This is a genomic window from Flavobacterium sp. (assembly GCF_039930565.1).
Lineage (GTDB): Bacteria > Bacteroidota > Bacteroidia > Flavobacteriales > Flavobacteriaceae > Flavobacterium.
The window spans coordinates 1-51,006 of sequence record NZ_JBDTTP010000021.1; the positions used below are offsets into that span (position 1 = coordinate 1).

The following is a 51,006-nucleotide window of genomic DNA, read 5'->3' on the forward strand; positions in this document are numbered from 1 at the left end:
CAGCAATAATGGAAGGATGGCAATTATTCTTAGATGTGTCCACACGGTAGGATAGAAGCGGTATCCTTTTTCTGGCTTCTTTAGCCGGAAAAAGATACAAGCGGATAGCAGGAACAGCTCCTGAAAAAAATACTGCAAACCTAATTTAAAAATTTTCCAATAAAAAACCCAACAAACTTTGAAAATCTGTCGGGTCAATATCACAATCCTGAAATTATAAATTCATTCCACCGGAAACTTCAATACGCTGTGCGTTAACCCAGCGGGCATCTTCGGTACATAAAAAAGCAACAACTCCACCAATATCATCCGGCAAACCAACTCGCCCTAAAGCTGTTGCAGCTGCCAGATTTTTGTTTAACTGCTCATTGTCACGAACAGCCCCTCCGCCAAAATCAGTTTCTATCGCTCCCGGCGCAACCACATTGGCCCTTATTTTTCTTTCGCCCAATTCTTTCGCCTGATATTTTGTTAAAGTTTCAATGGCGCCTTTCATAGAAGCATAAGCTGCATATCCCGGAAATGAAAACCGGGCAAGACCTGTAGATATATTAACAATTCCGCCACCGTCATTCATTATATCCAAAGCTTTTTGGGTCAGGAAAAAAGGGCCTTTGAATTGAATATTGGTTAGTTGATCAAATTCTGCTTCAGTTGTTTCCATAAAAGAATTATGAATTCCGATTCCGGCATTGTTGACCAGAAAATCAAATTTATCGGTTTTAAAATTGTTTTTTAAAACTTCTGAAACATTCTTGAAAAAAGCATCAAAACTGCCAGAATCAGCTACATTTAATTGAACTGCCGTTGCTTTTTGTCCTAAATCCTGAATTTCTTTTACCACCGCCTCAGCTTCTTCTTTTTTGCTGTTGTACGTTATAATAACATCTATTCCTTTTTTTGCAATTGCAATTGCCATGTTTTTACCTAAACCCCTGCTGCCGCCTGTTACTAAAGCGATTTTTGTATGAACTGCCATTTTATATTTTGTTTTAAATTGATTCAGACAAAAGTAGGAGCAAAGTGGTTTTTATGAATTGTAAATATCAAACAGATGTTTACGAAATTCAAATCATGAATTCGTACGAAAAGCTAAAGGTGTTAAGGAAGTTTGTTTTTTGAAGAAATTAGAAAAATGTGCCAGTTCTTCAAAACCAAGTGAATACGCAATTTCAGAAATATTCCAATGTGTCTCCTTTAAAAGAATTTTTGCTTCATGGATTACCCTGCTGCTGATTAATTCTGTGGTTGTTTTTCCGGTATTTTCTTTTAAAACCTTATTGAGATGATTGACATGAATTGATAATCTTTCAGCAAAATCTTTGGCAGTTCTTAGTTCCAGCTTCTGATGAGGTGATTCTATCGGATATTGCCTTTCTAATAATTCAGCAAATAAAGAGGAAACCCTTGTTGCCGAATTGTGTTTGGAATATAAAGCTGTAACCGGCTGTAATTTTTGTCCGAAGTGAATGAGTTCTGCCACATAATTCCGAATCAAATCATATTTATAAAGATAATCGGAGTTGATTTCTTTTTGGATTTTATTGAAAATCAATTCGGCTTCAATGACTTCATCATCAGAAAGTTGGAAAACAGGATAACCGTCAGAAGCAAAAATAGGAAGTCCGTCTAAATCAATACCACTTTTGTTTTTGGATAAAAATTCGCTGGTAAAAACACAAAATTGACCGGATTGATCGGTGTCTTGTGGAACGTAGTTGTATGGAATTTTTGGAGTAGCAAATAAAAGAACCTGTTTTTCAATTTGTATTATTTTATCAGCGTATTCAGCCCGGTTTTCACCTTTTATGAGGCTTATTTTGTAGTAAGCTCTTCGGTCATAAGGCATTGCGGGTTTGTCTTTCATTCGCTCCATCAGTTCCTTAATGTCGAAAACATTAAAATGGCCTATTTCTTTTTTGATATCGTTGGGCAATAATGATCCTGGTTCGATGTTGGAACCTTCGGTAATATCCTGATAAAAAGAATCTAGTGATTTCATATTGAAAAATTGTAAAATTCAAATATACGAAATCAAATTAGGATTTAAAAAATTTCTCTTTATGATTAAAACAAACTCCCCTGAACTAACTCTGGTTGTGGATTATTGCCAAACGAAAAAGTATCAATTACAAAAAACTGTTTTTTAACATGATCTAATTCACGTAAAACAATTTCACTGCATAAAAAATGGATGTCAATCGTAGTGAAAAGCTGAGACGCTATTTTTAGACTTTCAGGAGTTAGTTTTCTGCCGACAGATATATGGGGATCATTGCTTTTTTTAAGATTTGAAAGGTGTAATGCATCCTGGGTTTTTTTCATGATTGGTTTCAGCTTCATTTTAGAATATTCATTCGGATCAATGTAAAATGCGCCACCTTCATAAGAGCCGAAATGATCTAAATGAACGGTAAAAGATTCAAAAGTATCGCAAATTTTAAAAAGCTTTTGTTTGTATTCATTTATTTTAGAATCGTCAATTGTAAACTCACAGATAGTAATATGCGCCACAGAGTTACAGCTGTTATACCAATCAATCTTGTTTTTTAGATAATCCTTCATTGTTTTTACACAATCAATAACTTCCTGCGAAGGATAAATAGCTACGGAATATTTTTTTTCCATCTTACAACTTTCCCTTTTTATATAACCGATCATAGATTTCAGACTGAAGCAAGCCACTTCCTCCACCAAAATGTTGAATAACTTCGATATCCGGGTGGTTTTCTATGCAAAAAGTGGTGAAATCTTCTTCAATATAATCTTCAATTCCTGAACTCAGTAAAACAAAATCAGGTTTATTTTCTAAAAAGTAATCCTGAGCCAGTTTTTCATCATTAAATCCCACACCATACCAATCTCCATTTGCATTTACAAGCCGAAGTAAAATTTCAAGTATAGCCTGATTTTTACCTAATATTAAAAAATCATATTTTTTCATGGTCAAATGTTTCATACAAAAATAGTTTATTAGCTATTGATGCAACTTAACCTATATTAAGAAAAATACTATTTGATTGAGATAAAAAAATAATGTTTAGAGTTAATTCATTGTTTATAAAAGAAGGATATTTGAATAGCAAACAAAATCAATTAATTAACTAAAATCACAAAGTATGTTACGTTGGACAGTCATTTTTATCATTCTAGCTATAGTAGCCGGAATTTTTGGTTTCGGAGGTATTGCCGCCGGAGCAGCAAGTATTGCTAAAGTATTATTCTTTATTTTCATAATATTATTTATCTTATCCCTTATTAGCGGAAGAAGAAATATTTAGAGAAAAATATAAATTAAACGAACCAAACGACACATATATTTAGGTACATGTGTCGTTTAATTTTTTAAAAAATAGCATATGGGAACAAAAAGCGGTACCTATCAGGATATATATATTAAAAGGGATAATCAATTTATAAGTTTAAAAGAGGATGTGACAGTTTTTTGTGAAAAATATATCAAACCGGTTCATCATGATAATTGGGACTGGTCGATACGCGATTTTGAAAATCCTGAAAATGAACCGACAGCTGCAGAAGCAAGGGCAATTGCAAGCGTTATTTTTAGGGATTTGAATGAAAAAACAAATACAGAAGTTGATCTTTCGACAATGAACAATGTAGAAGCTATTAAGGCCTATTTGAATCCGCAAAGTAAGTACGAAGAATTTAATATGGAAGAATTTGCTTTTGCCTTAAAAGTGGAATTGGAACATGGAAAGATTAAAGATGTTAATGTCACCAATAATCATCCGTTTTTAACTGCCATGATTGCATTGGCCCATATGACAGAAACCCTGACTTATTATAAAAGGCTTAAAGTTATGGAAGCAGAAGGCGAGATCTATGAAATCATGCGTAAAATAGAACAATCAACTTCAGAAAAAGAAGAATTATACAAACAATTGCTTGAGGTAAACCAGGAATTGAAAGAAGCAAAAGAAGGTTTGGCAGAACGCCTCGAAAAAATGGATGATATACCTACATTAGAAAAAATAGGGGATTAAGAAAATAATAAAAGCCGCAAATTGCGGCTTTTATTATTTTTAAAAGAAATTAAAATCTTCTTGGATCGTTTTCCGGATAGCTTTCTTCAGATTCCTCTTCTCCGATTTCTAAATCATCAAAGTCATCTTCTTCTTCTAAATCATCATCTTCGAGATCTTCATCATCTTCAGTTTCATTAAAATCATCTGAGGGATTGTCGAATTCATCATTTACCGCTAAATCTTCATCATCATCATGTTCAAGATCTTTTGGACTGTGAAAGTCGTCATCCAAATCATCCAGATCATCCTCATCATTTGTAATGGTTTCCTGATCAGGATTAGGGTTGTTTGGATCGTATCCGTTTCTGATGGTATAACCGCGGTCAGCAATTTCCTCATTGGTTTGATTGATCTCATCATTGTCATAGAATTCTTTATCTACAACATCATTTCTTTCTCCTGTATGTTGATTCTCGTTTACAGCATCTTGTGTGTCATATAAAGGATCGCTTCTTCGTTCTGTAGTATTCATGATAGTGTTTTTTAAATAGTTATAAATACAAATCTATTGATGATTAAAAGGAATCGGTTATAGAATTTTTATATGTAATTCTATAATTTACAGATGGTTGGGATTCTTATCGTCAGATTTGTTTGCAAATGAAATAATATTTAATCATTTCTTTGCTGTAAATCATCTGTATCTAAATTCTCGTCATTTTGAATGCCTTCTTCCTTATTATCTTCTTCAGGATTTTCATTTTGGTAGAATTCATCATCTTCCTGATTATTCAAAATATGGTCCTGCTCGTTTATTACCTGTTCTTCATTTGGAATATTTTCATTTCTTAAAATATTGTCCTTTTTAAGAAGATTATTAATAGCGATATCAATTAGCATCGCTGTTTCAACATCTAAGTATGCACCTTGATATTTATGAGAGAAATAAACTTCGGATTCTTTGTTTTTATATTTTTGATCTGTTGACATAATACAATTTTTTTGCTGTTTCTATTCATACAAATCTATGACTCATATGTAAAGAATATTTTACAGGATTTTAGAATGTACTTTCATAATATTCAGGTGCTTATAATAGAACTTTAGAATTGAATAATATAATCAAGTAGCTGATTTACAGAAGTAATTTTGAAATATGATAATCTAAAAATTTACATATTATGAAAAGTACAGATAATAAAAAAGAAATCAACCAGAGCCAAGAACCTAAAAAAGGGACAATTAAAGCAAAATCGAATGCTGCATCAGGACTAACGGAATTATTTGAAGATGGTCTTAAAGATATTTATTGGGCAGAAAAGGCACTGACAAAAGCGATACCATTAATGGCTAAGAATGCTACTTCTGCCGATTTAATCGAAGCACTTAATAGTCATCTAACCGAAACGGAAGATCAGATAATTCGTTTAGAAAAGGTATTTGAATTGATAGGAAAGAAAGCCACAGCAAAAAAATGTGATGCTATGGAAGGCTTGATAGAGGAGGGAAAAGGAATTATTGAGGAAACTGAAATTGGCGTTGTACGTGATGCAGGAATTATTTCTGCAGCCCAAAAAATTGAGCATTATGAGATTGCAACTTACGGAACATTAAGACAATTTGCTGAAACTTTAGGGTTTGAAGAAGCTGCTGCTTTATTAGAGGAGACATTAGATGAAGAAAAAGGGGCTGATAAAAAACTTACCGAGGTGGCTGTAAATGCAATTAATGTAGAAGCTGCAGAAGCAGATTAAATAAAAAATTAAAAAAGAAGTGCTGATAAGAGCACTTCTTTTTTTCTGTAATGTATATCTAAAAATTAAAGAAATGCCAGAAGGTCCGTCAATAGTAATTTTAAAAGAAGCTGTCCAGCAATTTGCCGGTAAAAAGGTAATTGATGTTTCAGGAAACACCAGTATTGATATTGAAAGAGTAAGGGATAAAAAAATCATGTCTTTTAAAACCTGGGGAAAACATTTTTTAATTTGTTTAGATGGCTTTACCGTTAAAATTCATTTGCTGATGTTTGGTACGTATCTGATAAATGAAAGAAAAGAAGCGATTCCCAGACTAAGTCTGGTTTTTGCAACTGGGGAAGTTAATTTTTACACGTGCTCTGTTAAACTTTTGGAAGGTGATATTAATTCCCATTATGATTGGAGTGAGGATGTAATGAATGAAAATTGGAGCCCTTCTAAAGCAATGGAAAGCCTTAAAAAAAATCCAAAACAAATGATTTGTGATGCCTTGTTAGACCAAAATATATTTTCTGGAGTAGGTAACATTATTAAAAACGAAGTTTTGTACAGAACAAAAATCCACCCTGAATCGTTAGTAGGTAAAATTCCGGATAGTGAACTTGATATAATTATCGATGAAAGTACTATTTACAGTTTTCAATTTTTGGACTGGAAGAAAAAAAATGAATTAAAAAAGCACTGGCTTGCCTACGCCCAAAAAATTTGTCTCCGCTGTGATCTTCCTTTGGAAAAAAAATATAATGGAACAAAAAAGCGCAGAAGTTTTTTTTGTACCAATTGTCAAATACTGCACCAATGAAAGATGCTGTTTTAATTGGCTGTTCTAGTTTTAATAACAGATACTGGAAAGGGATTTTTTATCCCGAAGATCTGCCAGCTGCTAAGTGGTTTGAATATTATTGCCAATATTTTGACACCTACGAATTTAATGGAAGCTTTTATAAATTTCCAACAGTAAAAATATTTGATAACTGGTATAAAAAAGCGCCTGACCATTTTATGTTTTCCGTAAAAGTGCCAAAAGAAATTACACATATCAAAAAGTTTAAGAATTGCAGTGATTTAATTTCAGATTTTTATGCCATTTGCAAAAGCGCTTTAAAAGAAAAGTTAGCATGTATTCTGTTCCAGTTGCCGCCAGGTTTTGATTACAGCAAAGAAAGGCTTAATCTAATCATTAGCAGTTTAGATCCAAATTTTACTAATGTAATCGAGTTTCGACATGAAAGCTGGTGGAATGAAGAAGTGTGGGAAGCTTTTCTTATGCATGATATTACATTTTGCAGTGTCAGTTATCCAAAACTTCCGGAAACTTTTTTTACTGAATTCCCTTTGCTTTATATAAGGTTTCATGGTAATAAAAAACTCTTTTATTCTGGTTATTCTGAAGGAGAATTAATTCAGATAAAAAATAAAATTGAAGACAAAACGGCCTTTGTTTATTTTAATAATACTGCCGGTACAGAGGGGATTTTAAATGCTTTGGAATTTAAAAAGTTATAAAAAAAGGCCAATTCTTTTTATTTAGAATTGGCCTTTTTTTTTGATATTTTAAAATTATAATTCCAGGTTTCCTTCAATCCCGTCATCCATGGTTTTTCCTGTAAGTAAAGAAACAGTCATTTTTGCTAAGGCTGCCATTTTACCATTTTTATTGTTCCAGTAATATCCGTCTTCCGGTGTAACTTTTATAATGCTTAAGTTGGGATCATCTTCTCCTTCAGGCATCCATACTTTGATGATAGGATTCCATAAATCCTTAATTTTTCTTCGGTCATATAATATGGTTGCATTTCCATGTAATGTCAGGAACTTGTCATGAGGTTGAGCGAAAAATACCTCTACTTTTGAATTCATGTTTATTTCATCGTTTTTATTGCTGTTTTTATCTGATAGAAACCAAAGATTTCCATCTTCGTCAATTTCCTGAACAGACATAGGACGGGATTGTAGTCTGCCGTTCTTGTAAGTACAAAACATACATGTTTTTATATCTTCAGCCAGATCTTTTATTTTTTCTGTGGCCGAGTCATTTCTAAGGTCTTTATGATCTCCCATATTTATTTATTTATTTTTTTATTAAAGTTTCTTTATAATTATAAAGTTCTTACTATTTTGGCTTAAATATTTTATATAATTCAGTTTTAACATTGTCATTTTTCTATTTTCAGAAAAAATATTTAGGAAGCGATGTATGCATATAAAATTCATTATTTTAACTATCTTTGGCGCTGAATACTTCTAACTTTCAAAAACTAACATGACTGACTTCACTATATTTTATACTGATGATGATGAAGACGATTTGAGCATTTTTACGGATGCTGTAGAATCATTACCAAAAAAAATAGAGCTTATGACTTATAATGGAGGAGATAAATTGTTAAAAGCAATTTACAATCCGCCACCTACACCTAATCTTGTTTTTTTGGATTTGAATATGCCGGGTAAAAATGGATTTGATGTACTTTCAGAACTTCGGAACTCCGAAACAAAAAGTAATATCCCGGTAGTTATATTTTCGACTTCAAACGAGCCGACAATTATTGAAAAATGTCGAAACTTAGGAGCAAATTTTTTTATTACCAAACCAGTATTAATGAAAGACATTGTAAAATCTATCGAACATGCTCTTGAAATTGACTGGACCAAGTTTGTTCCTACAGACCGTAATTTTGTATATAAATCATAAATAGAAAATAGATTAATTTATTGTCCCTTGTATTCTTCAAATAAAAGAATACAAGGGATTTTTTATTTCAAATCAAAACATTAACTAATTGCGTTAATTACTCGTTCATTTCTGTTATACTGATTCATAAAACAAATTCTCTTATTCAAATTATCCATCACCAAGACTTATTATTAATATTTCTTTTTAAAACTAAATGAGATAATAAAAATATCTATTGAGTTAATCAACACCTGTCTTATTAAGGAAATTTACTAAAGGAATTTTATAAATATTAAAAACAGCATTATGAAAAAAGAATATGCAAAAGAAGAGACCGATTATATAGACAAATATCAGAAGAATGGTTATTGTGCTAATTTTTTATTTCAAAATAATTGCCTGATAGACGTTGATACTAAATACGGATATAAACCTGCTGAAATTTTTATTGTCGCCCATCACCGATATGAAGGAATGAGCAATCCTGACGATATGTCTATATTATATGTTATTGAAACTTCTAACCAGGTTAAAGGGACTTATTTATTAGGATATGGACCATCTGCTGATTTAGAAGCAGCTGAATTCTTTAAGGATATCCCTGAAGAGAATTATTCTACAAATGCTGATATTAATAAGCTTACATAGCAGATACATAAATTATTTAAGTGATAAAGGATCATACTTGATTTTTTATTTTGCTGGAAAACAGTTGTTCAAATTTATTGGGCAGCTGTTTTTTTTTAATAATTTTATTAAGTAAAGTATTAATTATGAAAGGCATATAAAAAATTATATAACATTTTAAATCCATAGTATAGCGAAATTTGTAATGTAAGAAAAAGAAAAGAAAACTTTTTTTTACCATCTAAATTTTATACAGAATTTTAAAAGTTATATAATGAAAAAACTATACTTAAATACAGGCGGATTAGAAACTATTTTTGAAACTCTTCAGGATAGTTTGCAAGGAACCTTAAAATTAGATAATGATCAGTACAGTTTACTGGTAAAATCTAAATCAGCTAGCGGAACTATTAGCGGAGTTTCATTTACAAAACAATTGACTTATTTAGATTTTGATATGGAATTTAATGATGATGTGGTTTTAAGTATGGAATCTTCTGATAATTCACCTGTTGTATTTGCATATTGTACACAAGGGAATGTAACTCATAGTTTTGGAATTAATGGTGAGAAGAAAAACTTAAAAGAGAAACATTCAGGAATTTTAAGAAATACTTCAAATATTAACAGCGTTTTGTTTTTTAAAGCTTTTGAACGTGTTAAGTTTTCTATTATAAGCAGTAATGTTGCCAGCCTGCAAAATGTTGAAGATTCAAATCTGTTTTCTGATTTAAAGGAAATGTTTGCTAAATCATCTGATAATTATAGATATGTGGGGCCGTTAAACTTAAAAATTGCTGAAAAATTAGAAGAGTTTAAAAATGTACCTCAAAAAGGAATAGTTGGAAATCTATTAAAAAAGAGAATTTTAGAGAACATACTTGAAACAGAAATCATACTGCATAGTTATGGTTATATCAGAGCAATACAGCCAATTATAGCTTTAGCAAATAAGCAAATCGATGATCTTAAAAGAATTTCAAATTTAAATATTTCAGAAGTACTTTATGGAGTTGGTCAGGCAGGGCGCCATTTACCTCGTTTACTGAAAGGAAAATACCATTTGGCATTTAGTTTCAATACTCTAAAACGAGTTAGCTAACAGAGCATTACATATTCTTTCTTTACGAAAAAACAGCTTTTATAAAGCTGTTTTTTCGTTTAACTTTCTTTTTCATAGTAAATAATAAAGTAGACCATTATTAAGTTCAGGACTAGCGAAAGACTATTTGTTATAATGATGGGCAAGTCGTTTTTAAGTATTCCATAAACAACCCATATTGCAATTCCGAAAGTCAGAATGCTAAAAGTTAATAATGAAATCTGTCTAACTTTTTTTGTTTTAAAAACTTTAATAATTTGAGGTATTACAGAAATAGTTACGCATGCTCCTGCAAAAAGTCCAAGTATATCGATACCATTCATAGTGTGATTTTTTTAGTTTAGCCTCCAACAATTTCACCCCCATTTATATGAATAAACTGCCCGGTAATATAACTGCTGTCTTCACAAGCCAGAAAAACATAAGCTGGGGCAACTTCAGAAGGCTGGCCGGCTCTACCCATGGGATTATCTTTTCCAAAATCTGAAAGTTTATCAAAGCTGGCAACAATCAATGGTGTCCAGATAGGACCAGGTGCAACTCCGTTTACCCGTATTTGTTTTTTAGCAAGCATAGCAGATAGGGATTTTGTAAAGCTCACAATTGCTCCTTTTGTGCTGGCATAGTCAACCAAATGCTCACTGCCGCGATAGGCAGTTACAGAACTGGTATTGATAATGGTATCACCTTTTTGTAAATATGATAGTGCTGCTTTTGTAATATAAAAATAGGGATAGATATTGGTTTCAAATGTTTTTTTAAGCTGCGCTTTTGTAATATTTTCCAATTCATTTTCAGGAAATTGTATGGCTGCATTATTGACCACAATATTGATTTTTTTAAAATGTGCATGGCATTTTTTTACAGCATTTTTACAAAATGCAGCATTCTTTAAATCTCCGCTTATTAACAGACATTGCTGCCCCTCTCTTTCAATCATTTCTTTAGTATCAACTGCATCTTTATTTTCTTTTAGATACACTATGGCAACATCAGCACCTTCACGGGCAAAATGCACGGCAACACTTCTGCCAATTCCGCTGTCACCACCAGTTATAAAAGCGACTTTTCCCAGCAATTTTCCACTGCCGGTATAGTTTTCACGTATTATTTCCGGCTCGGGATTCATTTTGTATTCATTACCGGGCAGGTTTTGTTTTTGTTCGGGAAATGATTTTGTTTTTTTCATGATGTTTAAATTTCAGATGTCAATTATCTAAATTATAATTATCAAATGCATTTCTTTAACTGAAAAAAAATAAAGAATATCTCAATAGAAATTATTAAATTGGAATTGGTTTAAAATGTTTGATCAAATTTTTTAATATACAAAATATGCAAAAAGGTGACTTAAAAAATAGTTTTTTTATTTAATAACATAAAAAATGCAGTTTCCTTTATTTTTTTATAAATTTGATAGCTTATCTTAGTAATCATTACTTTAATAGGATAACTAAAAAATCAAAATCAATTTAGTAGTTAATAAAAAACTATTATTTTATTAAATTTATAATATTTTACCCCAACAGAATGATATTAATTGTAGATGATATCCGGGCCAATATAATAGCCCTGAAAAAAACTTTGGAACTGCATGATATTGAAGTTGATAGTGCTGATTCCGGAGAGGAAGCATTAAAAAAAGTGTTGAAAAAAGAGTATTCCCTTATTATCATGGATGTTCAGATGCCAGGACTGGACGGCTTTGAAGTGGTGAAAATTTTATCAGGAAACACAAAAACAAAAGATATTCCGGTTATTTTTTTATCAGCAATCAATATTGATAAAAAATATATTTCTAAAGGATATGAAACCGGAGGAATTGATTATATCACAAAACCTGTCGACACGGATTTGCTTATTTTAAAAGTAAAAACATACATCAAAATCTACAATCAGCAAAACGAACTGAAAATAATGAAAGATTTGCTGTCAAAGGAAATCAAAATCAGAAAAGATGCTCAGGATAACCTCGAACTCAAAATTGCTGAAAGAACCAAAGAACTCGTTTCAAAAAATGAAGAGCTGGAATTCAGAAACCACGAATTACAACAGTTTTCATGGGTAGTTTCGCATGATCTGAATGAACCAATCCGTAAAATTCAGATTTTTATCAAAATCATCAAGGAACTTTATTTGGTGAATGATGAAAAGGCGATTGATTATGTAAACAGAACAATCAAATCTGCTGAAAGAATGCAAACTCTAATTACAGATTTGTTGGCCTATTCCCGGTTATCATCAAAAGTTTTACCTGAAAAAACAGATTTAAATGTTGTTTTGCAGGAAGTATTATCAGACTTTGATTATTTGATAGAACGAAAAAACGCTGTAATCAAAACAAATGAGTTACCTACAATTGACAGTATTCCGAGTCAGTTAAGACAGGTATTTCAAAACCTTATCGGAAACGCACTCAAGTTTTCTGCAGATACCAGAATTCCTCATATCGAAGTAAGTTCAGAACTTATAGAAACGAAGGATTTTGATGGTAAAGTTTGTAAAAATGGTAAATATTGCCGAATTACTGTAAAAGACAATGGAATTGGTTTTGATGAAATATATCTTGATCGGATTTTTATTATTTTCCAGAGTCTTAACGACCGTCAGACTTATGAGGGAACAGGAATAGGCCTGGCAATCGCTAAAAAAATAATCGAAAAACACAACGGACTCATTACTGCAAAAAGCCAGGTAGGGGATGGGGCAATTTTTATAATGGTATTGCCATTACAATATGAAGAATAATACAATTTATATGAAAAGTAATAATTTTAAAAGGAATTTATTAATCAGTTCGTTTTTTTCGTTATTGATACTAACAGTTAGTTCGCTGGCTTCATTTCTTAGTATTAAAAGTTTATTAACCAGCAACTATTGGGTTAATCATACCCAGGATGTTATTTATAATCTTAATGAAGGTGCTGCTGTAATAACAGATGCACAAACCGCTATGCGCGGATTTCTAATTACCGGTGATGATCATTTTCTGCAACAATACTATGATTCTGAACAAGTTTCTGATTCTTTTTTTGAAAAAATTGAAGATATGACTATTGACAATCCTGTTCAGCAGAAAAACTTAAAAGAACTAAAGGTACTTAGAGGAAATTTCTTTACATATATAAACAATCAGGTTGTAAAAAAACGGTTAAATAAAAATATAGTCACTTTTGATCTTAACGAAGGTAAAAAGATGATGGATAAATTACGAAGTTATTTTAAGCGTATAGAAAGTACTGAGCGTCAGCTCTTAAATGAGCGGAGTGATAACTCACAAAGATATGGGACTTATAGTTTTGTTTTAATAATTGCCGCATTTATAATCTCCTTGATTATAAGTATCATATTTATGGGCAGAATTTTGAAAGATTACAATGAACGTACTTTACTGCAGAATGAATTAATTAAAAAAGACAAGGAAACTGCTGAAAGAATTGAAGCTATAAGTGCCATCTCAATCAATATTTCAAATGGAAATTTTGACACCCTTGTAGATGATACTAAATCGGATGCATTGGGGATTGTTGGAGAATCTTTGAATAGTATGAGTATTTCATTAAAAAAATCATTTGAACTATTATCTCAAAAAGAATGGCTGCAGACAGGAATTGCAAAGTTGAATAACGTAATGTTAGGAGATAAGGAAATGCATGATTTATGCCAGGATATTATTGAATTTTTATGCAGCTATACCAACAGCAATGCAGGTGTTTTATATGTTTTAGAGGGTGATGAACTGTTTGCCAAAGCGGGTTACAGTTATATTCCGAATAAAAAGAAAGAACGTATAAAAAAAGGAGAAGGTCTAATTGGTCAGTCTATTGTTTCAGGTAAAATACTTGAATTAAAAGAATTGTCTCCGGAAGATATTCAGGTAAGTTACGCTTTAGGAGAAATAAAGCCTGCACATATAGTTGCAGTTCCATTATTGGACACCAAAACTGAAGGAGCAATTGAACTTGCTAGTATTAGTGAATTTTCACCACTTGAGTTAGAATTTTTTGAAATCATTTCAAATAATATTGGAATTTCCTTAAAGGCAACAAAAAACCGTGCAAGGGTTTTCGAATTGCTGGAAGAAACGCAATCCCAATCAGAGGAATTACAAGCCCAACATACAGATTTGGAATCAATTAATGCAGAGCTGGAAGCACAAACTGAAAAACTTCAGGCTTCTGAAGAAGAATTAAGGGTGCAGCAGGAAGAACTTCAGCAAATCAATGAAGAATTATCTGAAAGAAGTGTGCTGCTTGAAGAAAAAAATACTGAAATTCAAAAGAAATCAGAAGCCTTAGAATTGACGACGCGCTATAAATCAGAATTTTTGGCCAATATGTCACACGAGTTAAGAACTCCTTTGAATTCTATTTTACTCTTAAGCAGATTATTATCTGAAAACAATAATGAAACTTTGGATAATGAAGAAATAGAGTTTGCAAAAGTTATCATGAGTTCAGGAAACAGTTTGTTAGGCTTAATTGATGAAATCCTTGATTTGTCTAAAATTGAAGCAGGAAAAATGGAACTGGAATTTTTAGACGTTTCAACCAAAGAAATAACGGATAATATATCAGGTTTATTTACACAAGTAGCCAAAGAAAAAAATATTGATTTTGAGATTATTTCCAAGGAAGCGCCAATTGTTATCAAGACTGATAAAATGCGTTTGGAACAAATACTAAAAAACCTAATCTCAAATGCCATTAAATTTACAGAGAAAGGTTCTGTAAGCCTGGAAATTAAAATCAATACAGATGATGACAAAATAATCTGTTTTATCGTAAAAGATACCGGAATCGGCATACCATTAGATAAACAGCCATTAATTTTTGAAGCTTTCCAACAGGCAGATGGATCTACTAAACGTAAATATGGAGGAACCGGTTTAGGATTGTCTATCAGCAGGGAACTGGCAAAATTACTTAAAGGAGAAATTATACTCCACAGTCAGGAAAATGAAGGAAGTACCTTTACCCTTTGTCTGCCTGTTTTTGGATCAGAAATGAAAAAAATGGTTATTGAGAAAGCACCACCACTACAAATTGAAAAATTTGAAGAAACACAGGAAAAGGACGTAAAAAAGAAATATATCAGTGCCAAAATTCCTCAGGAAATAGAAGATGACAGAAGTTCAGTTTTACCTGGTGATAAAGTAATTTTAATAGTAGAAGATGATATAAGTTTTGCAAAATCTTTATTAACGTATAGTCGGAAAAATGGTTATAAAGGGATTGTAACGGTTCGGGGTGATTATGCTTTGAATTTTGCATTGCTTTATAAACCAGTTGGGATTTTACTTGATATCGAATTGCCAATAAAAAGTGGTTGGGAAGTTTTGGAGGAATTAAAAAACAACTTGCAGACCAAACATATTCCGGTTCATATTATGTCGTCGCATAAATTAAAACAGGAAAGTTTATTAAAAGGAGCAGTAGATTTTCTCGAGAAACCTGCAGCATTCGATAAGATCCCTGAGGTTTTCATGAAGATTGAACATATTATCAATAAAGAATCACAAAAAGTATTAATTATAGAAGATAACCCTAAGCATGCTAAAGCATTGTCTTATTTTTTAGAAACATATAATATCAATTCTGAGATTAAAAGTGATGTTGCTGATGGAGTTACGGCATTAACTAAAGCAGATGTTGATTGTGTTATTTTAGATATGGGAATTCCGGATAAACAAGCGTATCAGATTTTAGATAATGTTAAAAAAAGTCCAGGCTTGGAAAATCTTCCCGTAATCGTATTTACCGGGAAAAGTTTATCGATAAAAGAAGAAGTTAAAATTAAAAAATATGCTGATTCAATTATTGTTAAAACAGCACATTCCTACCAACGTATGCTCGATGAGGTATCTCTTTTCCTGCATTTGGTTGAGGAAGATAAAAGTTCTGGTGGCAAAAAAGAAAATTATAAAAAACTCAATCTGTTAAATAATATTTTACTGGATAAGACAGTTTTGATTGTTGATGATGATGTACGTAATATCTATTCATTGACCAAAGCTCTGGAAGTTTTTAAAATGAATGTAATAACTGCTTTTGACGGTAAAGAAGCTATTAAAGTTTTAGAGGAAAACCCTAATACGGATATTGTCCTTTTAGACATGATGATGCCGAATATGGATGGATATGAGACAGCAGAAAAAATAAGAAGCAATCCTAAGAATTTATCACTTCCACTAATAGCCGTTACAGCAAAAGCAATGACGGGAGATCGGGAAAAATGTATAAAGGCAGGTGCTTCCGACTATATTACGAAACCAGTAGATATTGATCAGCTGCTTTCATTGTTGCGTGTTTGGTTATATGATAAAGTTTAAAAATATATTAAAATGAATAAAAAAAGGCTTTTAATTGTTGATGATGATTCAAGAAATATTTTTGCCATGGTTAATACTTTACGTGCAAAATCATTTGAATGTGTCTCTTGTTTAAGTGCTGAGGAAGCTTTAAAAATATTGAGTTCTGACGAAATTATTGATGCTGTGTTAATAGATATGATGATGCCGGAAATGGACGGTTACGAAGCAATTCCCCTAATTAAGAAGATTTCATCCAGAAAATCCCTTTTTATAGTGGCTGTAACTGCTCAGGCGATGCCTGGTGATAAAGAAAAATGTTTGGATGCAGGCGCTGATGATTATATCTCAAAACCTGTAGATGTGGATAAATTGCTTATAGTATTAAGCAAAATTTGAAAAGATTATGATAGAAGACATCGAGTTAGAAACCCTTATAAATGACGTATATGAATATTACGGGTTTGACTTTGGAAGTTATTCTAGAGCCTCTTTAAAGAGACGTGTTAACAGAGTGTATCAATTAGATGGATTTAATCACTTTCATGAATTTCTTTCAAAGGTCCGATATGATCCTGAATATTATAGACATATGGTTGACGAAATTACGGTTAATGTTACAGAAATGTTTCGGGACCCTGCCGTTTATGCTGTAATACGAAATCAAATATTACCACAACTGGCACCTAAACCATTCATTAGGTTATGGCATGCAGGCTGCTCTACAGGCGAAGAAGTCTATTCAATGGCGATTTTATTAAAAGAAGCCGGACTGTTGCACAAATCCCTAATTTATGCTACCGATATAAATGAAAAAGTATTAGAAACAGCAAAAAAAGGAATTTTCCCTTTGCGGATGATGAAAGAATATTCAGAAAATTACAGGGATTCTGGTGGAAAGGAAGATTTTTCAAGTTACTATACCGCTAATTATGGCAGCGCTAAATTTGATGCAGAATTAGGTCAGAAAATGGTATTTTCGCAGCATAATTTAGTTTCAGATACTTCATTTAATGAGTTTGACTTTATTTTATGTCGCAATGTTTTGATTTATTTTGACAATGACTTGCAAAAAAGGGCCATTAATTTATTTGATGAAAGCTTGTCTGTTCTTGGTTTTTTGGCATTAGGAACCAAAGAAACCATAAAATATTCGATATCGTTAAATAAATATAAACAACTCGATAGAGAAAAAATATGGAGGAAAGTAAAATAACAGCAGATTGTAAAGTCATTATTATAGGAGGTTCTGCTGGCAGTTTACATGTTTTAATGCAGGTGTTACCTGAACTGCCTATAATAAAAAGGCTTGCCATTGTAATCGTTGTTCATAGAAAAAGTACAGATGAGGAAACGCTAGAGGAACTCATTAAATTAAAATCCAATATAGAAGTAAAGTCCGTGGAAGATAAAGTATCATTTTTACCTGGATTTATTTACGTGGCGCCATCAAATTACCATTTATTGTTTGAAAAAAGCAACCAGCTATCACTTGATACTTCTGAAAAAATAAATTACAGCAGACCCAGTATTGATGTTTCATTCGAATCGGCGGCAGAAATTTATAAGGATCAGTTAATAGGAGTCTTATTGTCAGGGTCTAATTCTGACGGAACTGAAGGATTAAAAGCAATTCAAAGTTTTGGCGGAATTATTGTTGTTCAGGACCCTATTTCCGCCGAAATGCCATTTATGCCAACCCATGCAATCCAGAATACGACACCTGACTTTATTTTGAATGTTCAGGAAATTATTCAGTTTATCCTATCCCTAGATAATTAATTTATAGAGCTAATTATACCATAATTATTAATGAATTTGCCTATTTATGTTCTGGTAACTGGGTTTCGCAAACCTATAGGCAATTTTATTAAAAAAATGGACTTTATTTGTGTGGACGTAGTTTGTCCAGTTTTATCAATAATCTTTTGAACATCGTTTTTATCTTTTTTTAGTATAAAAAAACCGGGAACTTTATTGAATTTACTAATTTATCGATAATTTCAGTCTCTTAACCATTTTAACATTTTAGGAAAAGCTTCTTTACCTTCTTTTTCTGCACGTTCTTTTCCTAAAGCAAGTCCAGCCCATTCCAGAAAAGGTAAACCAATGTAATTTCCGCTGTTAAAATTTGAAATAAGCCACTCCGATCCATTTTTGTATCCCTTAGGATGAAATACAAATTCGACTGGCAATGCTAAGTGTCTTACTGCTGCAAAAGACCAGAGAATTGCAGCAATCTCTTCTCCTTGGCTAGGCCAGTCGCTAGCCATTTCATCTGTACCTGCTATTTTTCTCTCTTCAGCAGTAGTTACAGCCAAATGTCCCGCTTCATGCAGAATATCGCCCGGATATAATAATTTTTCAAAATCAATATAAAGACAATTAGGCCCTAAACTTAATCCCGGCAAAAAAGAAGTTTGAAGCTCTTTTTCGATTATGTCAATCCCTATTTCGTTTAAGAATAACAGGAGTTTTTTTAATTCAGGAAATTGCTTATTTGTTGTCATGGTGAAAATAATTAGGTATTAAGTCAATATACCAAAATCCGTAATCAAAAGCATCAGAAGAGTTTTTATTGCAAGCTATATCTGATGACTTCTGATTTTTAGGTTTTTCATATTTGCGATATACGGTTTCGCCAATTTTAAAATGAACAGCTTCAGAAAAAATCGGCCCATCAAAAGTAAACGTATGGAATTCACCATTTTCTCCACAAACATCTACATCTTCGGGTAAATCATTGATGAAATCCTGATCTATAATCCGGCCAACAAAACTTTTGTCGAGAAAGCTTTCGTTTACACAAACTACAATCGTTTTAAATCCTAAACTTATAAACTCCTGAATCAAATCGTGTGTTGGAATTTTCCATAATGGGAATTCGGCTTCAAAGCCAATTTCGGATAATTTATCTTCCCGGTATTTTCGCAAATCTTCTAAAAAAATGTCTCCAAAAACCGAATGGGTAATACCTTGCTTTTTTAATTCGTTTAAGGTTTCGGACATTACATTTTCGTAAACTTCCATAGTTGGCATTTCCGGAATCTCGATGACTTTTAATGGCAAACCGATACTTTTTGCCTGACATTCTAACAATTCTACTCGGACGCCATGCATAGAAATCCGCTGATATTGCTGGTTGACACTGGTCAGTAAACACTCAATTTTGAAATCAGGATTTTGAAGGATTTTGTATAAAGCCAGAGCAGAATCTTTTCCGCTGCTCCAGTTAAATAAAGCTTTTTTAGGTGTTAACACGATCGTATAATTTTCTAATGTAAACATACAAATTTCATTCGATTTGTTGATGAAACCTTTGTAACTTTGGATTTTTGCCTTCAAATTTATTTAAATGAAATACATCCTATTATTTATTACCAGTTTTGCTTTTGCCCAGCAAACCCAATTTGTTGATTTTAAAACGGTTTCTGGTCAGTTGAAATTTAATACCAGTGAAAAATTGGTTTCCGGTTCTGTCGAATATCAGTTTGAAGTTCTACAACCTGTTGATACCATTAAGGTTGACGCCAAAAATATGGACTTTACAAACGTAGCAATCAATGAAAAGGAGGTTGTTTTTATTAATACGGGTAAACAATTGCAAATCGGCTATCATTTTCAAAAAGGAAAAAACCAGCTGACTTTTGAATATAAGGTAAAACCCAAACAGGCTTTATATTTTGTAGATATTGAGAATTCAGAAGTGCAAATCTGGACACAGGGACAGGGGAGATACACAAGTAATTGGTTTCCTAGTTTTGATGATGTGAAGGAAAAAGTAGTTTTTAATTTAGGAATTACTTATGATAAGAATTACGAGGTTGTTTCGAACGGAATTTTACAGGAAAAGACGGAGAACAACAATCAATTTATTTGGCAATATAAAATGCAAAACCCAATGAGTTCTTATTTATTGATGCTTGCGATTGGAAAGTTTGATAAAAAAGAATTCAAATCAAAATCTAAAATTCCTTTGGAATATTATTTGGAGCCTAAAGATACAAATCGTTTTGAACCTACCTATCGTTATTCTAAACGTGTTTTTGATTTTTTGGAAAAAGAAATAGGAGTGAAGTATCCCTGGAAAATCTACAGGCAAATTCCAGTACGTGATTTCCTGTATGCGGGAATGGAAAATACGACAACAACACTTTTTGCAACCCGTTATGTGGTTGATTCCATTGGTTTTGAAGATCGGAATTATACTAATGTTGATGCCCATGAATTGGCTCATCATTGGTTTGGAGATTTAATTACCGCCGAGAGCAGTACGCATCACTGGCTTCAGGAAGGTTTTGCAACTTATTATGCTGCATTGGCAGAAAGAGAAATTTTTGGGGATGATTATTTTTATTCAAAATTGTATGATACTGCGCAACAACTAAAATTTGCGTCCAGAACAGATTCGATTCCAGTTTTGAATGCAAAGGCCAGTTCCCTGACTTTTTACGAAAAAGGTGCCTGGGCATTATTTGTTTTACACGAATCGATTGGAGACAGAGCATTTAAAAAAGCCATAAAAAGTTATTTGAATAAATATTCCTACCAAACTGTCAATACACAGAATTTCTTTGAGGAAATTAAAAAAGTATCTGATTTTGATTTGAAAAAATTCCAGAAAACCTGGTTGGAAACGACTGCTTTTGACACAGCTACCGCTAATGCTTTGTTGAGTAAAAATAAAACAATTCAGGAGCGTTTGGAAGTTGATAAACTGAAAAAAACACCATTAACTGAAAAACAGGATTATTTTTTAAAAATTTTAAATTCAGACAGCTATCAATCCGTAAAAGCATCAGTTGTAGATCAAATTGAACCTGAAAAGTATCAAGCTAAAAAAATACTTTTAATAGCAGCTTTAAAAACCAATAATAGTAAGGTTCGCCAGGCTGTGGCTCAAAATTTGTCTTCAATTCCTGAAGATTTCAGAATTAATTATGAAACTTTACTTGATGATAAATCCTATCAGACAAAGGAAATAGCGCTTTATTTTTTGTGGAATAATTTTCCTGAAAATCGTTCGTCATATCTTGATAAATCTAAAAAATGGATTGGTTTCAATGATTATAACCTGCGTACTTTATGGCTTTCATTAGCATTATCTACAACTAATTACAGTGATAATCATGAAGCATTAATTTCAGAATTGATTACCTTTTCTTCTGCAAAATATGAAGCTTCTACACGACAGAATGCACTCGAAAAGCTAATTGCTTTTAAAATTATTAACGATCAGGTTTTGAGTAATTTAGTTCAAGCTACAACACATCATATGTGGCAATTTTCGAAATTTGGAAGAGATACGATTCGATTATTATTAAAAAATCCTGAAATGCATACGTCATTTAATAGAATTTTGCCTAATTTGAACCCCGATGAACAATTCCAATTGGATCGTTTATTGAAAGAGTAAAAGGGAAAAAGAGTGTAAAGAAGCAAGAAACAAGATTCAAGAGTAGGTTAGAGTTATAGTATTTGTTCTTTGCTCTTGCATCTATTCTCTAAAAAAAACAAAACCTAATATTATTTATGAGAGCATTGGTTATATCCGGTGGCGGTAGTAAAGGCGCATTTGCCGGCGGTGTTGCACAATATTTATTGCAAGTTAAAAAATATGAATATGATTTACTTTTAGGAACTTCTACAGGTAGTTTGCTTATACCGCATTTGGCTCTCGGAAATATTCAAAAAATCCATTCGGTTTACACCAATGTAAACATGTCCAAAATATTTAACATTTGCCCTTTTGTGGTGAAGGTCAAAGATGGTGTTGATATCGTAACCATCAATCACTTTAATGTTTTACGCCAGTTTTTTAAAGGAAAAAGAACATTTGGAGAAAGTAAGGGCCTGCAGAAATACATTAAAAAGAATTTTTCCTTGTCGGATTTTAATCAATTGAAAAATCTGAAAAAAGACGTTGTTATAACGGTAACGAATTTTACAAAAAATGAAGCGGAATATAAATCGGTTAAGGATTGTACCTACGATGAATTTTGTGACTGGTCCTGGATCTCCAGTAATTATGTTCCGTTTATGAGTCTTGTTAATAAAGATAATTACGAATATGGCGATGGTGGATTCTCTAGTCTGGTACCAATTAAGGAAGCCATTAACCGCGGAGCAACAGAAATTGATGTGATAATTTTAGAAACGGAAGTCAATATGGAAAAAATGGTTATTGGAAAAAACCCATTTTCATTGATGATTGATTTGTTTCGGATTGCACTCGATCAGGTTGAAAAACACGACATTGCTATAGGAAAATTGATAGCAAACAATAAAAATGTAAAACTTAATTTATATTACACCCCAACAAAATTAACGAACAACGCCTTAATTTTTAACAAGGAACTGATGAAAGTATGGTGGGAGCAAGGTTATGAATATGCTCAGAATAAGTCGGAGATCATGAGTGATAATAGATAGAATATTAAAAATAGTTTTTGGATTCAATACTTGGACGCAGCACGAATCAAAAAAAACATATTTTAAATAAAATATTACCAAAGCTCCGCAACCTCGTTCTTAATATACCCCAAAGCCGCATTGCTTGGCGATTGTTTTTCTAATAAATCGTTCAAAATAACTTCACGCAATTTGTCAGCACTATCAACACGATCGCTCATCGCGGCTTTACGAATAATTTGTATAGTAGAATTTTTGGATGTTGTAATGATTGTCCAGCATTGGTCAGACATGTAGATTTGCTGCGTTAAATTGTGCTCAAATTCCTGCTCGATCTGATCGATAATAAAGTTTTCGTAATCATGCTTTTGCTGAGAAATTGGTGCAATTCGAATCAATAATTTGTTAAGGTTAATGCGTTCCAAAAATAAAGTCATGCGCTCGTATGCCTGTAAACGTATTGGCAAAGATTGTTTCTGATATTCTCTGTTGAGTAAAAAAGCACGTTTTCTGTCGTTGTTTTTGATATGCAGTTCAAAAAAACGATATGCCACAAATCCGGTAACTATGGCAGGTAAGGTATAACTGGCTAATTCTATAATTCTTGTAAAATCCATTTTCAAAATATTTACAGCAAAAATATACTTTTTGCTGAGAAATCACTTTAAAATTATTTAATAAACTAAATGTAAGACTTACTTTTGTTGAAAGTTTATAACTTTTTGGAACATACCTTTAAAATGGATTCATATATAATAATTTTACTTTGTTTGGCGGCTTTTGCCGCAGGATTTATTGATGCAATTGTGGGTGGTGGCGGATTGATACAAACTCCAATGGGATTAATTTTATTGCCAAATTTACCAGTATCAACAGTCGTTGGAACTTTAAAAATTCCTGCTTTCAGCGGGACTGCTTTTGCTGCTTTTCAATATCTTAAAAAAGTAGTTATTGAATGGAAATTGCTTTTGATAATGATGTGTTTGGCAGTTCCTTCGGCATTTTTGGGTTCTACAATATTAACTCTGGTGAGTAATGATTTTATGAAGCCGCTTTTGCTTGTAGTTTTATCTTTATTGTTACTATACACGTATGCAAAGAAAAACTTTGGTCAGCATGTTGCTAAAGACCATTCTGCTAAAACACAAATTTCATATGCTGTCGTAATCAGTATAATTATTGGGTTTTATGACGGATTTATTGGTCCCGGAACCGGAAGTTTTTTCGTAGTTGCTTTTATTGTACTATTGGGTTTTGATTTTTTGCATGCTTCTGCCAATGCCAAAATGGTAAATCTTGCCACTAATTTTGGCTCGATTTGTTTATTTGTTTTAAAAGGAAAAATTATCTGGTCAATTGCAGTTCCAATGGCCGTAAGTAATGCTTTGGGCGGATGGCTTGGTGCTAAGCTGGTCATTAATAAAGGAAATGGTTTTATTAGAATATTCTTCCTGATAGTAGTAATCGGTACTTTAATCCGGTTTGCTTATGATGTATTTTGTAAATAATACAGATTCATTTTTTATAAGCATTAACCCTTTCTTTAGGTATAATTAGTTTTTGATGATGATTTTTTCGTCAGTTCGAGTAATTTTCGATATAAAATGGTATCGAGAATAGAAAAATTATCATTAAAAACGGTTCTCGATACATTTTTTATTCCGCTTCACTGCACAAAAAATACCCTAACTGACTTTTTTAATAATTACACCCAACAGGTTAATCATTACTTTTCAATCGTTATTTGAATTAATTTTTCTATGCTTATCTGCGATTATACCTGTTTAAATTTAACGTACTGTCTTTACAGTAATTGCGAATATGGTATTTACGGATAGTATTTTTTTTATGTATATATTTTATTTTTGTTTAATTTTTTAACATTTTATTTGTTTATTTTGAATAAAATTATATTTTTGTGTAATCGATTACATTTTTAAGTATTTATCTTAGTCCTTAAACTTTGTAAGATTTAGAATGTAGTATTCTAAAATATTTATATCTAACCAACTTAAACCACATTTAATGAAAAAAAAAATAATCTATTTTTTTACTGCATTGCTATTATTTCCACTTTGTGTTTTTTCACAAATTTACGTTTCACCATCAGGAGTTTCTGGTAATGATGGTTCTCTTGCTAATCCTACTACCTTATTAAATGCGATTAATACAGTAGGTTCAGGGCAAACAATATTTATGCGCGGTGGAGTTTATCCCATTGCTTCGACAATTTTAATAGCCAGAACAAATAGCGGAACTGCAGGAAATCTAAAAAGGATTGAAGCCTATTCAGGAGAAACCCCTATTATTGATTTCTCAGCCCAGGCAGAACTGCCGGCCAACAGAGGTATTATTCTGGATGCTTTCTACTGGTATCTGAAAGGAATAACGATTAGGAATTCTGGTGATAATGGAATGTTACTTTCAGGAAGTAATAACACTATTGATAATTGTGTTTTTGAAAAAAACAGGGACACCGGACTTCAATTGAGCAGATACGATGTCAATGCTACAACAATCAGTCAATGGCCATCTAATAATCTGATTTTGAATTGTGAATCTTTTGACAATAAAGACATAGGAGCTGAAAATGCTGACGGATTTGCTGCAAAACTCACTTGCGGTGAAGGCAATGTTTTCAGAGGATGTATTTCTCATAATAATATTGATGATGGATGGGATTTATATACTAAAACAGAAACAGGACCAATTGGAATTATTTTGTTCGAAAATTGCGTCGCTTACAATAATGGGACATTATCAACCAGCAGCACTTCCGGAACTGGAGATAAAAATGGTTTCAAATTAGGAGGAGAAGGCATTCCTGTAAATCATATTGTACGCCGTTGTGTAGCTTTTGGAAATGGAAAGCACGGTTTTACCGATAATAATAATTTAGGCTCAATTGAAATGTCAAATAATACGTCTGTTAATAATGCAGAAGCAAATTTTGGCTTCAGAACTGGTGGTAATCATCAATTCAGAAACAATGTATCCTATAATTCAGGGAGCAGTGATAAAAATTCAGGAACAGACATTGGTTCATCAAATGTATGGTGGATCAGCAAAAAAAGTACCAACGGAAGAACTCCGGCTATTGTTTCGAGTGCAGCAGATTTTGTAACATTAATTCCTCCTGTTAATATTAAAAATCCTGATGGAAGTCCAAATTTAGGTAATTTCGCAACATTAAATTCGAACAGTGATTTTATTGATGCAGGAGTGACAGCTTCCGGAATTACATTTAACGGAACGGCACCTGATTTAGGAGCAAGAGAAACGGGTACTGTACAAACTACAGATTTTGTCTTAACTACTACTGTAAGTCCTGTAGTTGGAGGAAATGTAGCCATAAGTCCAAATAATACTACTTATAATGCCGGAACAATAGTAACATTAACAGCTACACCTGCTGCTGATTATGAATTTTTATCATGGAGTAATGGAGCTACGGCAACCACAACTTCTCTTACTATGGATTCGGACAAAACTATTACTGCAAATTTTAAAAGTACGCTTCCGGCGGCTTATGTTCTGTCAACTGCTGTAAATCCGACAAATGGTGGACTAATTTCAATTAATCCAAATAAAGCAACATATACGGAGGGTGAAACAGTAACACTTACTGCGACGCCGACCACAGGGTACGTATTTGATAAATGGAGTAACAATGCTGCAACAGCAACGACAACAATTGTAATGAATAGCGATGTAACAATAAATGCATTTTTTACTCTGCCAGTTACAGGAACTCAAACTTTAAGAATCGAAGATGCAGATTCATTCACATCTGGTTATTGCGGATTTGAAGGCTCAAGATCTGCAAATTCAGGAGCAAATAATGGATTCGTTACTAATTTTTCGAACAGTGCTGGCAAAGGGGTAAGTTATACAGTAAAAGTTCCTGCCGCCGGCCTTTACAGTATTGTTTTTAGATATGTAAATAGTAGTTCATCTAACCCTACTACAGCAAAACTAAAAGTAAACGGTTCAGATGTTATTCCTGCCTTATCGTTTCCAAAAACAGCAAATTCCACTACTTTTGCAACTACTGCTTCAGCCAATATAACATTGACTCAGGGTGTGAATACAATACGTTTGGAAACCACTGTTGCTTCTGCTTTTGCAGATGTTGACTGGATGGAAATAACAGGTGAAACTCCTACGGCAGAATCATGTACAAGTCAGATAACATTAGCTACAAACAAATTTGAACAACTTATCTTTGAAGCTTTTGTTTCTCCCAACCCTGCAGTTGAGACTATCAATTTAATAATCAATTCTCAGCAGGTACAGGATTCAAATATTGTCCTGACAAATACACTTGGGCAAATTTTATTTTCAAAAAAGCAATTATTAAATTTAGGAATAAACACTATTTCAATAAATAAAAATGCAATATCAAAAGGTATATATATTCTTGCGATAGAATCAGCAGGAATAAAAAAAGCAATAAAAGTTATTGTAAAATAAAAAAAACAAAAACCACTTTTTTAGAGTGAAAAACCGCTTTACATTTATTGTGAAGTGGTTTTTTTTTAATCTTTTTGTCGTTACAGGCAAGTTTGATTTTTATAGAAGTAAGATTCTAAGAGTTTAATTCTTATTTTTGCATAAAAGGAGAACAATTTCATGCATAAATATATTGACCAGCTCAACGAAGCACAACGAGAACCCGTTTTACAAAAAGATGGGCCGATGATTATTATTGCTGGTGCAGGTTCGGGAAAGACTCGTGTTTTAACAATTAGAATTGCCTATTTGATGCATCAGGGAGTAGATGCTTTCAATATCCTTTCGCTGACATTTACAAATAAGGCTGCCCGCGAAATGAAAACCCGTATTTCGGCCATTGTGGGAGCAAGTGAGGCAAAAAACCTGTGGATGGGAACCTTTCACTCCGTTTTTGCACGTATTCTTCGTTCAGAAGCCGAGCATTTGGGATATCCTTCCAACTTTACCATTTATGATTCTCAGGATTCACAACGACTGATTTCGTCTATCATAAAAGAAATGCAGCTGGATCGTGATATTTATAAGCCTAAACAGGTTTTAGGCAGGATTTCGAGTTATAAAAACAGTTTGATTACGGTTAAGGCATATTTTAATAATCCTGAATTGCAGGAAGCAGATGCAATGGCTAAAAAGCCAAGATTAGGAGAAATATACCAGCAATATGTGGATCGTTGTTTTAAAGCCGGAGCAATGGATTTTGATGATTTATTATTAAAAACCAATGAATTATTGACTCGTTTCCCAGAAGTTTTGGCTAAATATCAGAATCGGTTTCGATATATTCTCGTTGATGAGTATCAGGATACAAACCACTCTCAGTACTTGATTGTAAGGGCTTTGTCAGATAAATTTCAGAATATTTGTGTGGTTGGAGATGATGCGCAGAGTATTTATGCTTTCCGTGGTGCGAATATCAATAATATTCTGAATTTTCAAAAGGATTATGAAGGAGTAAAAACGTTTAGATTGGAGCAAAATTATCGTTCAACACGAAATATTGTAGAAGCGGCCAATACCATTATTGATAAAAATAAAACCAAACTTGATAAAATTGTCTGGACAGCAAATGATTTTGGCCCGAAGATAAAAATACACAGAAGTTTGACTGATGCTGAAGAAGGCCGTTTTGTAGCCAGTACCATTTTCGAGCAAAAAATGCAGAATCAATTGCATAACGGCGCTTTTGCAATTTTATATCGTACCAATGCACAATCCCGTGCAATGGAAGATGCATTGAGAAAACGCGATATTCCATATAGAATTTATGGAGGGCTTTCATTTTATCAACGCAAGGAAATAAAAGATGTTTTATGCTATTTACGTTTGGTGATTAATCCAAAAGATGAAGAGGCTCTGATTAGAGTTATCAATTATCCAGCACGTGGAATTGGAGATACAACAGTTGAAAAACTGACTATTGCAGCAAATCATTATAAACGTTCAATTTGGGAAGTAATGGTCAATATTGATAAAATCGATTTGAAACTGAATACCGGAACAAAGAATAAATTGAACGATTTTGTAACGATGATTCAGAGTTTTCAGGTTATTAACGAAAATCAGGATGCTTTTTATATTACAGATCATGTTGCCAAAAAAACAGGGCTCGTTCAGGAATTAAAAAAAGATGCTACGCCGGAAGGAATGGCCAAAATTCAGAATATAGAAGAACTTTTAAATGGTATTAAAGATTTTACAGAGGGTCAGAAAGAAATTGACGGAGCAAGAGGAGCTCTTTCAGAATTTATGGAAGATGTTGCACTTGCAACCGATTTGGATAAAGACACATCTGATGAAGACCGTGTAGCATTAATGACTATTCACTTGGCAAAAGGGCTTGAATTTCCACAGGTTTTTGTGGTTGGAATGGAAGAAGATTTATTTCCGAGTGCTATGAGTATGAGTACCAGAAGTGAATTGGAGGAAGAACGCCGTTTGTTTTATGTCGCTTTGACGCGTGCAGAACATCAGGCCTATTTGACATATGCACAATCCCGTTACCGTTGGGGAAAATTAACGGATAGTGATCCCTCTCGTTTTATTGAAGAAATTGATGGACAGTATTTAGAATATCTAACCCCAACAGAAAGTAATTATCGCTATAAACCAATGATTGACAGTGATATCTTTGGAGATATCGATAAATCGAAATTACGATTGGCAAAACCTGTTGGAGGAACGCCGCCCAAATATAGTACAGATAATGAACCCAAGCCGGACTTAAATATTCGAAAACTAAAACCTGTCGCAGGGACGAACCCAAATGCAGGAGCTCCTAATCTATTTGACAATAAATTAACTATTGGAAATATAGTAATGCATGAACGTTTTGGAAAAGGGGAGATAGTAAATCTTGAAGGAGTTGGAGCTGATAAAAAAGCCGAAATCAAATTTGAAGTTGGCGGGATTAAAAAACTATTACTTAGGTTTGCTAAATTAGATGTTATTGGTTAAAAAAAGTTTCAAATTTCAGGCTTCAAGATTAAAACCTTGCGTTTAAATGATATGCAATTTTAAACCTGAAACCCATAAAGATAAAAAAATGGCCGAATTTATAAAAATATATCCTGACAAACCAAGTGAAGCTGCAATCGCAAAGGTTGTAAAAGTACTTCAGAATGGTGGTTTAGTAATTTATCCAACAGACACCGTTTACGGATTAGGTTGTGACATTACCAATTCTCGTGCTTTGGAAAAAATTGCGAAAATTAAAGGAGTTAAGCTGGAGAAAGCGAATTTCTCCTTTATTTGTCATGATTTGAGTAATCTCTCAGATTATGTCAGGCAGATTGATACTGCTACTTTCAAAATTTTAAAAAGAGCATTACCTGGGCCTTATACCTTTATTTTACCGGGTAATAACAATTTACCTAAAGAATTTAAAAAGAAAACCACAGTAGGTATTCGTGTTCCGGATAATAACATTGCATTAGAAATTGTCAGGCAATTAGGAAACCCAATAGTGTCAACTTCTATAAGGGACGAGGATGATGTAATTGAATATACAACTGATCCAGAATTGATTTTTGAAAAATGGCAGAATCTTGTAGATATGGTTATAGATGGCGGATACGGTGACAATATTGGTTCAACAATAATAGATTTATCAGAACATGAGCCGGTTATTATAAGAGAAGGAAAAGGAGATATAGGGATTTTGTAAAAAAAAACTTAAAGTTATTATCATTCAAAAAAATAGTAGTAACTTTATTGTTAGTTAAAATTTAGTTAGTTAATTAAAAAATGCTATCCTTAAATTGATGAAAGGATACTAAAAAAGCAGGTCATTTGACCTGCTTTTTGTGTTTTATAGAATATAAAATTTGAAAATTACTGTTGTTGTTTTTTCATTTCTTTTTCAATCATTTCATAGAACTGATCAATTTTTGGCATAACAACAATTCTTGTTCTTCTGTTTCTGCCTTTATTTTCAGGCGTATCATTTGCAACTAACGGAATGTAAGAACTTCTACCCGCTGCAATTAATTTTGCTGGATTAACACCTAAATCATTAGTTAAAACACGAACGATTGAGGTAGAACGCTTCACACTTAAATCCCAGTTGTCTAACAAAATCCCGTTGCTTTTATAAGGAACATTATCAGTATGACCTTCAACCATACACTCAAAATCAGGTTTGTCATTTACTACTTTTGCAACTTTTGCTAAAACAGATTTAGCTTTATCGGTTACTTCATAACTTCCGCTTTTAAATAATAATTTATCTGCGATTGAAATAAATACAACTCCTTTTTCAACATTGATTTCGATATCCGGATCGTTGATTCCAACAGCACCTTTCAAACTTGTAACTAATGCTAATGTTACACTGTCTTTTTTAGTAAGAGCATCTTGAAGTCTGGATATTTTAAGGTCCTTTTCTTTTAAACTTTCTAAAGATTTTTCAAGATTTTCAGCACCTTTTGTAGTTAAAACAGTTAAGTCTTTAGATGTGCTTATTAAGTCCTGATTGTGTTCTTTGTAGCTTGCGGCAGTAGCTGCCAATCCTGCTTTTTCTTCTAAGCAAGTATTTAGTTTTACAGTGCAGGAATTTAATAAGTCCTGAGTTTCTTTGTTTTTAGCTTCTAATTCTGCATATTTCTTTTTAGAAACACACGATGATAGAGCTATTAGTACTGTTAAAGCAATTGCTATTTTTCTCATGAATGTCAAATTTAATGTTAATTACAAATTTAGTTTTTAATATTTTGAATAGTGTTAAAGATTTCTTTAAAAACTGCCAATTTCCTTATATAATATAAGAAAACGATACTTTTTACTGTATAGTATTGCTGCATTTGAAAATATTTCCTCTTCTTTAAGTAAAACAGTGAAAGGCAATAAAATGAAAAGTGAGCATGTAAAATTGCCAATGTATGTTTGAATTTTCCTTGTGTTAAAAATCGCACAGCAGCAATTCCATCTAAAATCATTCTGAAAAAAATGACGAAAAATAAACCTTTTTTTGGAAGGTTTTTAACGAGCATTAATAATGAATTTCTAAAGTTTAGATAGGTTTTCTTAGGGTTTCCCTGATTTAAAGTTGCACCGCCAACATGGTATACAGCCGATTGATAGTTGTATTTGATCACATGACCATCATTTTGCGCACGCCAGCATAAATCGATTTCTTCCTGATGTGCAAAAAATGTTTCATCAAAACCGCCTAATTCATGATAAACTTCTTTCCGAATAAAAAAACAAGCCCCTGAAGCCCAAAATATTTCACGGTTGTCATCATATTGACCATTATCTTTTTCAATTGTGTCAAAAATTCGTCCACGACAAAATGGATAACCATATGAATCAATAAATCCTCCCGCTGCACCAGCATATTCAAAATATTCTTTGTTTTTAAAATCAAGAATTTTGGGCTGAATGATAGCCGTGTTCTTTTCCTTATCAAAGGTTTCAATAATCGGTTTTAACCAATTTTCCGTTACTTCGATGTCCGAATTAACCAGAGCATAAATTTCGGCATCCACTTCTTGCAAAGCAATATTGTAGCCTTTGGCAAAACCATGGTTACCTGTATTTTTAATGATTTTAACTGTTGGGAAATTCTGCTGAACGAAATTTACAGAATCGTCTGTTGAAGCATTATCTGCTACATATATAGCAGCATCCTGAGAAAACTGAATTACTGATGGCAAAAATTGCTCTAATAATTTTATTCCATTCCAATTTAAAATGACAACTGCAATTTTATCCAAAAGTAATCTTTTTATAATTTAATAAATTTCTTTGTAATCCGGCAAAGATGGTAAAAAGTCATATTTTTCGTTTTCAAAATCCATCTGACAATAAAAATGGTCAAGACCGTTTGTAACTTTCAAAAACCGTGCCTGCATTGTCATGTTATAACGCGCAATCTGATCAAAAGTTGCCTGGGATATTTTGACTTCCGGTGCTTTGCATTCTACTAATATATGTATAGAGCCATCAGGATTAAAAACAACAACATCATAACGTTTTCGTAATCCGTTGATCGTTAAAACCTTTTCTACGTTTATGAGCGATTTTGGATATTTTTTTTCATTCATTAGATAATGAACAACATGTTGGCGAACCCATTCTTCCGGTGTTAGAATTATGAATTTTTTTCTGATTTCATCAAAAATAGACACTTTATTTTCGCTATTTTTGAATCGAAAATTATAGATTGGAAAATTTAATGGCTGCATAAAGCAAAAGTATAAAATAGTTTCAGGTTTTAAGTTTAAAGTTTCACGTTATTGAAATGAGAACTTGAAACTTGAACCTTTAAACAATAATATTGAATGGACGAAGTTGTAAAAATTGTTAATGATATAAAAGCGGGAAATATAAAACCAATTTATTTTTTAATGGGTGAAGAGCCTTATTATATTGATAAATTATCGGAATATATTGAGCAGAATATCCTTTCGGAAGAAGAAAAAGGATTCAATCAGACAGTTTTATACGGACGGGATGTTTCTGTTGAAGATATCGTTTCAACGGCAAAACGTTATCCAATGATGGCAGATCGCCAGGTTGTTATTGTAAAAGAAGCACAGGATTTATCACGAACAATTGACAAAATCGAATCGTACGTTAATAATCCAATGGAAACAACAGTTTTGGTTTTTTGTTATAAATATAAAACACTTGATAAGCGTAAAAAAGTAACCAAATTATTAGCACAAAACGGAATTGTTTACGAAAGCAAAAAATTATACGAAAATCAGGTTGGTGATTGGATTAAGCGTGTTCTCGCCGGAAAAAAATATACAATTGATCCAAAAGCTAATGCAATGTTAGTAGAGTTTTTAGGGACTGATTTAAGCAAAATTAACAATGAATTAGAGAAATTACAGATTATTTTGCCTCAGGGAACCGTAATTACACCACAGCATATTGAGGAAAATATTGGTTTCAGTAAAGACTATAATGTCTTTGAACTTAGAAAAGCTATTGGCGAACGTAATCAGATAAAAGCATATAAAATTGCAGAAAATTTTGCTCATAATCCCAAAGAATATCCGCTTGTAATGACTACGGGATTAGTGTTTTCTTTTTTCATTCAGATTTTAAAATATCATGGTTTAAAAGATAAAAACCCAAAAACGGCTGCTCCAATTTTAGGGGTTAATCCTTTTTTTATGAAAGATTATGATGTGGCGCTCAAAAATTATCCCATGAAAAAAGTCAGCCATATTGTGGGTACTCTTCGAGATATAGATGTTAAAAGTAAAGGCGTTGGCGCAAATGCCTTGGCGCAATCAGATTTGTTAAAAGAAATGCTGTATAAAATTTTTAATTAAGCCGTGAAAATTCACGATATTTACACTTCAAAAAAATACCACTTAAAATTAATAACGATTATGGGAATGAATAAAAATACCGTTTTAGGATGGGCTACTTTTATAATGATACTTATGGGATTGTTACTTATAGGTCTTGGCGCTTTTAGATATAGTGAAATATCAGGCTGGGGATTTGCAGCAACAGGAGTTGGCTTTTTAGCCAATGCATGGGTTTTTAATGCTTTGAAAGGACGCGTATAATAGGACGTAAAGTGTTTATAAAAAAAATCCACTACATCAGTAGTGGATTTTTTTTTAAATATTTTTTAGTTATTATTGTGCTAACAGTTTTCCTGACTGGATGATTTTACCATTACTAATTATTTTAAATAAATAAATACCTGAAGTAAGACTGCTTAGTTCTAAAGTTGTAATTTTTTCTGTAACATCCACTTTTTTCACTTCTTTACCAAATATATCATATACTATAATTTGAGTGTTGTTAATTTCAAATTTATTGCTAATTTCAAAATTGATGAAAGACTTAAAAGGATTCGGATAAATATTAGCTTTTTGTTCCTCTTGAAATGTATGTGTACCCAGTGTGGAACAACCTAATGGCATTATTACTGAAACAGCAGCAGTACTTAATCCACCAGCTGTTGTAAATGCTCTGCCCTCAAGCGATACTCCGGTTGTTAAATCAACTGCGTCATTATTGGCAACAATAGTTCCTTTAAATTCTGAATAGTCGCTAATCAATACAGCACCTTCTACTTTCCAATATACATTTTTGGCTTGAGTTCCATTAATCAAAATTACTTTAGCATAAGTGCTGGTAGAAAGGGCACCAGTTATTTGAATTACAAAAACTGCATCGGCATTTCCTTGAGCATTTAAATAAACTGTATTGGTTAACACCGTTGCTGCATTTAATAAATAAGTATGCGGTGTAAGGACAAGATTATTTCCAAATTGTGCTGGATACAATAATTCAATATCATAAGGAAGAACATTTAAATAATTATAAACATCTGTTAAATCAGCTGCCGCTTGTGCTGTAGAAGTATCGGGTTGAGGATGTATCGATCCATTTACATCAATTGCATCATAACCAGTTGTTAACCCTACATTAGTCCCAATATCACCAGTAACTTTTGTTATACCTGCGTTGGAAACAGATCCATTTGAAGAGAAAATAGCATAACATTCAGTTGATTTTAAATCAGGTGCTGTAGGACCATTAAGGATTGGACTGTTACATCCAATAGGAGTCGAAGAAGTAATACCATCAACAGATATTGATCCAGAAGTCGAAAGTGCTCTTCCTTCTAATAACACTCCAGTATTCATAACGATTGCTGCGTTGTTCACAATAACAGTTCCTTTCATAATCGTTCCAGATGCCATACTTGTCAATCCTTCTATTTTCCAAAACACATTACAAGCTTGGGCTCCGTTAATTAATTTTATTTCAGAATTTGAATTAGTTGCAAAAGCAGCTTCAATCTTAAATATAAAAACAGCATCTGGATTACCTTGAGCGTCTAGGGTTAAGTCAAGATTTAATGCAGCCACATCGGTAATTGAATATATTCCAGGAATAAGAATTTGTCCGTTACCTAATAAAGGCGCTAAGAAATAATTAGGAATGGCACTTTTCAATTGATTGTATGCAATTAATAAATCGGCACCACATTTAGCACTTGTTCCATTTCCATCGTTCATCACGCCATCTACATTTCCAAAACCTGTGCTGGAAGCACTGTTAGTCCCAACATTTCCTGTTAGATGAGTAATACCAGTATTTGTAACTGATCCAACAGAAGTAAATAATACAAAATCAGCAGCAGTTCCTAATGTTGGAGCTTGGCTATAACTTGAATTTTGAAATATTATGGAGAGTAACATTATTTTACAAAGTAATTTTATTTTCATTTTTTTAATTTATAGGTGAAATCAGTTTCACGTTGGCAAATGTGGTGGTCATTCTGTCTTTTATAGTTGTTTAATTTACGGATAAACTTATATTATTCACATATCAACTATTATTTCAAGGGTAAATTCATTTCAGTATTAAAACCTATTTATTCTTTATTATTTAAACTTTATTTATTATTTTATTGTAATATATTTGCACAATCAAAATTAAATCACAATTTGGATTTAATTTCAATAGAACTAGTTTTAAAATTCAGCAATAAAAAAATAATAATAAAATGTCAGACGATAAGAAAGTAATTTTCTCAATGCAAAAATTGAGTAAAACCTACCAGGGAGCAGATAAGCCAGTACTAAAAAACATCTATTTGAGTTTCTTTTACGGAGCTAAAATTGGTATTTTAGGTCTAAACGGTTCAGGTAAATCTTCACTTTTAAAAATTATTGCAGGAGTTGATAAAAACTATCAGGGTGATGTTGTTTTTCAACCTGGCTACACTGTAGGTTATTTAGAACAAGAACCAATTTTGGATGACTCTAAAACTGTTTTAGAAATTGTTCAGGAAGGAGCAGCCGAAACTATGGCTGTTTTAGCAGAATATAATAGTATCAACGATTTATTTGGTCTTGAAGAAAACTATTCAGATCCGGATAAAATGGACAAGTTGATGGATCGTCAAGCTGCTTTGCAAGACAAAATTGATGCTCTTGGTGCTTGGGAAATTGATACCAAATTAGAGATCGCCATGGATGCTTTGCGTACGCCAGATGGAGATACGCCTATCAAAAATCTTTCTGGTGGAGAGCGTCGTCGTGTAGCTTTATGCCGTTTGTTGTTGCAACAGCCAGACGTATTGCTTTTGGATGAGCCTACTAACCACTTGGATGCAGAGAGTGTTCTTTGGTTAGAGCAGCACTTGGCCCAATATGCTGGAACTGTAATTGCGGTAACGCACGATAGATATTTCCTGGATAATGTGGCGGGTTGGATTTTGGAATTGGATAGAGGAGAAGGTATTCCTTGGAAAGGGAATTATTCTTCCTGGTTGGATCAAAAATCTAGCAGAATGGCATTGGAAGAAAAAGTAGCTTCTAAGCGTCGTAAAAACTTAGAGCGTGAGTTGGACTGGGTTCGTCAGGGAGCGAAAGGTCGTCAAACCAAACAAAAAGCGCGTTTACAGAACTACGATAAACTGTTGAATGAAGACCAAAAACAACTGGATGAAAACCTGGAAATCTATATACCAAATGGTCCGCGTTTAGGAACCAATGTTATCGAAGCTAAAAATGTCGCCAAAGCTTTTGGAGATAAATTATTATACGATAACTTGAACTTCACTTTGCCACAAGCTGGAATTGTTGGAATTATCGGACCAAATGGTGCTGGTAAATCTACTATCTTCAGAATGATTATGGGTGAACAGGAAACGGATAGCGGAGAATTTTCAGTAGGAGAAACGGTAAAAATCGCTTACGTAGATCAATCGCATTCGAATATAGATCCAAATAAATCAATCTGGGAAAACTTCGCAGACGGTCAGGAATTGATTATGATGGGCGGAAAACAGGTGAATTCCAGAGCTTATTTATCTCGTTTTAACTTTGGTGGAGGAGAGCAAAACAAGAAAGTTTCTGCACTTTCCGGTGGAGAGCGTAACCGCTTGCACTTAGCAATGACTCTAAAAGAAGAAGGAAACGTATTGTTACTGGATGAGCCAACGAATGATTTGGACGTAAACACACTTCGTGCCTTAGAGGAAGGTCTAGAGAATTTCGCAGGTTGTGCTGTAGTAATCTCGCACGACAGATGGTTCTTAGACAGAATCTGTACGCACATCCTGGCTTTCGAGGGAGATTCTGAAGTATATTATTTCGAAGGAGGATTCTCTGAATATGAAGAAAATAAAAAGAAACGGTTAGGTGGTGATTTAACTCCAAAACGTTTGAAATACAGAAAATTGATTAGATAATAATTCAATTTTTGAAAAACTAAAAGCCTCAAATTCAAATTGTAATTTGAGGCTTTTTTTATGTGTAGTTTTTTAAGGAGCTATTTCCTGCTGTCATTCCAATCTTTTTGTCCGCCGAAAAGACGCACAAAAAGGATTTTCCCTTCCATCAGGGCTAGGGCATTGGGTTTCATTACAAAAATTTCGCTTTCAATTCAGGAGTTGGAATCATACAGCTTTCTTTTTTACCGTACCATTTGTATCTGTTTTTAGCAATATAATCATAAATCAGATTACTTAATCCTGTTGGAACAATTCTAAAAATAGTTCCTAAATGCCAAAATCCACCAAGATATTTCGAAATTTGAATGGCTGCCTGTGATTTATAATAATAAGCAACTCCAGGTTCGTATAGAATAATACTGTCAATATTCTCTGGATTAACGCCAATATGATTTAGAATTTCCTGTCCCAATTCCGATTGTAAAGCAACAAATCGAAATACATCTCTAGTATCGTGTTCAATCACAAAGCGGACTGCAGAATTGCATAGATTGCAAACGCCATCAAAGAGGATTATTTTTTTATTTGGAGGTAGGTTTAGCATTTCTTTTGTCATTGCGAGGAAAGCGCGCCATCACGCTCCAATATTCCACTTTATATTATTTTTACTTTTTTCGTCATTGCGAGGAACGAAGCAATCACATTCAGTTGCTCAACTTGTGTGCCTGTGTTAGTGTGTTTACTTCGTTCCTCGAAATGACTTTGATTGCGCTTACTACCGAAAGAAAATCCATCATTCAATCATAATATCTTTAATTTCTTCAAATAAATCTTTCCAAGTGGGATTTAAAGAACGAATCAAATCATTTTTAGCTTCTCTTGAACCTGCTTTAATTTGTTTTTCTCTAGCTATTGCATCACCAATCCACTGAAATTGTTCATAATAAACTAATACATTCACATTATAACGAGTAGAAAATGAATTTGAATATTTTTTGTCCTTGTGTTCCAAAATCCTTTGTGGTAGATTTGAGGTCACGCCAATATATACTACTGTTTGGTGTTTATTGGTGATGATGTAAATGAATCCAGGTTTCATCATATTTTTATTTTTTGTCATTGCGAGGAACGAAGCAATCACATCTAGTAATTCCATCACGATTTTTTACTTATGGTATGTGTTTGCTTCGTTCCTCGCAATGACTTTGATTGTGGTCACGAAATGCCTTTGGACTTAACTCTTCCCAGCCTCAACAAATTCCAATTCATCTAAACTTACTTTGGACGTGAAAATTCCATAATTTACTGTTGCTTTATTTTTTTCAATAGCGTCAATACTTCCAACAGATCTTCCATCCAGCATTCGCACACGATCTCCAACTTTTAAAATGGGCTTCGGTTTTTCGATAACAGGTTTAAGCTTCTTCTCTTTTTTCTCTTTTCTGATTTCTTCAACTTGTACAGCAACTTCTGCAACAACTTCTTTTTTCTTTTCGATTATTGCTTTGGCTTCTTTAGGAGTTGCTTTTTTACGCTTCGAATTTTCAATTTCGATAATTTTCAAAAATTCGCCAATAAGATCTTTTTTATTTTTATTGTTAAAATATTTCTCAGCAATATCTTCAATTTTCTGTCCAATATAAATCGTTTTTTGATTGCTGTCATATAATTCCTGATAGCTTTCCAGTTTCTGTTTGATTTTTACATTGATGTTTTCCATCTTTTTACTTTCCTCACGTGCTCTGGTTTCTTCTTCTTTAAGATTGATAGAAGTTTTCTCTAGTTTCGAACGCTCTTTTTGAAGCGTTGCAATGGTCTTGTCAAAACGTACTTTACCTACTTCAATTTTCTTTTTGGCACGATTTATTAATCCAAACGGAATGCCATTTTTCAGAGCAACCTCAAAAGTAAACGAACTTCCGGCTTGTCCTAATGCCAGTTTGTACATCGGTTCCAATGATTTTTCATCAAACATCATATTCGCATTGGTTGCAAAAGGTAATTCATTGGCAAGAATTTTTAAATTCGAATAATGCGTTGTAATGATTCCGAAAGCTTCACGATGGTAAAACTCTTCCAGGAAAATTTCTGCCAAAGCACCCCCCAATTCCGGATCAGAACCAGTACCGAATTCATCAATCAAAAACATAGTTTTCTTATTACACTTTTTAAGGAAATAATTCATGTTTTTTAATCGATAGCTATAGGTACTTAAATGATTTTCGATAGATTGATTGTCTCCAATATCCGTTAGAATTCTGTCAAACAAAAAAGTTTCACTACGTTCATGAACCGGAATCAACATCCCTGATTGCAGCATTAGTTGTAGTAAACCAACTGTTTTAAGCGAAATGGTTTTTCCTCCCGCATTGGGTCCGGAAATTACGATAATTCGGTTGTCCTGTTTTAATTCAATGGTTTGAGGATGTGTGATTTCATTCTTTTGCTTATTGTTCAGATATAAAATGGGATGATAGGCTTCTCTGAAGAATAATGTTCTTTCTTCTGTAATTGTTGGAAGAATTCCATTGATTCTATTGGCATATTTTGCTTTTCCGGCAACGACATCAATATCACTTAGAAATTCCTGATACTCGATTAACAAAGGTAAAAAAGGTCGAATAGCATTTGATAATTGTTTTAGAATTCGGGTAATTTCCTCTTTCTCTTCGTACTCCAAATTAGCTAATTCACGAGAATATTGTAAAGTAGCTTCAGGTTCAATATAAGCGATGCTTCCGGTTTTGGAACTTCCCAAAATAGAGCCTTTCACTTTACGGCGGTACATGGCCAAAACTGCTAGAACTCTACGGTTTTGTACAAAGCTTTCCTTTATATCATCTAAATAGCCAAGGCTGTTATTGTGTGTAAGGGCAACTCCAAAACTTTGGTTGACTTTACCGCGAACAATATTCATATTTTGTCTGATGCTCAAAAGGGCAGGAGAAGCATTGTCTTTTATTTCTCCATATTTATCTACAATAGCATCAATTAGCGTAACAATGTCCTTCGTATATTCAACTCTTGAAGCTCTTGCATTTAAATTCGGATAATAGTCATCAAACTTTTTAAGGAAATTCAATAAAAAATTTGAAGTTGACGAAAGTGTAGCAATTTTTCTAAAACTGCCTACTTCCAGAAAACTGTCTTCGATTGCTAAAAACTTAATTTCATGCGTGATAGCGTCAAATCCGTGATTCGGAATGGCGTTGTTATTTTCAAAAGACGAAACATATTCTGATGTCTGCAGTAAAGCCTGCATCAAGGTTTCCTTATCTCTAAATGGTGTTATTTGTAAAGCTTTTTCTTTTCCTATATCGGTGTTACAGCCAGAAGAAATGGTTTCGAGCACTGTTGGGAATTGTAAGTCTTGTAATGTTTTTTCGGTAATACTGATCATTTAATTTCTTTAAGAAAGTAAAGGCAAAAGTACAAAAAATACTAGCATTGAATACCGTAAAGTTTAGGACTAATTTTATTCGTTGTAAATATGATTTCAGTAAAAAAATCCTGAAATTCGCATAAAAAAAGTCATGGACGTAAAAATGCATCATTCCTGGAAACCCGTTTTGAATGAAGAATTTGAAAAACCATATTTCAAAGAATTAATAGATTTCGTAAAATCGGAATATACAAACAAGGTTTGTTATCCAAAAGGAAGCCAGATTTTTGCAGCTTTTGACCATTCTCATTTTGATCAGGTGAAGGTTGTTATCATAGGTCAGGATCCTTACCATGGACCCAATCAGGCTAATGGTTTGTGCTTTTCTGTGAATGACGGAATTCCGTTTCCTCCATCGCTCCAGAATATTTTCAAGGAAATAGAAACCGATTTAAATATACCGTTACCAAAAACAGGTAATCTGGAGCGTTGGGCAGACCAGGGCGTTTTTCTTTTAAATGCTACCTTAACAGTTCGACAATCCGAAGCTGGAAGCCATCAGGGAAAAGGTTGGGAAAAATTTACAGATGCAGTCATAAAGCAAATTTCTGCTGAAAAGGAAAATGTTGTGTTTTTGCTTTGGGGAGGTTTCGCTCAAAAGAAAGCAGCACTAATCGATGCTTCAAAACATCATATTCTAAAATCAGGACATCCTTCTCCATTAAGTGCCAATAGAGGATTTTGGTTTGGCAATAAACATTTCAGCAAGACAAATGATTTCTTAAAGTCAAAAAAAATACAGGAAATTTCTTGGTTTTAAAAATATTTTTTGTAAATTTAGGATTACAATAATACGTTTATTTATAAAAGTCCATTTAACAATTTACGATGACAAATATATAAAATACAGATTTCCAAAAACTGTTTTGAAGAAAATCCAATAGCAATTTGAATGTTATTGGATTTTTTTATGAAACAGGCATACGAATCAATCAAAGAATTAAAAAAAGGGATTATCTTTGCACCACATTCAACACAAACTAATTTTCATGAGTTCAGATTCCAGCAAAAGGTACGCGCAAAGAGGTGTTTCGGCATCAAAAGAAGACGTACACAACGCCATAAAAAATATTGATAAAGGTTTATTTCCTCAAGCTTTCTGCAAAATTGTTCCTGATTATTTAACTCAGGATGAAGAACATTGCTTAATTATGCATGCTGACGGAGCCGGTACAAAATCGTCTTTAGCGTATATGTACTGGAAAGAAACCGGAGATATTTCTGTTTGGAAAGGAATTGCTCAGGATGCCTTAATCATGAATATTGATGACTTATTATGTGTTGGGGCAACCGATAATATCTTGCTTTCATCTACTATTGGAAGAAATAAAAATCTAATTCCGGCCGAGGTAATTTCAGCCATCATCAACGGAACTGAAGAATTAATCAATGAATTAAAAACTTTTGGAGTAACCATTCATTCAACAGGTGGGGAAACTGCCGATGTTGGTGATGTTGTTCGTACCATAATTGTAGATTCTACCGTTACAGCTCGTATGAAACGCAGCGATGTTGTGGATAACGCAAACATTAAAGCGGGTGACGTGATTGTTGGTTTGGCTTCTTTTGGTCAGGCAACTTACGAAAAAGGCTACAATGGCGGAATGGGAAGTAACGGACTAACATCTGCACGTCACGATGTTTTCGGAAAATATTTAGCCAAAAAATATCCGGAAAGCTTTGATGCTCTTGTTCCCGAAGAATTAATTTATTCTGGTCAGGTAAATCTAACCGATGAAGTGGAAGACAGTCCAATAAATGCTGGTCAGTTGGTACTTTCACCAACCAGAACTTACGCCCCCATCATCAAGAAAATTTTAGACACCTACACGCCAAACGAAATTCACGGAATGGTGCATTGCAGCGGAGGAGCGCAGACTAAAATTTTACATTTCGTTCAGAATTTACACATTATAAAAGACAATTTATTCCCGGTTCCGCCATTGTTCAGGTTAATTCAGGAACAATCAAAAACCGACTGGAAAGAAATGTATCAGGTTTTCAATTGCGGCCACCGTATGGAAATTTATGTTCCAGAAAACATTGCTCAGGATATTATCGCGATTTCAAAATCATTCAATGTCGATTCGCAAATTGTAGGTAGAGTAGAAGCTTCAGCTTCAAAAAAACTGACTATTACAAGTGAATACGGTACTTTCGAATATTAATATATGACTAATTAGCTTTTCAGGAGCTGATCCCGCTATCCGTTACAATCTTTTGCTTTTTAAAGAAAAAAGCAAAAGGATTTTCACTACTATCGGGGCTAAAACACCACTTTGTTATGTACGAATTACTTTTTTGGAGATATTTAGAAGAAGTTTACCTAAACCATCATGAAGTTTATGAAGCTCTGCTGGAAAAACAGAAAGTTGAAGGTCTGGAGATTCTTCCTGTTGAGGTAATTCTAAACCGAATTAATTCTGTTTTTTCGCAATGGGAAAAAGTAGATGAGAATAGTTGGAAAAACAATTCAGGAAAAGGTGCATTTCAGGTAATTTCAACTCCACAAAGCATCAAAGTCGACTGTTACGGTACCGAAGGAAAAACCATGAATAAACTGGTTGAAGTAATGGAAGAATTCAAATGTCCTTTATATGACCCTCAGATTCCGGAACGCTACGATGAAATGAGTGAATAGTATATAAATAAAAATGTCCCACATAATTGGGACATTTTTTATTTAAAAATTCTAATTTTTTACCGTTTCAGTTGATGGATTTAAAAGATTGGGTTCTCCAAAACCAATTTGTCCTAATTTTTGCAGTTGAGTTTTGGCATCTCCAACAATTAAAAAAATCATTTCATTTGAGTTTAAATATTTTCCTGAAAGATTTTTGATTTCTTCAATAGTCATATTTTTTACAATGCTCTCTCTTTGTTTACTATAATCATTCGGGAATTTATAGTTGCTGATATTAAAAAGCATATCCAATTTTGCAGATAAAGTTTCAAATGCTCTTGCATTACTTTTAATAAGATAGTCTTTAGTAACATCCAGATCCGTTTTATTGAAATTTTTGCCGTATTGATCCAATATTTCTTTTATTAAACTAACCGATTCATAAGTTACATTAGATCGTACGCCACTATCAATTGTAAATGATCCTTTATTATTTGATCCCTCAAATGCAGATCTAATGCCATACGTATATCCTTTTCCTTCTCTTAATTGTTGCGTTAGTTGCGACGCAAAACCACCTCCGCCTAAACGGTAATTCATTATTTTGGCTGCATAAAAATCTTTATCGGTAGCATGAAGTGAACGATAGCCTATCTTGATGACAGACTGTTTTGCATTAGGTACATCATAAAAATAGATTTTTGATTTAATTTCACTTTTAGCAGTTTCAATTTTAGGAAAAACAACATTTTTAGATGTCCATTTTTTATTTAGCGAAGCCAAAGAAGTAGTAACATTGTTTTCAGCAATAGCGCCAACAATTTGAAAATCAGAAACAGATGGAGCAAAATTTTTGGTGTAATACTCTTTTAAATCTTCAATAGTAATGCTGGTAACAGAATTTTCAGTTCCAATTCGGTTGTTTGCCAGAATGGATTCACTTCCATAAAGTAATTTTCTGAATTCATTTTCCGCAATATTCTTTGGGTTTGCCTTTTCCTGTAGAATTTTACTTAAAGTACTTTGTTTGATTAAATCAAATTCTTTTGTGTCCCAACGTGGTTTCAGTACTATTTCCTCAACTAGCTGTATGGTTTTGTCATAGTTCTTTGCCAGGGTATTTCCTGTAATAAAAATAGCTTCATCAGTTGCATAAGCATTAATTTCCGCTCCAAGATTTTTGATGGCGTTCTCTAATTGTTCTGGGGTTTTGTCCTGAGTTCCCTTAGTCATCAATTCAGCTAAAAGGTTAGAAACCCCAATTTTATTTGCTGTTTCCAAAAGCATTCCGCCGTTAATTTGCAATTGAAATTCAACAAGAGGTACTTCCTGATTCTCAATCCCTGAAACGTTTAAGCCAGATGATAATTTCTTTTTCCAAACCAAAGGTAAATTTACTTCAGGGCTTTTTCCATATGGAGGTTCCAGACTTCTGTCAAAGGCTGACGGTGTTTTTTTATAGTTTGCCGCTATGCTTGCGTCAAACGAATCTTCTTTTCCTTCAATTATTTTTTCCTCAGCAACATTTGCTAAAACCGATCCTTCCAACACTAAATTTTCCTGACCTTTTGGTACAAAACAAGTAGCTATAAAATTTTTCCCTTTTATGTATTTGTTATAAACGCGCATAACATCTTCACGAGTTACAGCCAGGATATTTTTTATATCCTGATTAATATAATCCGGTGTTCCTGCAAAAATTTTATATTGTGCCAATTGAAATCCTTTTCCCAATACACTTGCTAAACCAGTATAAAATGCGGTTTCCTGTCCGGCTTTAATTCTATTTAAATCCTGTTGCGAAATTCCTTCGGCTTCAAAAATTTTAAAACCTTCATTTATTCCATTTTCGACCTCATTTAAGTTTGTTTTTTCAAAAGCTGTAATTTCCAGCATGTACTGACCAGCTATTTCAGAATCATATTGAGATATATTTACAGCATCCGTAAGCTTTTTGTCTTCAACAAGCGTTCTGTACAAAGGAGCTTTTTTGCCTGTTGAAAGATAATTTGCCAAAACATCTAAGGCATAACTGTCAGGATGAAATCTATAAACAGATGGCCATGTGAGAGTTAATTGCGGTAAAAGCGCAAAGTTATCTTCATAATGAAGTTTTTTAGCGGCTTTGAGCGTTACAAGCTCTTTCTCCATGTTAGGAATATCCGCACCACGCTTTATTTCGCCAAAATATTTTTTCACCCATTTTTCTGCCTCATTCTTATCAAAATCACCAGCAATCGTTAACGTGACATTATTCGGTACATACCAGCGATTGTAAAAGTTTTTTACATCGTCGAGCGAAGCATTTTGTAAATCTTCAAGTGAACCAATAACTTCCCAACTATAAGGATGCGAAGTTGGATATAAATTAGTATCGATTACTGACATGGTATGACCATAAGGTCTATTGTCATAACTCTCTCTCTTTTCATTTTTAACTACTTGTTTTTCTTTAGCAAGAACAGGATCTGTGACTGTATTGATGAAATAGCCTAATTTATCAGCTTCTGCCCAAATCATTTTCTCTAAAGCATCTTTTGGAACTGTTTGGTAATAATTAGTGCGATCTCTGCTTGTAGAACCATTAGCACCTGAACCACCAATTTGTGCGCTCATTTTATCAAGTCCTCCCTTTCCTAAGTTTTCAGATTCAAGAAAAAGCAGGTGTTCAAATAAATGTGCAAATCCTGTGCGTCCCTCTTTTTCTCTTGCTGATCCTACATGGCAAGTCAATGCAACTGCAACAACAGGGTCAGAGCGGTCAATATGAAAAATCACATTGAGCCCATTATCTAATGTGAATTGCTCAAATTCAACCTTAAATTCTTTTGATTTGTTTGTTTTGGTCTGATCTTGCGAATAGCAGGAAAATCCAGTAAAAATGACGAACAGAAACACTAAAAAAGAGCTTGATTTCATGAGTTGTTTTTTTAATTTGAATCCGTAGTTGTTACGGCAGTAAAATGGTTAGAAACCAAAAACGAAATTAAGAAAATAAAAATAGATTTATGAATGTTAATAAGTTAAGTTCTGTTTAATGTTCTTTAAATTTAAATAATTATGAGTGCAAAGTTTAAAGAACTTTGTTTCTTTGTATTGCTTACATTATTATGAATAAACATATGAATTTGACTTTTTCCCAAAATATAATACTCGAAGATGAAACGGTTTTGCTTAGACCTATAAAAATCACTGACGTCGATAATTTATTAGAAATTTCCATCAAGGAGCCTGAAACCTGGAAATATTCTTTGGTTGGTGCTGACGGGAAAGAAAATCTCATTAATTATATTCAATTAGCTATAAAAGCAAGAGAGAATCAAAAAGAGTTTCCATTTATAGTTTTCGATAAAAAATCTCAAAAATACGCGGGCTCAACCCGTTTTTACGATATAAATCTCGAATACAAAACTTTGCAATTAGGCTACACCTGGTATGGTTCCGCTTTTAGAGGAACGGGACTTAACAAACATTGTAAGTTTCTATTGCTTGAATTTGCTTTTGAAACACTTGAAATGGAACGTGTAGAATTCCGTGCAGATAATAATAATGAACGAAGTATAGCTGCTATGAAAAGCATCGGCTGTAAAGTTGAAGGCGTTTTGCGCAGTAACATGCCAACCGCAAATAATCAAATACGTCGTGATTCAATTGTTTTGAGTATCTTAAAAGAGGAATGGTTTGGGGGAGTAAAAGAAAATCTGATGAAAAAGCTGTGAAAATTTTCTACAGTGTTTTTTGATAACTCGATATATTTAAAATCCCTTCTTCTAATTTTTTAAAAGCATATTTTGTTGTAATTTTCTAATCTGAAATTGTATTAAATCTTTTAGTAGCATTTTGATCTCAAATGATTAAAAAAAAATACCCAATGAATATTACAGATAATAAAGGTTTTTTATTAGGTTTATCTATGTTGATATTTGGTTTTACAAATCAAATCAATGCACAAAAGAAAACTCCCGAAAAACGAAATTTGATTCAGTATGTTGATCCAATGATAGGAACCTCCAAAATGGGGCATACGTATCCCGGTGCCACAGTTCCGTTTGGCAGCGTTCAGTTAAGTCCGGAAACTGATACCATTGCGTATAGCCTAAACGGAAAATACAATGGAGAAGTCTATAAATATTGTGCAGGATATCAATATGAGGACAAAACAATCGTAGGTTTTAGTCACACACACTTTAGCGGAACAGGACATTCTGACTTGGGTGATTTTTTAATTATGCCTACTACAGGTAAATTACAGTTGAATCCCGGAGTTGCTTCAAAACCAGAATCAGGATATAGATCTGTGTTTTCTCATGCTACAGAAAAATCAGAGCCTGCCTATTATAGTGTGCTCTTGGAAGATCATAAAATTAAAGCCGAACTTACTGCAACAACTCGCGTCGGAATGCACCAATATACCTTTCCGAAATCGGATGATGCACATATAATTCTCGATTTAACTTCTGGAATTTACAATTATGATAAAAAAAATGTGTGGACATTCGTTCGAGTTGAAAATGATACTTTAATTACAGGATACCGCCAAACGAATGGCTGGGCAAGAACCAGAACGGTTTATTTTGCAATGTCTTTCAGTAAACCAATTAAAAGCTACGGACAGGCAACGCAGGAAAAAAGCGTTTATAGAGGTTTTTGGGGAAGATTTGATCAAACCAAAAATTTCCCTGAAATGGCTGGCCAAAACCTAAAATTGTTTTTTGATTTTAATACCGAAGAAGGCGAGAAGATCAAAATCAAAATAGCGCTTTCACCAGTAAGTTCTCCTGGAGCATTAGAGAATATGAAAAAAGAAACTCCGGATTGGGATTTTGAAAAAGTTAAAAAACAAAGCCAGGAGGTTTGGAATAAGGAACTGAATAAAATTCAAATTGAAACCATCCAAAAAGAAGATCTTGTGAATTTCTATACAGCCATGTATCACGCCTTCTTAGGTCCGACAGAATATATGGATCTTGATGGTAATTATAAAGGATTGGATATGAACGTTCACAAAGCGGACAATTTTAAAAATTACACCAGTTATTCGTTATGGGATACGTATCGCGCTTTGCATCCTTTATTTAATATAGTACAGCCAACTAGAAATTCAGATATGATCAGTTCAATGTTGGCGCATTCAGATCAAAGTGTTCATAAAATGCTGCCAATCTGGTCGCATTATGCCAATGAAAATTGGTGCATGATTGGTTATCATTCCGTTTCTGTAGTTGCAGATGCTATCGTAAAAGGAAATACAAATTTTGATCCTGAAAATGCACTTCAGGCTTGTGTGAATACGGCTAAAGTTCCGTATTATGATGGCTTGGAATATTACATGAAAATGGGTTATGTTCCTGAAGATAAAAATGGTTCGTCAGTTTCTAAAACTTTAGAATATGCTTATGACGATTGGGCAATTGCTCAGGCGGCAAAGAAATTAGGCAAAACCGATATTTATAATGAATTCATCGAAAGATCGAAAAACTATAAAAACGTTTATGATGCCAAAACAGGTTTTATGCGTCCAAAATTAAACGACGGAACCTTCAAAAAAGAATTTGATCCTCTTGACACACACGGACAAGGTTTTATTGAAGGAAATTCATCGAATTACAGTTTATATGTACCACAGGATCCAACAGAAATGATTAAAATGATGGGCGGAAACGATAAATTCAATTTTAGATTAGATTCGTTATTTAGTATGCACTTACCTGATAGATATTTTGAAAATACAGAGGATATTACAAGAGAAGGTATCATTGGCAATTATGTTCATGGAAACGAACCTTCTCATCATGTTGTTTATTTATACAATTGGACAAATTCTCCTTGGAAAGCTCAGGATAAAATCAGAATGATCCTGAAAAAAATGTACCGAAACGGTGCCGATGGTTTAGGTGGAAATGATGACTTCGGGCAAATGAGCGCATGGTATATATTCAGTAGTTTAGGATTTTATCCTGTTGCTCCGGGTTCTGATGAATATGCTTTAGGAAGTCCCTTAGTTAAAAATGCTGTTTTCAATTTAGAAAATGGTAAAACTTTCGAAGTGGAAACGGTAAATCAATCTGATAAAAATGTATTTGTCAGCAAAGTGCTTTTGAATGGTAAAGAACTTTCTAAACCTTTCTTGAAACACGCTGACCTTATCAATGGTGGAAAAATTACATTCTATATGAGCAGTAAGGCCAATAAAAAGAATTACCAGAATTAATAATAATCAAAATATAGCATAGTTTGAGAAAAACTTCACGAAATTTGCAGCTTAAAATATAAAAGGACTCTCATGAAAATAAATCTAAAATCAGGAATTGATAAATTGCTTTTCGGAATGAAGCAAAATGATGTAACGGCAGTTTTAGGAAAACCGGATAAAAATTATAATGACGAAGATGATAATGTAATTTTTGTTTACAATCCGCAAAAAATAAGATTAACCTTTTATCAGGAAGAGGACCTAAAATTAGGATATGCGGTTGCTTCAAGTAATGATTTAGAAGTTTTAGGAGTAAAACTTATCGGAAGAAAGATTGCAGATGTAAAAAAAGATCTGGCAACAAAAGGAATCACAAAATACAATCAGGAAACATTTGATACTTTCGAAAACTATTTTAATGAAGACAACTGGTTCATTCTCCAAACCGAATTTGATGAAGTAGTAAAATTTGAAATTGGTGCCATCATTAATGACAAGGACGAATTTGATTGGAAGTTCCCGGTTAAGAAATAAGTTTGCAATACAACATGATAAAGACCCGACAGATTTTAAAACCTGTCGGGTTTGTTTTTTTTTGTACCTAATTTATAAGTAGCGATTTCTGCTATAATATATAAGAGTAGTTTTTGTAACAGAATTATCAGGAGCTTATTCCCGCTATCCGTTGCAATCTTTTGCT

48 protein-coding genes are annotated in these 51,006 nt (G+C 33.2%); 28 read left to right on the forward strand and 20 right to left on the reverse strand.

Going from position 1 to position 51,006, the window contains the following annotated elements:
* Nucleotides 1–214 precede the first annotated feature (214 nt).
* The 4 genes from ABI657_RS07400 to ABI657_RS07415 form a co-directional block, all read right to left on the reverse strand.
* Nucleotides 215–979, reverse strand: a complete 765-nt coding sequence (locus tag ABI657_RS07400) for an SDR family oxidoreductase (RefSeq protein WP_348096604.1) — start codon at nt 977–979, stop codon at nt 215–217.
* A 93-nt stretch (nt 980–1,072) separates the two neighbouring features.
* Complete coding sequence (locus ABI657_RS07405) at nt 1,073–2,002, reverse strand: helix-turn-helix transcriptional regulator (RefSeq protein ID WP_348096605.1); 930 nt, start codon at nt 2,000–2,002, stop codon at nt 1,073–1,075.
* Nucleotides 2,003–2,067: 65 nt separating this feature from the next.
* Nucleotides 2,068–2,628 carry a 2'-5' RNA ligase family protein gene (locus tag ABI657_RS07410; protein ID WP_348096606.1) on the reverse strand — a complete coding sequence of 187 codons (561 nt, stop codon included), beginning with the start codon at nt 2,626–2,628 and terminating at the stop codon, nt 2,068–2,070.
* Nucleotide 2,629: 1 nt separating this feature from the next.
* Nucleotides 2,630–2,959, reverse strand: a complete 330-nt coding sequence (locus tag ABI657_RS07415; protein WP_348096607.1) for a hypothetical protein — start codon at nt 2,957–2,959, stop codon at nt 2,630–2,632.
* A 160-nt stretch (nt 2,960–3,119) separates the two neighbouring features.
* Between ABI657_RS07415 and ABI657_RS07420 the strand changes: the two genes are divergently transcribed.
* Both ABI657_RS07420 and ABI657_RS07425 read left to right on the forward strand, forming a co-directional pair.
* Nucleotides 3,120–3,281, forward strand: coding sequence for a DUF1328 family protein (locus tag ABI657_RS07420; RefSeq protein WP_348096608.1), 162 nt, complete (start codon nt 3,120–3,122; stop codon nt 3,279–3,281).
* 78 nt (nt 3,282–3,359) lie between these two features.
* Nucleotides 3,360–4,007: a DUF5661 family protein gene (locus ABI657_RS07425; RefSeq protein ID WP_348096609.1), complete on the forward strand. Its 648-nt coding sequence runs from the start codon at nt 3,360–3,362 to the stop codon at nt 4,005–4,007.
* 49 nt (nt 4,008–4,056) lie between these two features.
* Here ABI657_RS07425 and ABI657_RS07430 read toward each other — a convergent pair whose 3' ends face one another.
* Complete coding sequence (locus tag ABI657_RS07430; RefSeq protein WP_348096610.1) at nt 4,057–4,521, reverse strand: hypothetical protein; 465 nt, start codon at nt 4,519–4,521, stop codon at nt 4,057–4,059.
* A gap of 140 nt (nt 4,522–4,661) precedes the next feature.
* Entirely contained in the window at nt 4,662–4,979 is a 318-nt protein-coding gene (locus tag ABI657_RS07435) for a hypothetical protein (RefSeq protein ID WP_348096611.1), read from the reverse strand.
* Nucleotides 4,980–5,170: 191 nt separating this feature from the next.
* Between ABI657_RS07435 and ABI657_RS07440 the strand changes: the two genes are divergently transcribed.
* The 3 genes from ABI657_RS07440 (at nt 5,171) to ABI657_RS07450 (ending at nt 7,252) form a co-directional block, all read left to right on the forward strand.
* Nucleotides 5,171–5,743, forward strand: a complete 573-nt coding sequence (locus ABI657_RS07440; protein ID WP_348096612.1) for a ferritin-like domain-containing protein — start codon at nt 5,171–5,173, stop codon at nt 5,741–5,743.
* Nucleotides 5,744–5,816: 73 nt separating this feature from the next.
* A complete protein-coding gene (locus tag ABI657_RS07445) occupies nt 5,817–6,548 on the forward strand; it encodes a DNA-formamidopyrimidine glycosylase family protein (protein ID WP_348096613.1) in 732 nt (243 codons plus the stop codon).
* Nucleotides 6,545–7,252 carry a DUF72 domain-containing protein gene (locus ABI657_RS07450; RefSeq protein WP_348096614.1) on the forward strand — a complete coding sequence of 236 codons (708 nt, stop codon included), beginning with the start codon at nt 6,545–6,547 and terminating at the stop codon, nt 7,250–7,252. Before ABI657_RS07445 ends, ABI657_RS07450 begins: the two co-directional genes overlap by 4 nt.
* 54 nt (nt 7,253–7,306) lie before the next feature.
* On the opposite strand, the gene ABI657_RS07455 is transcribed toward ABI657_RS07450, so the two are convergent.
* Nucleotides 7,307–7,807, reverse strand: coding sequence for a pyridoxamine 5'-phosphate oxidase family protein (locus ABI657_RS07455; RefSeq protein WP_348096615.1), 501 nt, complete (start codon nt 7,805–7,807; stop codon nt 7,307–7,309).
* A gap of 202 nt (nt 7,808–8,009) precedes the next feature.
* On the opposite strand from ABI657_RS07455, the gene ABI657_RS07460 reads away from it, so the two are divergent.
* From ABI657_RS07460 to ABI657_RS07470, 3 genes are all read left to right on the forward strand, one after another.
* Entirely contained in the window at nt 8,010–8,441 is a 432-nt protein-coding gene (locus ABI657_RS07460) for a response regulator (RefSeq protein WP_348096616.1), read from the forward strand.
* A 288-nt stretch (nt 8,442–8,729) separates the two neighbouring features.
* On the forward strand, nt 8,730–9,071 hold the full coding sequence (locus tag ABI657_RS07465) for a hypothetical protein (protein ID WP_348096617.1): 342 nt from the start codon (nt 8,730–8,732) through the stop codon (nt 9,069–9,071).
* Between the two features lie 253 nt (nt 9,072–9,324).
* Nucleotides 9,325–10,152, forward strand: a complete 828-nt coding sequence (locus ABI657_RS07470) for a hypothetical protein (protein ID WP_348096618.1) — start codon at nt 9,325–9,327, stop codon at nt 10,150–10,152.
* A gap of 59 nt (nt 10,153–10,211) precedes the next feature.
* On the opposite strand, the gene ABI657_RS07475 is transcribed toward ABI657_RS07470, so the two are convergent.
* Complete coding sequence (locus ABI657_RS07475) at nt 10,212–10,475, reverse strand: SemiSWEET transporter (RefSeq protein ID WP_348096619.1); 264 nt, start codon at nt 10,473–10,475, stop codon at nt 10,212–10,214.
* A gap of 17 nt (nt 10,476–10,492) precedes the next feature.
* Nucleotides 10,493–11,341, reverse strand: coding sequence for an SDR family oxidoreductase (locus tag ABI657_RS07480; RefSeq protein WP_348096620.1), 849 nt, complete (start codon nt 11,339–11,341; stop codon nt 10,493–10,495).
* A gap of 341 nt (nt 11,342–11,682) precedes the next feature.
* Between ABI657_RS07480 and ABI657_RS07485 the strand changes: the two genes are divergently transcribed.
* From ABI657_RS07485 to ABI657_RS07505, 5 genes are read left to right on the forward strand one after another with little or no spacing between them, the layout of a single operon-like run.
* Nucleotides 11,683–12,900: a response regulator gene (locus ABI657_RS07485; protein ID WP_348096621.1), complete on the forward strand. Its 1,218-nt coding sequence runs from the start codon at nt 11,683–11,685 to the stop codon at nt 12,898–12,900.
* Nucleotides 12,901–12,910: 10 nt separating this feature from the next.
* On the forward strand, nt 12,911–16,483 hold the full coding sequence (locus tag ABI657_RS07490; protein WP_348096622.1) for a response regulator: 3,573 nt from the start codon (nt 12,911–12,913) through the stop codon (nt 16,481–16,483).
* A 12-nt stretch (nt 16,484–16,495) separates the two neighbouring features.
* Nucleotides 16,496–16,861, forward strand: a complete 366-nt coding sequence (locus ABI657_RS07495) for a response regulator (protein ID WP_348096623.1) — start codon at nt 16,496–16,498, stop codon at nt 16,859–16,861.
* Between the two features lie 7 nt (nt 16,862–16,868).
* The gene (locus ABI657_RS07500) at nt 16,869–17,678 is read left to right on the forward strand and encodes a protein-glutamate O-methyltransferase CheR (protein WP_348096624.1); all 810 of its coding nucleotides are present in this window, start codon (nt 16,869–16,871) and stop codon (nt 17,676–17,678) included.
* On the forward strand, nt 17,660–18,244 hold the full coding sequence (locus ABI657_RS07505; RefSeq protein WP_348096625.1) for a chemotaxis protein CheB: 585 nt from the start codon (nt 17,660–17,662) through the stop codon (nt 18,242–18,244). The genes ABI657_RS07500 and ABI657_RS07505 overlap by 19 nt, the downstream gene beginning before the upstream one ends.
* Nucleotides 18,245–18,465: 221 nt before the next feature.
* Here the strand turns inward: ABI657_RS07505 and ABI657_RS07510 are convergent, their stop codons facing one another.
* Together ABI657_RS07510 and ABI657_RS07515 are read right to left on the reverse strand one after the other, a co-directional pair.
* Nucleotides 18,466–18,972, reverse strand: a complete 507-nt coding sequence (locus ABI657_RS07510; protein WP_348096626.1) for a hypothetical protein — start codon at nt 18,970–18,972, stop codon at nt 18,466–18,468.
* Complete coding sequence (locus ABI657_RS07515) at nt 18,959–19,750, reverse strand: diphthine--ammonia ligase (RefSeq protein WP_348096627.1); 792 nt, start codon at nt 19,748–19,750, stop codon at nt 18,959–18,961. The genes ABI657_RS07510 and ABI657_RS07515 overlap by 14 nt, the downstream gene beginning before the upstream one ends.
* Nucleotides 19,751–19,817: 67 nt before the next feature.
* On the opposite strand from ABI657_RS07515, the gene ABI657_RS07520 reads away from it, so the two are divergent.
* On the forward strand, nt 19,818–21,878 hold the full coding sequence (locus ABI657_RS07520) for a M1 family metallopeptidase (RefSeq protein WP_348096628.1): 2,061 nt from the start codon (nt 19,818–19,820) through the stop codon (nt 21,876–21,878).
* A gap of 116 nt (nt 21,879–21,994) precedes the next feature.
* The gene (locus ABI657_RS07525) at nt 21,995–22,894 is read left to right on the forward strand and encodes a patatin-like phospholipase family protein (protein WP_348096629.1); all 900 of its coding nucleotides are present in this window, start codon (nt 21,995–21,997) and stop codon (nt 22,892–22,894) included.
* A gap of 74 nt (nt 22,895–22,968) precedes the next feature.
* Here ABI657_RS07525 and ABI657_RS07530 read toward each other — a convergent pair whose 3' ends face one another.
* The gene (locus tag ABI657_RS07530) at nt 22,969–23,490 is read right to left on the reverse strand and encodes a hypothetical protein (RefSeq protein WP_348096630.1); all 522 of its coding nucleotides are present in this window, start codon (nt 23,488–23,490) and stop codon (nt 22,969–22,971) included.
* A gap of 123 nt (nt 23,491–23,613) precedes the next feature.
* On the opposite strand from ABI657_RS07530, the gene ABI657_RS07535 reads away from it, so the two are divergent.
* From ABI657_RS07535 to ABI657_RS07550, 4 genes are all read left to right on the forward strand, one after another.
* Nucleotides 23,614–24,381: a TSUP family transporter gene (locus ABI657_RS07535; protein WP_348096631.1), complete on the forward strand. Its 768-nt coding sequence runs from the start codon at nt 23,614–23,616 to the stop codon at nt 24,379–24,381.
* 517 nt (nt 24,382–24,898) lie between these two features.
* Entirely contained in the window at nt 24,899–27,346 is a 2,448-nt protein-coding gene (locus ABI657_RS07540; RefSeq protein ID WP_348096632.1) for a right-handed parallel beta-helix repeat-containing protein, read from the forward strand.
* A gap of 159 nt (nt 27,347–27,505) precedes the next feature.
* Nucleotides 27,506–29,842, forward strand: a complete 2,337-nt coding sequence (locus tag ABI657_RS07545) for a UvrD-helicase domain-containing protein (RefSeq protein WP_348096633.1) — start codon at nt 27,506–27,508, stop codon at nt 29,840–29,842.
* Nucleotides 29,843–29,930: 88 nt separating this feature from the next.
* Complete coding sequence (locus ABI657_RS07550) at nt 29,931–30,551, forward strand: L-threonylcarbamoyladenylate synthase (protein ID WP_348096634.1); 621 nt, start codon at nt 29,931–29,933, stop codon at nt 30,549–30,551.
* A 167-nt stretch (nt 30,552–30,718) separates the two neighbouring features.
* Here ABI657_RS07550 and ABI657_RS07555 read toward each other — a convergent pair whose 3' ends face one another.
* The 3 genes from ABI657_RS07555 to ABI657_RS07565 are packed head-to-tail and all read right to left on the reverse strand — an operon-like array spanning nt 30,719 to nt 33,072.
* The gene (locus ABI657_RS07555; protein WP_348096635.1) at nt 30,719–31,552 is read right to left on the reverse strand and encodes an OmpA family protein; all 834 of its coding nucleotides are present in this window, start codon (nt 31,550–31,552) and stop codon (nt 30,719–30,721) included.
* 29 nt (nt 31,553–31,581) lie between these two features.
* Nucleotides 31,582–32,601 (reverse strand): glycosyltransferase family 2 protein, encoded by a 1,020-nt coding sequence (locus ABI657_RS07560; RefSeq protein ID WP_348096636.1) that lies wholly within the window; start codon nt 32,599–32,601, stop codon nt 31,582–31,584.
* 18 nt (nt 32,602–32,619) lie between these two features.
* Complete coding sequence (locus ABI657_RS07565) at nt 32,620–33,072, reverse strand: type I restriction enzyme HsdR N-terminal domain-containing protein (RefSeq protein ID WP_348096637.1); 453 nt, start codon at nt 33,070–33,072, stop codon at nt 32,620–32,622.
* A gap of 96 nt (nt 33,073–33,168) precedes the next feature.
* Here ABI657_RS07565 and holA point away from each other — a divergent pair, with 96 nt between their 5' ends.
* Both holA and ABI657_RS07575 read left to right on the forward strand, forming a co-directional pair.
* A complete protein-coding gene (holA, locus tag ABI657_RS07570) occupies nt 33,169–34,173 on the forward strand; it encodes a DNA polymerase III subunit delta (RefSeq protein ID WP_348096638.1) in 1,005 nt (334 codons plus the stop codon).
* 66 nt (nt 34,174–34,239) lie between these two features.
* Complete coding sequence (locus tag ABI657_RS07575) at nt 34,240–34,416, forward strand: CAL67264 family membrane protein (protein WP_348096650.1); 177 nt, start codon at nt 34,240–34,242, stop codon at nt 34,414–34,416.
* A gap of 72 nt (nt 34,417–34,488) precedes the next feature.
* Here the strand turns inward: ABI657_RS07575 and ABI657_RS07580 are convergent, their stop codons facing one another.
* Complete coding sequence (locus ABI657_RS07580) at nt 34,489–36,093, reverse strand: ice-binding family protein (protein ID WP_348096639.1); 1,605 nt, start codon at nt 36,091–36,093, stop codon at nt 34,489–34,491.
* 281 nt (nt 36,094–36,374) lie between these two features.
* Here ABI657_RS07580 and ettA point away from each other — a divergent pair, with 281 nt between their 5' ends.
* Nucleotides 36,375–38,066, forward strand: coding sequence for an energy-dependent translational throttle protein EttA (gene ettA, locus ABI657_RS07585; RefSeq protein ID WP_100844560.1), 1,692 nt, complete (start codon nt 36,375–36,377; stop codon nt 38,064–38,066).
* Between the two features lie 172 nt (nt 38,067–38,238).
* Here the strand turns inward: ettA and ABI657_RS07590 are convergent, their stop codons facing one another.
* From ABI657_RS07590 to ABI657_RS07600, 3 genes are all read right to left on the reverse strand, one after another.
* A complete protein-coding gene (locus ABI657_RS07590; RefSeq protein ID WP_348096640.1) occupies nt 38,239–38,652 on the reverse strand; it encodes a thiol-disulfide oxidoreductase DCC family protein in 414 nt (137 codons plus the stop codon).
* A 189-nt stretch (nt 38,653–38,841) separates the two neighbouring features.
* Nucleotides 38,842–39,204, reverse strand: a complete 363-nt coding sequence (locus tag ABI657_RS07595; protein WP_348096641.1) for a GIY-YIG nuclease family protein — start codon at nt 39,202–39,204, stop codon at nt 38,842–38,844.
* Between the two features lie 78 nt (nt 39,205–39,282).
* Nucleotides 39,283–41,448 carry a DNA mismatch repair protein MutS gene (locus ABI657_RS07600; protein ID WP_348096642.1) on the reverse strand — a complete coding sequence of 722 codons (2,166 nt, stop codon included), beginning with the start codon at nt 41,446–41,448 and terminating at the stop codon, nt 39,283–39,285.
* Nucleotides 41,449–41,581: 133 nt separating this feature from the next.
* Between ABI657_RS07600 and ABI657_RS07605 the strand changes: the two genes are divergently transcribed.
* The 3 genes from ABI657_RS07605 to ABI657_RS07615 all read left to right on the forward strand — a co-directional run bounded on the left by ABI657_RS07605 (nt 41,582) and on the right by ABI657_RS07615 (nt 44,131).
* Nucleotides 41,582–42,250 carry a uracil-DNA glycosylase gene (locus ABI657_RS07605; RefSeq protein WP_348096643.1) on the forward strand — a complete coding sequence of 223 codons (669 nt, stop codon included), beginning with the start codon at nt 41,582–41,584 and terminating at the stop codon, nt 42,248–42,250.
* A gap of 229 nt (nt 42,251–42,479) precedes the next feature.
* A complete protein-coding gene (locus tag ABI657_RS07610) occupies nt 42,480–43,658 on the forward strand; it encodes an AIR synthase related protein (protein ID WP_348096644.1) in 1,179 nt (392 codons plus the stop codon).
* 116 nt (nt 43,659–43,774) lie between these two features.
* Nucleotides 43,775–44,131 carry a hypothetical protein gene (locus ABI657_RS07615; protein WP_348096645.1) on the forward strand — a complete coding sequence of 119 codons (357 nt, stop codon included), beginning with the start codon at nt 43,775–43,777 and terminating at the stop codon, nt 44,129–44,131.
* Between the two features lie 51 nt (nt 44,132–44,182).
* Here ABI657_RS07615 and ABI657_RS07620 read toward each other — a convergent pair whose 3' ends face one another.
* Nucleotides 44,183–47,032, reverse strand: a complete 2,850-nt coding sequence (locus ABI657_RS07620; RefSeq protein ID WP_348096646.1) for a pitrilysin family protein — start codon at nt 47,030–47,032, stop codon at nt 44,183–44,185.
* A gap of 191 nt (nt 47,033–47,223) precedes the next feature.
* Here ABI657_RS07620 and ABI657_RS07625 point away from each other — a divergent pair, with 191 nt between their 5' ends.
* The 3 genes from ABI657_RS07625 (at nt 47,224) to ABI657_RS07635 (ending at nt 50,840) form a co-directional block, all read left to right on the forward strand.
* Complete coding sequence (locus ABI657_RS07625; RefSeq protein ID WP_348096647.1) at nt 47,224–47,832, forward strand: GNAT family protein; 609 nt, start codon at nt 47,224–47,226, stop codon at nt 47,830–47,832.
* Nucleotides 47,833–47,984: 152 nt separating this feature from the next.
* Complete coding sequence (locus ABI657_RS07630) at nt 47,985–50,324, forward strand: GH92 family glycosyl hydrolase (RefSeq protein ID WP_348096648.1); 2,340 nt, start codon at nt 47,985–47,987, stop codon at nt 50,322–50,324.
* Nucleotides 50,325–50,396: 72 nt separating this feature from the next.
* Nucleotides 50,397–50,840: a hypothetical protein gene (locus ABI657_RS07635; RefSeq protein ID WP_348096649.1), complete on the forward strand. Its 444-nt coding sequence runs from the start codon at nt 50,397–50,399 to the stop codon at nt 50,838–50,840.
* Nucleotides 50,841–51,006: the final 166 nt, after the last annotated feature.

What these genes read in the sequence shown, in the direction of transcription:
- ABI657_RS07400 (WP_348096604.1), bottom strand. Translation starts at nt 979, where the DNA reads ATGGCAGTTCATACAAAAATCGCTTTAGTAACAGGCGGCAGCAGGGGT.
- ABI657_RS07405 (WP_348096605.1), bottom strand. Translation starts at nt 2,002, where the DNA reads ATGAAATCACTAGATTCTTTTTATCAGGATATTACCGAAGGTTCCAAC.
- ABI657_RS07410 (WP_348096606.1), bottom strand. Translation starts at nt 2,628, where the DNA reads ATGGAAAAAAAATATTCCGTAGCTATTTATCCTTCGCAGGAAGTTATT.
- ABI657_RS07415 (WP_348096607.1), bottom strand. Translation starts at nt 2,959, where the DNA reads ATGAAACATTTGACCATGAAAAAATATGATTTTTTAATATTAGGTAAA.
- ABI657_RS07420 (WP_348096608.1), top strand. Translation starts at nt 3,120, where the DNA reads ATGTTACGTTGGACAGTCATTTTTATCATTCTAGCTATAGTAGCCGGA.
- ABI657_RS07425 (WP_348096609.1), top strand. Translation starts at nt 3,360, where the DNA reads ATGGGAACAAAAAGCGGTACCTATCAGGATATATATATTAAAAGGGAT.
- ABI657_RS07430 (WP_348096610.1), bottom strand. Translation starts at nt 4,521, where the DNA reads ATGAATACTACAGAACGAAGAAGCGATCCTTTATATGACACACAAGAT.
- ABI657_RS07435 (WP_348096611.1), bottom strand. Translation starts at nt 4,979, where the DNA reads ATGTCAACAGATCAAAAATATAAAAACAAAGAATCCGAAGTTTATTTC.
- ABI657_RS07440 (WP_348096612.1), top strand. Translation starts at nt 5,171, where the DNA reads ATGAAAAGTACAGATAATAAAAAAGAAATCAACCAGAGCCAAGAACCT.
- ABI657_RS07445 (WP_348096613.1), top strand. Translation starts at nt 5,817, where the DNA reads ATGCCAGAAGGTCCGTCAATAGTAATTTTAAAAGAAGCTGTCCAGCAA.
- ABI657_RS07450 (WP_348096614.1), top strand. Translation starts at nt 6,545, where the DNA reads ATGAAAGATGCTGTTTTAATTGGCTGTTCTAGTTTTAATAACAGATAC.
- ABI657_RS07455 (WP_348096615.1), bottom strand. Translation starts at nt 7,807, where the DNA reads ATGGGAGATCATAAAGACCTTAGAAATGACTCGGCCACAGAAAAAATA.
- ABI657_RS07460 (WP_348096616.1), top strand. Translation starts at nt 8,010, where the DNA reads ATGACTGACTTCACTATATTTTATACTGATGATGATGAAGACGATTTG.
- ABI657_RS07465 (WP_348096617.1), top strand. Translation starts at nt 8,730, where the DNA reads ATGAAAAAAGAATATGCAAAAGAAGAGACCGATTATATAGACAAATAT.
- ABI657_RS07470 (WP_348096618.1), top strand. Translation starts at nt 9,325, where the DNA reads ATGAAAAAACTATACTTAAATACAGGCGGATTAGAAACTATTTTTGAA.
- ABI657_RS07475 (WP_348096619.1), bottom strand. Translation starts at nt 10,475, where the DNA reads ATGAATGGTATCGATATACTTGGACTTTTTGCAGGAGCATGCGTAACT.
- ABI657_RS07480 (WP_348096620.1), bottom strand. Translation starts at nt 11,341, where the DNA reads ATGAAAAAAACAAAATCATTTCCCGAACAAAAACAAAACCTGCCCGGT.
- ABI657_RS07485 (WP_348096621.1), top strand. Translation starts at nt 11,683, where the DNA reads ATGATATTAATTGTAGATGATATCCGGGCCAATATAATAGCCCTGAAA.
- ABI657_RS07490 (WP_348096622.1), top strand. Translation starts at nt 12,911, where the DNA reads ATGAAAAGTAATAATTTTAAAAGGAATTTATTAATCAGTTCGTTTTTT.
- ABI657_RS07495 (WP_348096623.1), top strand. Translation starts at nt 16,496, where the DNA reads ATGAATAAAAAAAGGCTTTTAATTGTTGATGATGATTCAAGAAATATT.
- ABI657_RS07500 (WP_348096624.1), top strand. Translation starts at nt 16,869, where the DNA reads ATGATAGAAGACATCGAGTTAGAAACCCTTATAAATGACGTATATGAA.
- ABI657_RS07505 (WP_348096625.1), top strand. Translation starts at nt 17,660, where the DNA reads ATGGAGGAAAGTAAAATAACAGCAGATTGTAAAGTCATTATTATAGGA.
- ABI657_RS07510 (WP_348096626.1), bottom strand. Translation starts at nt 18,972, where the DNA reads ATGACAACAAATAAGCAATTTCCTGAATTAAAAAAACTCCTGTTATTC.
- ABI657_RS07515 (WP_348096627.1), bottom strand. Translation starts at nt 19,750, where the DNA reads ATGTTTACATTAGAAAATTATACGATCGTGTTAACACCTAAAAAAGCT.
- ABI657_RS07520 (WP_348096628.1), top strand. Translation starts at nt 19,818, where the DNA reads ATGAAATACATCCTATTATTTATTACCAGTTTTGCTTTTGCCCAGCAA.
- ABI657_RS07525 (WP_348096629.1), top strand. Translation starts at nt 21,995, where the DNA reads ATGAGAGCATTGGTTATATCCGGTGGCGGTAGTAAAGGCGCATTTGCC.
- ABI657_RS07530 (WP_348096630.1), bottom strand. Translation starts at nt 23,490, where the DNA reads ATGGATTTTACAAGAATTATAGAATTAGCCAGTTATACCTTACCTGCC.
- ABI657_RS07535 (WP_348096631.1), top strand. Translation starts at nt 23,614, where the DNA reads ATGGATTCATATATAATAATTTTACTTTGTTTGGCGGCTTTTGCCGCA.
- ABI657_RS07540 (WP_348096632.1), top strand. Translation starts at nt 24,899, where the DNA reads ATGAAAAAAAAAATAATCTATTTTTTTACTGCATTGCTATTATTTCCA.
- ABI657_RS07545 (WP_348096633.1), top strand. Translation starts at nt 27,506, where the DNA reads ATGCATAAATATATTGACCAGCTCAACGAAGCACAACGAGAACCCGTT.
- ABI657_RS07550 (WP_348096634.1), top strand. Translation starts at nt 29,931, where the DNA reads ATGGCCGAATTTATAAAAATATATCCTGACAAACCAAGTGAAGCTGCA.
- ABI657_RS07555 (WP_348096635.1), bottom strand. Translation starts at nt 31,552, where the DNA reads ATGAGAAAAATAGCAATTGCTTTAACAGTACTAATAGCTCTATCATCG.
- ABI657_RS07565 (WP_348096637.1), bottom strand. Translation starts at nt 33,072, where the DNA reads ATGCAGCCATTAAATTTTCCAATCTATAATTTTCGATTCAAAAATAGC.
- holA (WP_348096638.1), top strand. Translation starts at nt 33,169, where the DNA reads ATGGACGAAGTTGTAAAAATTGTTAATGATATAAAAGCGGGAAATATA.
- ABI657_RS07575 (WP_348096650.1), top strand. Translation starts at nt 34,240, where the DNA reads ATGAATAAAAATACCGTTTTAGGATGGGCTACTTTTATAATGATACTT.
- ABI657_RS07580 (WP_348096639.1), bottom strand. Translation starts at nt 36,093, where the DNA reads ATGAAAATAAAATTACTTTGTAAAATAATGTTACTCTCCATAATATTT.
- ettA (WP_100844560.1), top strand. Translation starts at nt 36,375, where the DNA reads ATGTCAGACGATAAGAAAGTAATTTTCTCAATGCAAAAATTGAGTAAA.
- ABI657_RS07590 (WP_348096640.1), bottom strand. Translation starts at nt 38,652, where the DNA reads ATGCTAAACCTACCTCCAAATAAAAAAATAATCCTCTTTGATGGCGTT.
- ABI657_RS07595 (WP_348096641.1), bottom strand. Translation starts at nt 39,204, where the DNA reads ATGGAATTACTAGATGTGATTGCTTCGTTCCTCGCAATGACAAAAAAT.
- ABI657_RS07600 (WP_348096642.1), bottom strand. Translation starts at nt 41,448, where the DNA reads ATGATCAGTATTACCGAAAAAACATTACAAGACTTACAATTCCCAACA.
- ABI657_RS07605 (WP_348096643.1), top strand. Translation starts at nt 41,582, where the DNA reads ATGGACGTAAAAATGCATCATTCCTGGAAACCCGTTTTGAATGAAGAA.
- ABI657_RS07610 (WP_348096644.1), top strand. Translation starts at nt 42,480, where the DNA reads ATGAGTTCAGATTCCAGCAAAAGGTACGCGCAAAGAGGTGTTTCGGCA.
- ABI657_RS07615 (WP_348096645.1), top strand. Translation starts at nt 43,775, where the DNA reads ATGTACGAATTACTTTTTTGGAGATATTTAGAAGAAGTTTACCTAAAC.
- ABI657_RS07620 (WP_348096646.1), bottom strand. Translation starts at nt 47,032, where the DNA reads ATGAAATCAAGCTCTTTTTTAGTGTTTCTGTTCGTCATTTTTACTGGA.
- ABI657_RS07625 (WP_348096647.1), top strand. Translation starts at nt 47,224, where the DNA reads ATGAATAAACATATGAATTTGACTTTTTCCCAAAATATAATACTCGAA.
- ABI657_RS07630 (WP_348096648.1), top strand. Translation starts at nt 47,985, where the DNA reads ATGAATATTACAGATAATAAAGGTTTTTTATTAGGTTTATCTATGTTG.
- ABI657_RS07635 (WP_348096649.1), top strand. Translation starts at nt 50,397, where the DNA reads ATGAAAATAAATCTAAAATCAGGAATTGATAAATTGCTTTTCGGAATG.